Raw genomic sequence first — 55276 nt, 5'->3', positions numbered from 1 at the left:
CAAGGCGGGTGATAGCAGCAGGACGGCACGCTGGGCGCGGCGCAGGCAGTCACCCGCCCCTGCCTTGCGAACCCCTTGTCCCCTGCGGGCCTCATGCCTCCCCGTCCTCCGACGGCACTGAAGCGGCGTCGGCCCTGTCCGCCGTACGCTGTACCTGCTTGAGGAAGCCGCGCAGGATGTCCACCTCCTCGCGCAGCAGTCCGGCCCGGTTGAAGAGCGTACGCATGCGGCGCATCAACCGCTCGCCATTGCGGCGCTCGTAGTAGCCCACTCGTGCCAGCGTGGCATCCAGATGTACACAGAAGCCCTCTACCTCGTCCCGGGTGGCCGTCTCCGCTTCAGCGCGCAGATGCTCAACCCCGACCCCGGCATGGCTGAAGAGCTCGTAGGTCATCACCTGCACGGCCATGGCCAGGTTCAGCGAGAAGTAGTCGGGGTTGCCGGGTATGGTGACGAGGCGATTGCACTGCTCCACCTCTTCGATCGACAGCCCGAAGGTCTCATTGCCAAACACCAGCGCCACCTGCTCGCCGTCGCGTGCACGCGCCATCAGCTCCGGCGCGGTCTCGCGCGGCGTGGAAAGCGGAGTGGTCAGCTCACGTCGGCGGCTGGTGAGCGCGCACGCCACCGTCACCCCGGCAAGCGCCTCCACCAGCGTGGGCACCACCGTGGCGTGCTCGAGCACATCCACCGCCCCCGAAGCGAGCGCATTCGCCTCGTCGGAAGGAAAGGTCTTCGGCTCCACCAGGTATAGCCTGGTCAGGCCCATCGTTTTCATGGCCCGTGCAGCCGAGCCGATGTTGCCCGGATGGCTGGGACGGGCCAGCACGATGCGGATGTTCTTCAGGAAATCAGGGACTTGGGGTTTATTCATGAGTGGTTTTTGAGTAGAATCGCGGACACTTGCAAAAACCCGGCGCTTGCGCGGGGTTTTTTTGTTCCTTAAACCAGATTAGGACAGAACGGCCCGCGCGCCAGGCGCAGCGCCGTTTCCAGCACTCCAGAGGCCGTCATTCTATGCATCCGATGCTCAATGTCGCGGTGAAAGCCGCACGCCGCGCTGCCAACGTCATCCAGCGCGCTTCCCTCAATCTCGACACTGTGCGTATCGAGAAGAAACGGCACAACGACTTCGTGACCGAGGTGGACCAGGCAGCGGAACAGGCGATTCTGGAGGTGATTCGCGAGGCGTATCCGAAGCACGCGATTCTAGCAGAAGAGTCCGGTGCCCACGGCATCGGCCAGTCCGAATACGAGTGGATCATCGACCCGATCGACGGCACCACCAACTTCTTCCACGGCCACCCCCAGTATGCGGTATCGATCGCACTGGCGCACAAGGGCCAGATCCAGCAGGCCGTGGTGTACGACCCCAACCGCAACGACCTCTTCACCGCCAGCCGCGGTGTGGGCGCCTTCCTCAACGACCGTCGCATCCGCGTTTCCAAACGCACCAGCCTGAACGAGTGCCTGATCGCTACCGGATTTCCGGTTGTGGACCAGAGCATGATGGATACCTATCTGGCGATGCTGAAGGACGTACTGGCCAAAACTGCCGGTGCCCGTCGCGAAGGCGCCGCCTCGCTCGACCTGTGCAATGTGGCCTGCGGCCGGGTGGACGGTTTCTTCGAGTTCAACCTGAAGCCCTGGGACATTGCTGCGGGCAGCCTGATCGTCCAGGAGGCCGGCGGTATCGTCACCGATATGGACGGTGAGGATGGCTGGCTGGAGTCGGGCGACATCGTGGCAGGCAGCCCCAAGGTGCTGGCCCAGCTGCTGCAGATCCTGGCCGCCCATCGCTAAGCCCGACCGTTTTCCGAAAGCCCCGCCTGTCGCGGGGCTTTTTCATTGTTGGCGACAGCAGGCTCAGGAGAAGTTGTCGCGTGACCTTCATAAAATTACAATCGTGCAGGGAACACGCTACGGCCTTCGCCGGCGCCCTCCGCAATCTCCACCGTCGGGAACCTATCATGAACATCAGCCAACGCCTGCTGGCCACCCTGTCTCTGGCCCTGGCCGCCCTGCTTCTGGTCGGCGGCTTCGGCATCTGGCAGCTGCGCCAGTCCAACCAGCGCCTGGAGTACCTTTCGGCCAACACCTTTCCCAGTCTTACGGCACTACATGAAGCGCAGGAGCAGGTGAGCGAGATGCGGCTGGGCGTGTTGCGCCTGGTGCTCGCCACGACAGCGGAGGATCAGGCCAGCGCAGTCGAGCGCATCCAGAAAGCCGACCGCGCACTGGAGACCCAGCTCAAGCAATACGAGGACACGCTGCTGGTAAATGACGAAGACCGGGCCCTGCTGCAGAAGGACCGAGAAGCGGCGGAGACCTACCGCAAGGTGCATCAGCAAGTGAAAGCGCTGGCCACTGCCGGTCAGCTGCCCGCTGCCCAGGCACTGGTCACCAGCGGCACCCACCGCAACGCGGCGCGCGCGCTACAGGATGCGCTGGCCGCCCACGAGTCCTTCCACTACACCTTGGCCGACAACCTCAGACAGGACAACGCCAGTGCCTACCGCTCTGCCTTCGCCACCAGCGTGGGCGCTATGGTGGTGGCTGTGCTGGTGTGCGGCATCAGCGGGCTGCTGCTGTTCCTGTCCATCCGTCGCAGCCTCTCCAGTATCGCCGGCAGTCTCGGAACAGTGCGCGAGAGTCTGGACTTCACCCATCGGGCAGTGGTGCTGCGCCGAGACGAGGTGGGCGTCACCGCACAGGCCTTCAACGAGCTTCTCGCACGCCTGCAGCAGAGCTTCGGCAGCATCGTCACCAGCGTGCGCAGCATGGACGAGGCGATGACGCAGATGACCCATCATACCCGGGAAATCGCCACCAGCTCGCACCACCAGAGTGAGGCGGCGGCGGGCATGGCCTCGGCCATCGAACAGCTCACGGTCAGCATCAACCATGTGGCTGAGCGGGCCCAGGAGGCCAGTCAGCAGACTCGGGAAGCGGGCCAGACGGCGGAAGAAGGCAGCCAGGTGATCCTGGCAACGGTGGAGGGCATCACCACGGTGGCCCACTCCATCGAGGAGGCCGCCACACGTATCGGCCGGCTGCGCGCGGACAGCGAGACCATCGCCACGGTGCTCGGTGTAATCAAGGATATTGCCGACCAGACCAACCTTCTGGCGCTCAATGCAGCCATCGAGGCGGCACGGGCAGGGGAAACCGGTCGTGGCTTTGCTGTGGTGGCCGACGAGGTGCGCAAGCTGGCGGAGCGGACCGCCGCTTCCACCACCGAGATCGCCTCGGTTATCCAGAAGATGCAGCAGGGCACGCATGAGGCGGTCAGCAGCATGGAAAGCGTGGTGCAGCGGGTGGGCCGCGAGGCCGAGAGTGCGCGGGCTGCCAGCGAGGCCATCGGGCGCATCCGTAGCCTGACCCAACGTGCAATGGAATCGGTGCAGGACATCTCCGGCAGCATCGGAGAACAGAGCGCCGCCAGCCAGACCATCGCGCAGACGGTGGAACAGATTGCACAAATGGCGGAAGAGAACTCCGCCGCCGCCGACAACACCGCCAGCGCGGCCCAGGGTGTACATGCCCAGGCGCGCGACATCTTGGCCACCGTGTCACAGTATCGGGTCTGATTGCCCTACCCTACAGCACGCCGTACTGCTCTGGCAGTGCGGCGTGCCCCTTTTGGGGAGGGAGGTTGGCCGAAGAGGGTAACCGGCTCAGTGCGCTCGGTCGGTCGGCGGTACCGGCGGACGGGCCACGCAGAGTACCAGCACCGCTAGCACCGCAAAACCGGCCCCAGCCAGGAAAGTGACGCGGCTGCCGAGGCTGTCCCACAACAGCCCGGCCAGCAGGCTGGCAGCCAGCATCGCTCCGCCGCTGACAAGGTTGAACACGCCAAAGGCGGTACCGCGCAGGTCGGGCGGGGCCGTTGCTGCCACCATCGCAGCCAGCAGTCCCTGTGTCATCCCCATGTGCAGGCCCCAGAACAGCACCCCCGCCAGTACCGTGGGCCACGCTGCGCTCCACGCGAGCACCACGTCGGCCAGAATCAGCACGCCCAGGCCACATGCCAACAGGGTGCGGTGGTCCATGCGGTCGGACAGCTGCCCGAACGGGTAGGCGCTCGCCGCGTACACCACATTCATCGCCACCATCACCAGCGGTACCCAAGCCAGTGCCAGGCCCCCCTCCTGCGCCCGCAGTACCAGGAAGGCCTCGCTGAAGCGTGCCAGAGTGAAGACCGCGCCCACCGCCACCACCCACCAGTACGCCCGGTCCAGCCGACGCAGGCTTTCGCGGCGGATGGGGTTGCGGCGCACCGCCACCGTCTGCGCCTCCGGCTCGCGCAAGCCGGCAACGAGCAGCGCCACGGACAGCAGGCCAGGCAGCACCGCCACCCAGAACACGCTGCGGAAGTCGTCGTCCCACCAGAACATCAGCCCGGCCGCGATCAAGGGACCGATGAAGGCGCCCACGGTATCCAGCGCCTGACGCAATCCGAAGGCCGCCCCGCGCAGCGGGGGCGGAACCAGGTCGGCCACCAGCGCATCCCTGGGCGCGCCGCGCACGCCTTTACCCACCCGGTCGATCAGTCGGGCGGCCAGCACCACGCTCGCGCCGGAGGCCAATGCAAACAGCGGCTTGGTCAGGGCGCCCAGCGCATAGCCGAACACCGCCAGCCCCTTGCGTCGTCCCAGGTAGTCGCTCAGCACGCCCGAGAACACCTTCACCACCAAGGCGGTGGCTTCGGCCAACCCCTCGATCAGTCCGACGGCCAGCGCGCTGGCGCCGAGCGTGGTCACCATGAACAGGGGCAGCAGGCTGTGGATCATCTCCGACGACACGTCCATCAGCATGCTCACGCCACCCAGCACCCATACTCCCCGCGGGATCTGCCGCCAGATGCGCTGCGATGTCTCGACCTGTTTCATGCGGGCCTTCCTGCTGTTGTGCGGGCTGTCCAGTGTGCCGTCGGCCTGCGCACCCTGCAATCACAGCGGTCACGGCGTTTTGCCGTAGCAGCGTTTGACGGCACAATACGACCCTCGACCGATTCGGCCCGCGCCCCGGCGCCGGCCGCGTCCGCCCTGAAGGGCGGACTCTCCACCCCATACAGGCACCATGAAAGACTCCGCAACCGACCTGGCCCGGCATACGCCGATGATGGCCCAATACCTTGCGATCAAGCGCGACCATCCGGACAAGCTGGTGTTTTACCGCATGGGCGACTTCTACGAACTCTTCTACGAGGATGCGGAGAAGGCAGCCCGCCTGCTGGACATCACGCTGACCACGCGCGGCAGCTCGGCCGGCGTGCCCATCAAGATGGCTGGCGTGCCCTACCACGCTGCCGAAGGCTATCTGGCCCGGCTGGTAAAGCTGGGCGAATCGGTGGCGATCGCCGAACAGATCGGTGACCCTGCCTTGGCCAAGGGGCCGGTGGAGCGCAAGGTGGTGCGCATTGTCACCCCTGGCACGCTTACCGACGCCGCGCTGCTGGACGACAAGCGTGATAACCGCATCCTGGCGCTGTCGGCCCAGCGGGGGACCCTGGGGCTGGCCTGGCTGTCGCTGGCAAGCGGCGACTTCCGTGTGCTGGAAACCCGTGTCGACGACCTGGCCAGCGAGCTGGAGCGGCTGCGCCCTGCCGAACTCCTGTTACCCGACGACCTCAACATCCCGCTGCTGGACGCCCTCCCTCTGCCGCGCAAGAAGTTGCCGGCCTGGCAGTTTGATGCGGAATCGGGCACCGCCACGCTGACGCGCCACTTTGGCACGCGCGACCTGGCAGGCTTCGGTGCCGAAGGGCTGTCGCTGGCCGTGGGAGCGGCCGGCGCCCTGCTGGAGTACGTCCGGGGCACACAGGGCATCAGCCCGGCGCACATCACCAGCCTGGCGGTGGAGGAGAACGACGACCTGATCCGCATGGACGCCGCCACACGTCGCAACCTGGAACTGACCGAAACCATCCGCGGCGAAACCTCGCCCACGCTTGCCTCGCTGCTGGATACTTGTGCAACCAGCATGGGCAGCCGCCTGCTGCGCCATTGGCTGCATCATCCCATCCGCCATCACGGCAAGCTGACACGCCGGCTGGAAGCAGTGCGAGCCCTGCGGCCGCTGCATGGTGCCCTGCACGCCGCCCTGGACGAGGTGGCCGACATCGAACGCATCACCGCACGGGTGGCGCTGCGCTCGGCGCGCCCACGGGATCTTGCATGCCTGCGCGATTCGCTGCGCGCCCTGCATGCGGTACGCAGGTTGGCCGAAGGTGCGCAGGCCCCACTGCTGCACGAGCTGGCACGCCAGCTGCCGGAAGGCTCGCCGGTGGAAGCGCTGCTGACTGAGGCGCTGCGTCCGGAGCCAGCGACCTTCCTGCGCGATGGCGGAGTCATCAATGACGGCTACTGCGCCGATCTGGACGAGTTACGCGCTATCCAGACCAACTGCGGTGAGTTTCTGCTGGCACTGGAGGCGCGCGAGCGCGAGCGCACCGGCATCTCCACCCTGAAAGTGGAATACAACCGTGTGCACGGCTTCTACATCGAAGTGTCCCGGGCGCAGGCGGACAGGGTGCCGGACGACTACCGCCGCCGGCAGACGCTCAAGAATGCCGAACGCTACATCACGCCCGAGCTGAAGACCTTTGAGGACAAGGCGCTTTCGGCCAACGACCGCGCCCTGGCGCTGGAAAAGCAGTTGTACGAGGCCCTGCTGGACGCACTGGCCCCGCATGTGGACACGCTGCGGCAGACAGCACAGGCCGCCGCCGGACTGGACGTGCTCGCGGCCTTGGCCGAACGGGCCGATACCCAGGGCTATGTCGAGCCCGTGTTCGTCTCCCACGGCACGCTGGAGATCGCCGAAGGGCGCCACCCGGTGGTGGAAGCCGAGGTGGAACGCTTCATCGCCAACGACACCCGGCTCTCCGAACAGCGTCGCCTGCTGCTGATCACCGGGCCCAACATGGGGGGTAAGTCCACCTACATGCGTCAGACGGCACTGATCACGCTGATGGCACACATTGGCAGCTTCGTGCCGGCCACATCGGCCACCATCGGTCCTATCGACCGCATTTTCACCCGGATCGGCGCCTCAGACGACTTGGCGGGCGGACGCTCCACCTTCATGGTGGAGATGACCGAAACCGCCAACATCCTCAACAATGCCACTTCCGAATCGCTGGTGCTGATGGACGAAGTGGGGCGCGGCACCTCCACCTTCGACGGACTGGCGCTGGCGTGGGCCATCGCCCGGGCGCTGATCGAGAAAAACCGGGCTTACACCCTGTTCGCCACCCATTACTTCGAGCTGACCCGTCTGGCCAGCGATTACCCGACCGTGGCCAACGTGCACCTGTCGGCAGTAGAGCACAAGGACCGCATCGTCTTTCTGCACCATGTGGAGGATGGTCCGGCCAGCCAGAGCTATGGCCTGGCCGTGGCCCAGCTGGCCGGCGTGCCACCGCGGGTGATCCGTGAGGCACGCCGCCACTTGGCCGAACTGGAGAATCATTCCGTGGCTCGACAGCAGCCGGATCTCTTTGCCGCACCGCTACCACCGGCCGAGCCCGCGCCGCATCCGGTGGCCGAAGCCTTGGCCGAAATCGACCCGGACACCCTCACCCCCAGGGACGCGCTGGATCTGGTGTATGCCCTGAAAAAAATCCTGCAATAAACCGGCAAAATGCAGGGGCTTGGCTAGAATGGAGTGTCGATCTGTTGCAGCGCAAGGAGAAAGCGGAAATGTTCGATGACAGTGCCCTCGCCACCCGGGGGCTGGAGCGCCTGTTCGGCCCGGCCAGCGAGGAAGGCGGTATCCCCCTGAGCGCGATCCGCGAACGCGCCAGCCTGCAGCTGGACGAGTTCGCCCGACTGGCACAGGCGCGACTGGCGGAGCGAGGCATTGCCATTCCGCCGCCGGTCAACCTGGTCTCGGCCGGGGATGGCACGCTGTCGCTGGAAGGCAGGCATCCGCAGGCTGCCGCCATCGAAGCCTGGCTGTCCGGCAATGCCGAGGTAGCCCGCAAGTTCAAGGAAGTGGAAGTGCTGTATGAGGTGGTGCGCGCTGCCGAGCAGCCGGACCAGGTGCTACCCGATGCGGTGTATTTTCACATCGGGCTGACCAGTGCCGGCCCGGTAGCCTACTTCGGCGATGCGGTCTGTCCCTGCTGACCGCCCTCACCCACTAAAGGCAAGCCCCGCACGTCGCGGGGCTTTGGCTTTCTGGAGGGTGCCGCTCACGCGCGACCCGCGTAGCGCCGGCAAAAGCGCATCTCCTCAGGATAGGGATAGAAGTCGTCGATGTAGCCGTCCCGGATGCGCTGCTGCTTCTGCTGCCAGAAGACCGGGTCCAGCAGGTCGTGGTGGTGCTGCATGAACACCTTGCGGACAGCCGGGTCCCCCAGCAGGAAGGTGCCGAACTCCTCCGGGAACACATCGTTGCGTGCGATCGGATACCAGACCTCGCCGGACATTTCCATCTCGGGGTTGGGCGCCTCGGGAATGCGGCGGAAATTGCAGTCGGTCATGTACTCGATCTCGTCGTAATCGTAGAAGATCACCCGACCGTAACGCGTCACCCCGAAGTTCTTGAACAGCATGTCGCCAGGGAAGATGTTGGCCGAAGCCAGGTCCTTGATCGCACACCCGTAATCCCGCACTGCCTCGGCCTTCTCCTCGGGCGAGGCAGTCTGCATGTAGAGGTTGAGCGGCTTCATCCGCCGCTCGATATAGAGATGCTTGATGACGACGGTGTCTTCGGTCTCCTCAAGCGACGAGGCCGCCTGTTCGCGCAGCTCCTGCAGCAGCGCCTGTGTGAAGCGGTGCTTGGGAAAGGCTACGTTGGAAAACTCCAGCGTATCGGCCATCCGGCCCACCCGGTCATGGCGCTTCACCAACTGGTACTTGGTTTTCACCGTGGCACGGTCCACTTCCTTGGGGCCGCCAAAAACATCCTTGATCAGCTTGAACACATAGGGGTACGACGGCAGGGTGAACACCAGCATCACCAGCCCGCGGATACCTGGTGCGATGATGAAGTCGTCGTACGAGTGCTTCAGGTGGTGGATGAAGTCGCGATAGAAGATGTTCTTGCCCTGCTTCTGCAGCCCCAGCATCGTGTACAGCTCGGCCTTGGTCTTGGTGGGCAGCATCGAGCGCAGGAACTGCACATAGGCCGAAGGCACCTCCATGTCCACGAGGAAATAGGCCCGGCTGAAGGAAAACAGCACACCGATACGCCACGGCTCCAGCAGGATGGTATCCAGATACAGCCGTCCTTCCGCGTCATGCAGCACCGGCACCGCAAAGGGATAGACCAGACTGCCGTTGACCACCTTGCCGAAGATATAAGCGGTCTTGTTGCGGTAAAAGGCACTCGCGAGCACCTGGATCTGGAAGCTTGCTTCCTCCTGCGGCCACTTCTCCTGAAGGTGCGCGTGCACCGCGCGCAGGATCCATCCCAGATCGCGCGACAGGTTGGCAAAGGGCCGTTGCCAGCCGAAGTCGGCCACGATCTGCCGCATCACCTGCCGCAGCCGCCCGTTGCGCGGGTAATAGCTGCGGTAAGCGGGCGGGTCGGATTCGATGTACTCGGTGGAAATCGCCGGTCGCAGGAAAATGAAGTCGTTGTTGAAGTAATCGCGGTGCAGGATGCGGGTAAACACCGAGTTGAAGAAGGTCTCGGCCAGCTCCGGCTGCTTGTGGTTGGTCAGCAGGCCAATGTAGTACAGCTTGGCCTGCTGCCAGATCTCGTCGTCGAGAAGATCGGCGTGGAACTCTCCGTGCAGCCGCTGCACGGTTTCGGCCACACGGTCGTCGTAGAACTGGATCCGATCGCGGATCGCCTGCTGGATGCCCTGCCAGTTGCCGGCCTCGAACATCTGTCGCGCCTGGTGGTTGCACTCGCTGAAGAGCCGGTAGTGACGGTTGAAGCCGTCGATCAGCGCCTGCGCGATCTCGCGCGCCACCGGGTTGTAGTACTCGGGAATGTGCATCGCTTGCCTCGTTCTCTCTATGTCCATGCGGAAAGCGGCAAGCGGCATGTTCTGTCTCGTCAGCCTTGTCTCCTGCGCGGTCCTGTCCGCCCGTGGCGGCCCGGAGTGTCCGCTGGCGGCTGCGGCCTGCCTGGCTTTCCCCTCCGGCTAGCATGCTGCACCGGCAGCAATTCTTCAACACCGCTCTGGATACGCTGCCAAGTCCCCGGCGCGATGCCGTCCACACGCCAAGGACCGATGGCCACGCGCACCAGCCGCAGGGTAGGCAGCCCCACCCGTGCCGTCATACGCCGTACCTGGCGGTTCTTGCCCTCGGTGATGACGATCTCCAGCCAGGTATCGGGTACCGTTTTGCGAAAGCGCACCGGGGGTGTACGGGGCCACAGCGCGGGCGGAGGAATTTCTCTTACCACGGCTGGCAGAGTGACGAAGTCGCCAAGATCCACGCCGGCCCGCAGGGCCTCCAACTGCTCGGGTCGCGGCTGCCCCTCCACCTGCACCCAGTAGGTCTTGGGCAGCTTGAAGCGGGGGCTGGAGATGCGGTGCTGCAAGGCGCCGTCGTCGGTCAGCAGCACCAGACCCTCGCTGTCGGTATCCAGGCGGCCGGCCGGGTAGAAGCCGGGCAGCGGCAGCAGGCTCTTGAGCGTAGGATGCAGGGGGTGGTCGGAAAACTGGCAGATGACCCCGTAAGGTTTGTTCAGGAGGATCAGTTCGGGCATCGGTCTAGCGGTTGGTAGGGAATTGCAGGATAATAGCAAGGCTGCGAGCGAGCGACACAATAACTCCAGGCCCCCTCGCGGGCCCCATCGCTTCGCGATCGCCAGCCGCCGCGCGCCCTCTTTGCCGACCGCCCAGCGCCCCGTGCGCGGCGCGGTACCGGCCCCCTCGTAGGGCCAGCGCTGCCGCCACAAGCGAACACCCAGTCAAACCAACAACCCTGATGGAGTAGGCATGAGCGCTCAATCCCTGCTGAAGGTTCCCGCAGAAGGCCAGAAGATCGTTCCGGGCCAACCGGTTCCGAACAATCCGATCATCCCGTTCATTGAAGGCGATGGCATCGGCGTGGACATTACTCCGGTGATGATCAAGGTCATCGACGCTGCCGTCGAGAAAGCCTACGGCGGCCAGAAGAAGATCCACTGGATGGAAGTCTATGCCGGCGAGAAATCTACCCGCCTGTACGGTCCGGACGAATGGCTGCCGAAGGAAACCTTCGATGCGCTGAAGGAATACTCCGTTTCGATCAAGGGCCCGATGACCACGCCGGTAGGCGGCGGCATCCGGTCCCTCAACGTGGCCCTGCGCCAAGAGCTGGACCTCTACCAGTGCGTGCGTCCGGTCCGCTACTTCAAGGGCGTGCCCAGCCCACTGAAGAACCCTGAGCTGACCGACATGGTCATCTTCCGCGAGAACACCGAAGACATTTACGCCGGCATCGAATGGCAGGCCGGCTCGGACACCGCCAAGAAGGTGCTCGCCTTCTTGCAGAACGAAATGGGCGTCAAGAAGATCCGCTTCCCGGAAACCTCCGGCATCGGCATCAAGCCGATCTCGGTGGAAGGCACCACTCGCCTCGTGCGCGCCGCCATCCAGTACGCCATCGACAACGATCGCAAGAGCGTGACGCTGGTGCACAAGGGCAACATCATGAAGTTCACCGAAGGCCTGTTCCGCGACACCGGCTACAAGGTGGCACGCGAGGAGTTCGGTGCCGAGCCGATCGACGGCGGCCCGTGGTGCAGCTTCAAGAACCCCAAGACCGGTCGTGACATCGTGGTCAAGGATGCGATTGCCGACGCCTTCCTGCAGCAGATCCTGCTGCGTCCGGCCGAATACGACGTGATCGCCACCACCAACCTGAACGGCGACTACATCTCCGATGCGCTGGCCGCCCAGGTCGGTGGTATCGGCATCGCCCCGGGTGCCAACATCTCCGACCAGTATGCCTGCTTCGAGGCCACCCATGGCACCGCGCCGAAATATGCCGGCCAGGACAAGGTGAACCCGGGCTCGCTGATCCTCTCCGCAGAGATGATGCTGCGCCACCTGGGCTGGAAAGAAGCAGCCGACCTGGTGATCAAAGGCATGGAAGCAGCCATTGGTGACAAGGTCGTGACCTACGACTTCGCCCGCCTGATGGACGGTGCGCAGGAAGTCTCGTGCTCCGCCTTCGGTGACGCGATGATCGCCCGCATGTAAATCCGGAATTGCTCTGGACAAAAGGCCCGCCAATGCGGGCCTTTGTTTTTGCCCGGACGGCCAGGCCGAAGCTTCGGCCAACCCTGCTCTCAGGCCGCCAGTGCCCGGGCCGCCTCCAGCACTTGGCTGCGGGCCGGGTCCGGCCGCCGCGATGCCCGATAAGCCATCACCACTTCCCAATGCCAGACAGGCAAGTCAGCCATCGGCAGGCGCACCAGTCGCCCGCTCTCCAGAGCAGACCGGGCCGCTACTTCCGGCAGGAAGCTGATCGCGCCATGGTGCTCCACCAGCTCGCAGGCCACGCTGGCCGGCTGTACCGTATGCACTGGCCGCGCCACAGTCCGCTTCTGCCGGATGAGCTGCACCAGCTCCTCGCACTCCCCTCCCCAAGCGTACGGGGCGATGCGCTCATCAGCGATGTCGCCCAGGACATGCGGCCCCGGCTGTACGGCCAGCGGATGCGTCGCGGCGACCACGGCCACGATTGGCGAGCGCCATAGCACCTCTGTCTGCAGCCCGGTCACCACAGGCCGCTTCAGAAGGAAGCCCACCTGCACCTCCCCGCTGAGCAGCTGCTGCACGATCGGTGCGGAATGATCCGCCACGCAACGGATCTCGAGCGGCGCATCCACCAGCTGCGCCACCAGCGGTGTGAACACCATTGACGCCAGCGACGGCAGACAGGCCAGTGTCAACCGCGGCACCGAAGGCGTCCCCTGCAGCACACTGCAGCCATGCTCGTAAGCGTCCACTGCCTGGCGCGCCGCCACGAGAAATGTCTCACAGGCGGGCGTGGGAATGGCCCCGCGACGATGCCGCACGAAAAGCGGCATGCCAAGCGTAGCCTCGAGCAAGGCCACCCGTTGGCTGACCTGTGGCTGCGACCAGCTTCGCCGTGCAGCAGCCTGGCTGAAGCTGCCGCACTCGGCCACATCCAGCAGCAGCTGCAGATCGGCAATCGAAACAGACATAGTTTTTCCGTAGACAAACAGGCCCTGCTGGCGCAGCCTGTAAGGGCGGCGCAAAAGAAGGACGGTTCGGACCATCCTGCGGGCAAGGGAGGAGAATCGATTTTATCCGCCCCCTCCCCGCTTGCCCATTGAGGGCGGCACACCAGAACCAATCTGCTCCGGATCAGCTCAGGCCTCTTACCCGAAGCCCGGCACGCTGCCTGCTATAACGAGCTTGACCCCTGCAGGGTCTTGGCACGGTCCGCTCCCTGCCCGCTCTTTGACAATTGCCGTGATAACGACACTTGAAACGCATGGATCGCTCCGGATCTGCTGACGCCTTGCCGTAGGCCAAAAAAAGACAACCCACCGCGAGGGTGGGTTGTCAGACGTTCAGTCCGGCCGGTCCGCGAGGGACCCGAGCGTGATTAAGCAGGCGGAATTACGCAGCCTGGATATTCGACGCTTGTTTGCCTTTCGGGCCTGTCACCACTTCGAAGCTTACGCGCTGGCCTTCTTTCAGCGACTTGAAGCCTTGCATGTTGATGGCCGAGAAATGCGCAAACAGATCCTCACCGCCCTCGTCCGGGGTGATGAAGCCGAAACCTTTTGCGTCATTGAACCATTTGACGATACCAGTTGCCATGTTACTTCCTTGGATAAACAGGCTGGTGAGGCCGAACCAACATAAGCTCAAGTCCGCCTGCCGGAACCACCCGGCACACCCTTAAGCCTCGCACCAGAACGCATTTCTACGCACCCGTCCTAATACCGTCAAGAGGGGGCGGAAACAGGGCGCGAGGCCTTGAAAAAAAGTGCTGCGAGACCAAAATTGAATTAACGCTCGAACCCGCTGAAAGCCGACATGTCAACGCAGTTCAAGGATGCCACGCTCGAAGAAGCGTCCAAGGCGAGAACATCACCACCGCCGCTCTATAAAGTGTTGTTATTAAACGATGATTTTACGCCGATGGATTTCGTCATCGACGTATTGCAAGAGATCTTTCACATGGACCGCGAAAAGGCAACGCGGATCATGATGCAAGTGCACACCCAGGGCCGCGGGGTGTGTGGTGTTTATACCAAAGACGTGGCCGCAACCAAGGTTGAGCAGGTGTTGCAATTTGCGAAAACGCACCAGCATCCGCTCCAGTGCGTGATGGAGGAAAACTGATGATTGCCCAAGAGCTTGAAGTAAGCCTGCACATGGCGTTCATGGACGCCCGGCGCAAGCGGCACGAATTCATCAGCGTCGAACACCTGCTTCTGGCGATGGTTGACAACCCCTCGGCGGCAGAAGTCTTGCGCGCATGCGGGGCCAATCTCGACCAGTTGAAAAAGCAGCTGACCGATTTTGTCGATGAACACACGCCGACCGTACCGGGCGATAACGAAGTGGAAACCCAGCCCACCCTGGGGTTCCAGCGGGTCATCCAGCGTGCCATCCTGCACGTCCAGTCTTCCGGTAAGAAGGAAGTGACCGGCGCCAACATCCTGGTGGCCATCTTCGGCGAAAAGGACTCTCACGCCGTTTACTACCTGCACCAGCAGGGCATTTCCCGACTCGACGTCGTGAACTACATTTCGCACGGCATTACCAAGCAACGCTCGCAGTCCCAAGGCAGCGAACCGCGGGAAGCCGGAGGCGAGACCGAAGGAGAAGAAGGGATGAGTGGACCGGGCGGCGCGCTGGAAAACTATACCCAGAACCTCAACGCCATGGCGCGGGAAGGCAAGATCGACCCGCTGATCGGCCGGGAGCACGAACTTGAGCGGACGGTGCAGATCCTCTGCCGTCGCCGCAAGAACAACCCTCTGCTCGTGGGTGAGGCCGGTGTGGGCAAGACCGCGATTGCGGAAGGCCTGGCCCGTCGCATCATCCAAGGAGACGTGCCCGAGGTACTGAAGGAAGCCACGGTCTACGCTCTGGACATGGGGGCCCTGCTCGCCGGTACCAAGTATCGCGGCGATTTTGAACAGCGGCTCAAGGCGGTGATCAAGCAACTGTCGGAGGACCGGCACGCCATCCTGTTCATTGACGAGATCCATACGCTCATCGGCGCAGGAGCGGCCTCGGGCGGGACGCTGGACGCGTCCAACCTGCTCAAGCCGGCACTGTCCAATGGCTCGCTGCGCTGCATTGGTGCGACGACCTACAACGAGTACCGCGGCATCTTCGAGAAGGACAATGCGCTGTCGCGTCGTTTCCAGAAGATCGACATCAACGAGCCCACCGTTGAGCAGACGGTGGAAATCCTCAAGGGGCTCAAGAGCCGTTTCGAGGAGCATCACGGGGTGAAGTACACGCTGGCTGCGCTGACTACCGCCGCCGAGCTGTCGGCGCGCTACATCAACGACCGGCATCTGCCCGACAAGGCCATTGACGTGATCGACGAGGCGGGCGCGGCGCAGAAGATCCTGCCCAAGTCGCGCCAGAAGAAGGTGATCAACAAGAACGAGATCGAAGAAATCGTTTCCAAGATCGCCCGCATTCCGGCCAAGACGGTCTCTTCGGACGACAAAAATGTGCTCAAGACGCTGGAACGCGACCTGAAGAATGTGGTGTTCGGCCAGGAAAAGGCCATCGAGGCGCTCTCCAGCGCGATCAAGATGACCCGCTCCGGACTGGGCAACCCGCAAAAGCCGATCGGTTCCTTCCTGTTCTCCGGACCGACCGGTGTGGGCAAGACCGAGGTGGCGCGCCAGCTGGCGTATGTGCTGGGTGTGGAGCTGATCCGCTTCGACATGTCCGAGTACATGGAGCGTCATGCAGTGTCGCGCCTGATCGGCGCGCCCCCGGGCTACGTGGGTTTCGAACAGGGCGGGCTTTTGACCGAAGCGATCAACAAGCATCCGTACTCGGTACTGCTGCTTGATGAGATCGAGAAGGCTCATCCGGACATCTTCAATGTGCTTCTACAGGTGATGGACCATGGCACGCTGACAGACAATAACGGCCGCAAGGCGGACTTCCGCAATGTGGTGCTGATCATGACCACCAATGCGGGGGCCGAATCGCTGTCCAAGCCTTCGCTTGGATTCACCGGCGTGAAGCAGGCCGGTGACGAGATGGCGGACATCAAGCGCCTGTTCACGCCGGAGTTCCGCAACCGTCTGGATGCCATCATCCCGTTCAAGCCGCTGGACGAGACCATCATTCTGCAGGTGGTGGACAAGTTCCTGATGCAGCTCGAACAGCAGTTGTCCGAGAAGAAGGTGGACATCCACTTCACCGACGAACTGCGGCGTCATCTGGCGAAGAATGGCTTCGATCCGGCCATGGGGGCCCGGCCGATGGCCCGCCTGATCCAGGACACCATCCGCAAGGCGTTGGCCGACGAACTGCTGTTCGGCCGCCTGGCCGACGGCGGTGCGGTAACGGTGACGGTGGACGACACCGGCAAGGTGGCGCTGCACTTCGACAAGACGGAGCTGGAACCCGAGCCTGCCTGACAGACTTCGCACCCGACAGAAACGCCCGCAACAGCGGGCGTTTTTTTGTCTTTCGGCCAACCCCAAAGACCGCTAGCCGCGGGGATGGTGGCGGGCATGCAGCTGCTGCAGCCGTTCCCGTGCCACATGGGTGTAGATCTGGGTGGTGGTAATTGCGGCGTGTCCGAGCAGCATCTGGACCACGCGCAGATCGGCGCCATGATTGACCAAGTGTGTGGCAAAGGCATGGCGCAGTCCATGCGGGCTGACCGGTGGAAGCCCCAGCTGCCGTGCGTAGCGGGTGATCATGTACCACGCCATCTGACGCGTCATCGGACCATGGCGCTGCGTAACGAACACCGCCTCACTCAGCCGCCCCGCCAGAAGCTGTGGGCGCCCCTGCTGCAGATACTGCTCCAGCCACATCTGCGCCACCTCTCCCAGCGGAACCCAGCGCTCCTTGCTGCCCTTGCCGATGGTGGTAACCAGGCCTTCGGCCAACCGAACCTGCGATAGCGTCAGACCCACCAGCTCCGACACCCGCAGTCCGCTCGCGTATAGCACCTCCAGCATTGCCCGGTCACGCAAACCGAGTGCAGTGGCCGTATCCGGAGCATTCAGCAAGGCCTCCACCGCAGCCTCGCTCAGCACGCGCGGCAAGCGGTGTGCGGAGGAAGGGGGCTTGAGGCCCTGCGCCGGGTTATCGGTGCGCCAGCCCTGGTTTTGCAGAAACTGGTAATAGCGCCGGCAGGCGGCAAGCCAGCGCGCGCGGGTGGCAGGCTTCTCGATGTACTCGGCGGCAAACAGCACCGTTCGCAACGCTTCCAAGGATGCGGAAGGCAGCTCACAGCCGGCTTCGGCCAACCTTGCCCCTACCTTTGCCAAATCGCGCCCATACGCTGCGAGGGTATGCCGTGACAGCCCTTCGACCGCCCGCAGGAAGTCGAGGAAGGCCTCAACGGTTTCCTCCGTCTCCGGCATATGTGCCTCGCCCATGCGTTTCTCCCTGCGAAAAACAAAAAAGCGCAAGGATTTCGCCTTGCGCTTTGATCATACCGAAGACCGCGGAGGGTTTCAGTCGGCTGCCTTGCGGGTCGGCAGCTTTTCCTTGATGCGTGCGGACTTGCCGGTACGGCCGCGCAGGAAATACAACTTGGCGCGACGTACATCACCGCGACGCTTCACTTCGATGTTGGCCACCAGCGGCGAGTAGGTCTGGAAGGTACGCTCAACGCCTTCACCGGCCGACATCTTGCGTACGATGAACGAGCTGTTCAGACCGCGGTTTTTCTTGGCGATCACCACACCTTCGTAGGCCTGCAGACGCTCGCGGTTGCCTTCCTTTACCTTCACCTGCACCACAACGGTGTCACCCGGTGCGAAGGCGGGGATGGTCTTGCCCAGACGGGCGATTTCTTCCTGCTCCAGTTGCTGGATCAGATCCATGTCAAAGCTCCTTTTTTATCGAGTCTTGTTCCTGCTGGTACTCCGCCAGCAGCCGAGACTCCTGTTTTGTCAACGCACGTCCTTCGAGCAGCTCGGGACGGCGCTTCCATGTGCGACCCAGCGCCTGCTTGAGGCGCCAGCGCGCGATCAGGGCGTGGTTGCCGGATAACAACACCTCCGGCACCCGCAGCCCCTGATATTCTTCGGGCCGGGTGTAATGCGGACAGTCCAGAAGGCCCGTTGCAAACGAGTCCTCGCTGGCGGACTGGGCATCGTTCAGCGCGCCGGGCAACAAGCGCACCAGCGCATCCATCAGCACCATGGCAGGCAGCTCGCCACCTGACAGGACGTAATCGCCGATGGAAACTTCCTCGTCCACTTGGCGTTCGATCACCCGCTCGTCCACACCCTCATACCGTCCACACAGCAGCACCAGGCCCGGCAGCGCAGCCAGTGCCTGGGCCCGGGCATGCGTCAGAGGCGCTCCTTGCGGCGAAAGGTACAGCACGCGGGGGCTTTCCACCCCAGCCGCACTTTGGCGGCGGCGCGCGGCATCGAGCGCCTTTTCGAGCGGCTCGGGCAACATCACCATGCCCGGACCACCCCCAAAGGGGCGGTCATCCACCCGTCGGTAATTGTCGTGGGTGAAGTCGCGCGGATTCCAGGCGTGGAACGACCAGAGGCCCTGCTCCAGTGCCCGCCGGGTGACACCGCTTTGGGTGACCGCACCGAACATTTCCGGAAACAGGGTGACGACGTCGACCTGCATCAGTAATCGAGACCCCAGTCTGCCACGATCCTGCGGTCGGCCAGGCTTACATCCACGATGTACTGACTGACAAAAGGAATCATGCGCTGGGTGTCACCATCCTGCAGCACCAGCACGTCACTCGCGCCAGTGGCCATCAGATCGGTGACGCGTCCGAGGAAGGCGTCTTCCCGGTTGAATACTTCCAGCCCGATCAGGTCGGACCAGTAATATTCGTCCTCCTCGGTGGGGGGCAGTTCACTGCGCGGCACGGCAATACGGCAACCCCGCAGGGCAGCCGCCACATCACGATCGTCCACGCCCTCAAGCTTGGCGACCAATGCCTTGGGCTGCACCGCCCCCGTTTCAAGCGTGTACGCTTTCCAGCCCTGGCCGCTGTTAAGCCACCAGACCGGATAGTCAAACAAGCTGTCGGCGTACTCGGTATCGGCATGGATTTTGACCCAGCCGCGCACACCGAAGGCGCCGCTGACATGACCCATGACGACCAGATCGTTGTCCTGCATCGAGTACTCCGTCAGGCGCCAGCGGATTAGGCAGCCGGCTGCTGGCCTTTGACCAGACGGGCAACGGTGTCGGACAGCTGGGCGCCCACGCCGGTCCAGTAGTTCAGGCGATCGGCAGCAACACGCACGCGCTCGGAGCCTTCGGCAGCGACCGGGTTGTAGAAGCCGATGCGCTCAACGAAGCGGCCGTCACGACGGTTGCGGGAGTCGGTCACAACGATGTTGTAGAACGGACGGTTCTTGGAACCGCCGCGAGCCAGACGAATAACTACCATTGTCGATGGTCCTTAGATAAAAACGGTATCGTAGAAAAGCCTGCAATTCTAGGCCAGTTTTTCCTTATGGCGCAAGCGCTTATTGTACCGGGCGGACGGGCGCTTGCGCCGGACCGGGCCCTCACACGGCCAGATCCTTGGTGACGAGCGTGAGCGCGCGGTCTTCCGGATGGGGCTCCACGGTGAAACCGAGCTTGTGCATCAGCTTGAGCATGCCCTTGTTCCCGGCTAGGACCTCACCGCGCATCACCTTCAGGCCCTGCTCTCGCGCCGCATCAAAGAGCGCGTTCATGAGGATGTAACCGATGCCCTTGCCCTGCCAGGCGTCCGCCACCTCCAGCGCGAATTCGCAGCCCTCGTTGTCCGGGTCGGTGATGAAGCGGGCGACAGCCAGCTGCTCCTCCCCTTCCTCCGCCTGTCGGGTCATGGCCAGCGCCATCTCCCGGTCGTAGTCCAGCTGCGTAAAGCGCACCAGCATGGTCTGCGACAGCTGCTTGATGCTGGACATATAGCGGTTGTAACGGCTCTCCTCGGAGAGGTTGCGCACGAAGGCCTGCTGCATCTGTGCGTCCTCCGGACGTACGGGCCGGATGATGACCACGGTGCCATCGTTCAGCTTGGCCGAATGCATCATGTGCGCCGGATAGGGCATGATAGCCATGTGGCTGTAGCGCCGATGGTCCGCCTTGACGGGCTGGATGATGATGCGTGCATCCAGCGCGATCACCCCCTGTTCATCCGCCACCAGCGGGTTGATGTCCATCTCGCGGATCTCTGGCAGCTCGCACACCATTTCCGACACACGCAGCAGCACGTCCTCCAGCTCGTCCAGATGCACGGGCGGCAGATTCTTGAAGTGTCCGAGGATCTTGCCGACACGGGTCATCGAAATCATGCTGTCGATCAGGTAGGGGTTGAGCGGCGGCAAGGCCAGCGCCCGGTCCCGCATCACTTCCACTGCGATCCCCCCGGCCCCGAAGGTAACCACCGGGCCAAAGGCATGGTCGTGCGTTACCCCCACCATCACTTCGCGGGCAAAGCGGCGCTTGCGCATCGGCTGGACCGAGATGCCTTCGATGAGGGCGTCGGGTCGAGCATTGCGGGTACGCTCCATGATGCCGGCGAACGCCTCCCGCAGCGTGGTCTCGTTGATGATGTTGAGCTCCACGCCGCCCACATCCGATTTGTAGAGGATGTCCGGCGAGTCGATCTTCAGCACCACGGGATACCCGATCTCTTCGGCCAACCTGACCGCCTCGTCCGCATTGCGCGCCAGGCGTGTGGGGTTGACGGGGATGCGAAAGGCGTCGAGCACACCCTTGGACTCGCGCTCGGACAGGATCAGCCGGCCATCGGTCAGGCAGCGGTCGATCACCGCGCGGGCGCGGGCCAGGTCCGGACTCTGGCGCATGCCCTCCAGGGGGGCGGGCGTCTGCAGCAGAAGCTGCTGGTTGTGATGATAGGCCGCCAGGTTACGGAACACTTCCACCGCAAACTCGGGCGCCCGGAAATGGGCGCACTTGGCCTTGCTGAAGAGATCCCGGCTTTCGGACACCTTGGCATCGCCCAGCCAGGAGAGGAACAGCGGCTTGGTCGCCTCCCGCTGCAGGCCCACCATCAGCTGTGCGGTGGTCAGATGGTCGGTGCCGGCCTGGGGAGTGAAGATGACGAGCACGCCATCCACGTTCGGGTCGTCCAGACAGGCTTTCACCGCCGTGCGGAAGCGGACCGGGCTGGCATCGCCGATGATGTCCACCGGGTTGCCGTGTGACCAGTTGCGAGGCAAGACCTCGTTGAGCAGCGTCATCGTGCCCTCCGACAAACGGGCCAGCTCGACGCCATAGCCGTAGGCACTGTCGGCCGCCAGCACTCCCGGACCGATGCCGTTGGTAACAATGGCCAGGCGCCTGCCCTGCACGCGGAAGTTGGCGGCCAGTACCTTGGCGGCGGTGAAGAGCTGGGCAATCGTGGACACCCGCAGCACACCCGCACGCGACAGCGCCGCATCGAACACGTCCCCGCTCTCCACCAGGTTGCTGGAGTGGGTCACGCCGGTTACGTCGTCCTCATGTCGGCCGGACTTGATCACCACCACCGGCTTGGTGCGCGCGGCGGCCCGCAGCGCACTCATGAAGCGGCGGGCGTCGTGGATGTGGTGCACATGCAGCAGGATACCCTGCGTGAAAGAGTCCGCCACCAGATAGTCGAGGATCTCGCCGAAGTCGACATCCAGCCCCTCTCCTACCGAGATGACGCTGGAAAAGCCGATGCCCTTGCTGTCTGCCCAGTCCAGCATCGCAGTGCACAGCGCGGAGGACTGCGACACCAGTGCCAGATTGCCCGGGCGCACCTTGCTGGTGTAGTTGGTGGCGTTGAAGCCGGCTACGGGGCGCATCAGACCCAGCACGTTCGGCCCGAGCAGACGAATGCCGTAATGCCGGGCAATGGACATGGCCTCGTTGAGGATCTCGCGTTCCAGCTGCTCGCTGTCGGCGAACTCCTTGGCCAGCAGTACAGCCTTCACGCCGCTCTTGCCACAATCCTTCATGATGGCCGGAAGCGAACGGATGGCGGTGGTGACCACGGCCAGGTCGATCGGCACCTCCAGCAGGCGTACCGAGGGCACGGCTGGAATGCCGCCCACTACCTTGTGGTTCAGGTTGACCGGAAACAGCTTGCCCTGGAAGTTGCCCGCCAGCAGGTTGGCAAACACCGATTGCCCGATCGAGCCGGGCGTGTCGCTGGCGCCGATGACGGCGACGTTGCGCGGAGAAAACAGCGGGGTGAGGTAGTGCGGCTTCATGCGCTTTGGTCCGGAGAGATGACGGGAACGGTGGCTGCGGCATCCGCCGTACGGGCGAGGGGCCATTCAGCCTGCAGGGTAACGTGATCGATGGCAAAGCGCCGGGACAGCAGCGCCTGACAGGCGGCAAGGATGCGGGGCCAAGCCTCGGGGGTGCCGACCTGCAGGTGTGCCGACAGCGCCACATGGTCGGAGGACATGGCCCAGACGTGCAGATCGTGCACCGACACCACACCTTCCACCTCAGCCAATGCGCGGCCAATGGCATAGTAGTCGAGATGTTCGGGTACGCCCTCCATCAGCACGAGGAGCGACTGACGCAGCAGATGCCAAGTCGAACGCAGGATCAGCAGGCACACCCCCATCGACAGGATGGGGTCGGCCGCCGTCCAGCCGGTGGCATAAATGATGGCCCCGGCCAGGATCGCGGCCACCGAGCCGAGCAGATCGCCCATGACATGCAGCAGTGCGGCCCGGCTGTTGAGAGTGTGCGCGCCGCGGCTCAGGATCCAGGCAGCCAGAACATTGACGAGCAGACCCAGCACCGCCACTACCATCACTCCGGCCCCATTGACAGGCTCGGGATGCAGCAGCCGAGCGACCGCTTCCACTGCAATGTAGAGGATCAGCGCCAGCATGATGAGGCTATTGACGAGGGCGGCGATCACTTCGGTGCGGCCGTGACCGTAGGAATGGCGAGCGTCCGCAGGGCGGTTGCCAAAGACCGCGGAGAGCAGCGCCAGGAGCAGCGAGGCTGAATCGGTCACCATGTGTCCTGCGTCCGACAGCAACGCCAGCGAGCCCGTCATCACCCCGGCCACGGCCTCGACCCCGGCAAAGCAGAGTGTCAACACCAATGCCAGCCTGAGCGCCTTGCGGCTGGCGCTGCGTGCCTCCTCGGGCGGCAGTCCCTTGCGGAACACAAGGCTGTGGTTGGCCGAATGATCGTCATCGTGCGAATGGTCGTGATGGCCTGCGTCGTGCAGGTGAAAATGTCCTTGCATGTCTGTCTTTCTGAACCGCGAGTCCGGATAGCGGCCAGCACGTAAAATTTGGAGACTGCGGCTGGCGCCCACCCTGTATTGTTGCTACCCTGTACCGCTTTGCACCACTGTTTTATTGCAGCGCATCAAAAATCAGGATGCCTTGTGCCTTCGGCACGACAAGGAGCCTCATCATCATGACGAAACGCGTCGTCACCCTAGCCCACTACTATACCCAGCCCGAAATCCAGCAGATGGCCGACAAGGTGGGGGACAGCCTAGAGCTCTCCTTGTACGCCCGGGAAGCCGAAGCGGACATCATTGTCTTTGCCGGCGTACGCTTCATGGCTGAAACGGCCAAGATCCTCAACCCGAAGGCCGAGGTCGTCCTGCCGGATGCGGGTTCCACCTGTTCGCTGGTCACCCAGACGGACGTGTCCGCCCTCCGGGCGTGGCGCGAGTCCTACCCAGATCATGTGCACGTGGCGTACATCAACTCCAGCGCCGAGCACAAGGCCCTGTCCGACTGGATCGTCACCAGCCGCAACGTGGACGACATCATCGCGCATCTTTATGCCGAGGGCAAAAAGGTCATCTTCTCGCCCGACCGCAATATGGGCGCCTACCTCAACTACCAGTACGGCTACGATATGCCGCTCTGGAGTGCGGTGTGCGAGGTGCATGACAAGTTCAACGAGACCGCACTGAACGAAGCGCTGGCGGCGGTAACCGGAAAGGCACACCTGATTGCGCATCCCGAAAGCCCGCTGCCGGTGCTCAAGCGGGCCGAATACGTCGGCTCCACCTCGGGCATGCTCAACTGGGTAAAGAGCTTCCAAGGCGACGCGCACGCGGTCATCTTCGTGGCCACCGAGGACGGCATTCTCTACAACATGGGCCAGGCCCGGCCGGACTTGGATCTGCGCCAAGCCCCGATCTACGCCGGTTGCCAGTGCAACTCCTGTCCCTATATGAAGATGAACACCGTCGAGGCGGTGCGCCGTGCCCAGAACGGCGAGGGCATTCGCATCGACTATCTCACCGAAGCGCAGATGGAGGCCGCACGCCGCCCCATCGAAAGAATGCTGGATTTCAGCCAGCGCTACTACGCCTGACTTCCCGAACCCGCCCTTCCGGCGGGTTTTTCTTACTCCTTGAGAGCGTTTCCCTGTCCGCCCGGGCGGGATACAATCGGGGGCATTCGTCGGAAGAGACCCCATGAGATTCCTCGTCAGCAACGATGACGGCTACTTCGCCCCCGGCATTGCGGCGTTGGCCGAAGCCCTGAGCCGCCACGGCGATGTAACGGTGGTCGCCCCCGAACGCGACCGCAGCGGGGCGAGCAACTCTCTCACGCTGGACCGCCCGCTCAACCTGCGGCGCGCACCTAGCGGCTACCACTACGTCAACGGCACGCCCACCGATTGTGTGCACCTGGCGGTGACTGGCCTGCTCGAAAACCGGCCCGACATGGTCTTTTCCGGCATCAACCACGGCCCCAACATGGGGGACGACACCATCTATTCGGGGACCGTAGCCGCTGCCACGGAAGGCTTCCTGCTTGGCATCCCCTCAGTGGCCGTATCGCTCGCAGGCCGCAACCCGCAGCATTTCGATACTGCAGCCTTGGTGGTGGAGCACCTGTTGGAGCGTTGTCGCAGGCAGCCCCTGACGGGGCCACAGCTGCTGAACGTGAACGTACCGGACGTGCCCCCTGAGGCGCTGCGCGGCCTGATGACCACCCGGCTGGGACGGCGTCACCATGCCGAGCCGGTGATCAAGGCCAGCAACCCGCGCGGCGACACGGTGTACTGGGTGGGCCCGGTGGGTGCAGCCCAGGACGCCACCGAAGGCACCGACTTCTGGGCGGTGGCCAACGGCTATGCATCGGTCACACCGCTGATGATCGACCTGACGGCACGGGACCAACTTGACGGAGTGCGCACATGGCTGGGCAGTTAGGCGGCGTAACACAGAACTACGGCATGCTGTCGGACCGCACCCGCATGCGGATGGTGGAGCGGCTACGTCAGGCGGGCGTGCGGGACGAGCGTGTGCTGGCGGCCCTCTACGAAGTGCCGCGCCACCTGTTCGTAGACCAGGCGCTGGCCACCCGCGCGTATGACGATGTTTCGCTGCCCATAGGACACGGCCAAACGATCTCGCAGCCGCTGACGGTGGCACGGATGACCGAACTGCTGTTTTCCGGCCGTCCTCCGGGCAAGGTGCTGGAAATCGGCACAGGGTGCGGCTACCAGACGGCTATCCTAGTGCGCATGGGCGCCCAGGTATTTTCCATCGAGCGCATCGCCGCCCTGCTCGACAAGGCACGGCAGAACCTGCGACAGGCCAAGCTGGTCCAAGCCCGGCTGGTGCACGGGGACGGCCATTTCGGCCTTCCCGAAGCCGCACCGTTCGACGGCATCATCATGACGGCGGCAGCCAAAACGTTGCCCGAAGCGCTGACGGCCCAGCTGGCCGAAGGCGGCCGGCTGATCATGCCCTTGGGCGATGAGGAACAGCACCTGTGGCTGGTGGAAAAAACCGCCCAGGGCATCCAGAAGAACCGCCTCGACCCGGTCAAGTTCGTTCCCCTTCTGCCTGGCCGCAACTGAGCCCGGCCGGCGAACGGCCGGACGCGTTACAATCATTTGCTTACTGGCCTAGAAGACTCCGTATGCCTACCACTCTTCCCTCGCCGTCCAAGGGGCTGGCGATGCTCGTCCCGCTAGCCTTGATGGCTGGCTGCTCTTCGCTGTCGCAGCAACCCGCCCCGATCGAGAGCGGGCACGGCACACCGGCCCGCTCCGCTCCAGCTGTCCCACACCCGGCCCCTTCTGCGGAGGGGAGCGCCAGTACCAGTCCGATGCGCATGCCGGCTCCGGTGCGACCGGGCACGGTGCAGGCGCCCTCCGCTGGCGAGACCACCCATGTGGTCCAGCCAGGTGAAACGTTGTACCGCATCTCGGTCAACAACAACCTGCGCTATCAGGATGTGGCGGCCTGGAACAACCTGCCGGATTTCAACATCAAGGTAGGCCAAGTGCTGCGCCTGACACCGCCGGGTGGCACGACCGCGCCGGCGCCGCGCACGGCGACCCCGTCCTCTCCCGTTGCACCCGTCACTCCGCTACCGCTGCCTCCGGCGGCAGCGCAGGTCGGTGAGACCAAGAGCTATCCCAAGGCTCTGAAGCTCCCCTATTCCGAAGAATCGGTGCGCTCCCTGGCCGGATTGAGCGAAGGCGGCGGCAAGAAGCCTTCCATATCCGCTCCAGTGTCTGCGGCTCCAGCCGCCCCCCAGCCACGCACCAGCGCCCCGGCCGCTTCGGCGCCTGTTGCAAAACCCGCAACACCCCAGCCCGAGGCCAGTGCACCGGCCAGCAACCGTCCGGCCCCGGCTGTGGGCGAGGAAAGCGTGATCTGGAGCTGGCCTGCCGAGGGCAAGGTACTGCAGGCGTATTCGGAGAACAACAAGGGGATCGACATCGGCGGCCGGATCGGGCAGTCGGTGCTGGCCGCTGGCGATGGCAAGGTGGTATACAGTGGGAACGGCCTGAGAGGTTATGGCAAGCTGATCATCATCAAGCATAACAAGACCTTCCTTTCGGCCTATGCCCACAACAGCCAGCTTCTGGTCAAGGAAGGCCAGTCGGTCAAAAAGGGCCAGAAGATCGCAGAAATGGGCAATACCGATGCGGACCAGGTGAAGCTCCACTTCGAAATCCGCCGCTTCGGCAAACCCGTGGACCCGATGCAGTACCTGGATAGCCGGCCTTAGTGTGGAACCTGTTCCCACCAAGGTGTCGAATGGGGGGAACAGCCATGAACCACGAGCTAGAAACGCTGGAAGAAGACGTCATCGAGCCCGAAATGCTCGATGAGGCCGAGACCGAGCGCGAGACCGAAGAAGTCGCCACGGCACAACCAGCCTACGACGAGGTGGCCGATGTCACCCAGATCTACCTCAACGACATCGGCACCAATGCCCTCCTGACGCCGCAGGAGGAAGTGGCGCTGGCCCGGCGGGTGGTGCAGGGCGACTTTGCGGCACGGCAGAAGATGATCGAGCACAACCTGCGCTTGGTCGTGAACATTGCCAAACACTACATCAACCGTGGCCTGGCGCTGCTGGACCTGATCGAGGAAGGCAACATCGGCCTGATGCATGCGCTGGAGAAGTTCGACCCCGAGCGCGGCTTCCGCTTTTCCACTTATGCCACCTGGTGGATCCGCCAAAGCATCGAGCGGGCCATCATGAACCAGTCGCGCACCATCCGCCTGCCGGTGCACGTGATCAAGGAACTAAACGTCTACCTGCGTGCAGCACGCCATCTGGAAAGCCAGATCGGCCGCGACCCCACTCTGGAAGAAATCGCCCATCTGGTGGGCAAAACGCCGGACGAGGTGCGCCGGGTGATGAACCTGAACGAGCGCATGGCCTCGCTGGATGCACCGCTCGATATCGATCCAATGCTGTCGATCGGCGAGTCCATCCCAGATGAACAGCACGAAGAGCCAGAAATCCAGCTGCACAACGCGCAGCTGGAGCAGTTTGTGCAGGAATGGCTGGCCCAGCTGAGCGAGAAGCAGCGCCTGGTGATCGAACGTCGCTACGGGCTAAACGGCCATGAGATCTCTACCCTTGAGGAGCTGGCGGCAGCCCTGGGCCTGACGCGCGAACGGGTGAGGCAGATCCAGATAGAAGGGCTGGAGCAGTTGCGCCGCATCCTGCGCCGACGAGGCATCTCACGCGACTTCCTGCTGTAGGACAGCACACGGCCTCTCCGGGCGCGCACCGCAAGGTGACGCGCCCTTTTGCTGGGCCACGCCTAGTCCGCGAGCAGCCGGCGGCTACGCTTGGCTGCAGTCACGAAGACGCCCTACCCTCTGCGGTAGCCTACCCTGCAGGCGGCGTGGTCCCCGCACTCAGGCAGCGCGCTGGCGAGGACGGAAACGGCGTACCGCTCGCAGCCAAGTGCGGATCTCGGCGGCTGAGGCAGGCTGGCCCCGATAGCGCCAGTCGATGTAATGCTGTGTCAGCGCCTCAAGCTCGATGCGATCGGCTTCGGCCAACCCTGCTGCCTTGCCCAGCACATCCTGGGGCCCGTCGCTGGGCGCCAGGGCGATGCCAGCGCGCCGCAACCGCCGTCGCACTGCCATCCAACCGCTGGCCAGAGGGTCTGCCACCGGACGACGACGCCACCACCACAACAGTGGCACCATGCCGAGCAGCATTCCCACAGCCAGGCCACGCAGCACAACCGGGGCGCTGACCTCGTCTCCCAGGCCCAGTCGGCGGAACAGCTGCCGCTGACGGTCCGCATCGTAGCCCACCACCCACTGCTGCCAGCGGAACGACCAAGCCTCCGCCATCTGGCGCCAGCGCCCCAGCCAAGCGGGCGGCGCCCCGCCGATCACCGGCACCGTGGGCTGCAGGACAGGCAGGGCCGATTCGGCGCCAGCGGCAATCCGGTCAGGCGACACGGTCGCGGTGGGGTCTACCCTCAGCCAAGCCTCTTCCGAAGGCAGCCATACTTCCACCCAAGCATGGGCATCGGCAGAACGCACTTGCCAGAAGCCGCCATCCGGGTTGAAGCGCCCGCCCTGATAACCGACGACGACCCGCGCTGGCAAGCCCGCTGCCCGGGCCAGGAAGGCCAACGAACCGGCGAAGTGCTCGCAGAAGCCCTGACGGGAGCCAAACAGGAAGCCGTCCACGATCTGGCCCTGCAGGGCTGGCGGGGTCAGCGTGTAACGGAAGGGTTGGCTGCGGTATGTGTCGAGCAGCCCCCGCAACAGAATGCGGTCGTCCGCACTGCGTTGCCGAAGTCTTGCAGCCAAGGCACGCGCCTGCGGGTTGCCCGGCGGCAGTTGCAGATAGTGCGCCAGGCGGGCAGGGTCCAGCGCTTCGGCCAACCTGGCACCGCTGCGTCCCTCGGCGGGCAGGCGGATCGTTTCCTCCGCCGTACTACGCCGGCTGCTCCAGGTCAGCCCCGGCTGCAGCTGGGCCGGATCGGGCGCGTTTTCCGCTGGGTAGTCGAGCACCGGTAGCCGCCGGCGTTCGGGCTTCACGGTGATTCGGTAACGGTAGGGCTGGCCACCCAGCAGTTGCAGCGTTTCCTCGCGGATCGTTCCGGCTTCGTACCAGCGCACGCCATCGAAACGGTCAAACACGCGCACCCGCCAGTAGAAGTCCCTCCGTGCCGGCGGCGCACCGTCGAAAACGACATTGAAGACTGGCGTGTTGGCAGGAATGATGCGGCTGATCGAACCGGGCGCCATGTCGTCGGCCAGCCCGGTGACCGCCGTCTGCCGGGAGGGCGGCATCGACCACAACGGCCCTGACAGGCGCGGCATGATGAAGAAGAGCACCAGCATCAACGGCAGCGACAGTCCGAGTGCAGTGGCCGTCTGCCGCCAGCCGGCACGGGGTGGATTGCCCGCCAGCCGGGCCATCGCCCAGGTCAGCGCCACCAGGCTGACCACCAGCCACACGGCCGCAGCGGGCGATTGGTCGAAAAGCAGAGGCATGGCAGCCAGGAAGAAACCCAGCGCAAGCAGCACACGCCAGTCGCGCAGCCCACCGGTCTCCAGCGCCTTGAAGCCGGCCAGCAGTACCAGCAGCGCCACCCCACCCTCACGTCCAACCAGGGTCTTGAGCGTTAGCCACAGGAAGCCGACCGGCACGAGCAGGGCCAGCACCAGCAGCCAGCGGGGCGGCAGGGGACGGCGCTGCCATACGAGCGCGGCCCGGATCAGCACCAGGCCGGCAAACACCCCGGTCACCCAGAAAGGCAGGTACCACGCCAGCGGAGTGACCACCAGCAGCAGGGCGAACAATACCGGCAGCACGCGCCGGCCTGCATCCGCGTTCATGCCGACGGCCCTCCATAGAGCGCCAGCGCCCGCAGGCTGCCTTCGCGCCCCGGCAGGATCGTCATGCCCGGCAGGCGCAGCAGGTAGGCCTCACTGCGTCGTTCACATTCAAGTACCCGCCAAGTCAGCCGCGACAGCCGGCTTTCTGCATCCATCCCTTGCGGGTAGTCGGCCCAGTCAAGGCGCACCACGCCTTGGGCGACGGGGGAGTCAAAGCGCTTGGTCACCAAGCTGCCGCGACGTGCCCAGTGGCGCCAAGCCACACGCCGCAAGGGGTCGCCCGGCTGATAGTCGGCCAGGAAGGCAAAGTCGTCATTACCTGGCAGGAAGCGAACGGCTGCGCCCTCCTCCCCGCTCTGGCGCCTGCCCCGCCCGGTATCCGGCACCGGGCGGGGATAGACAAGCGCCGTTTCGGCCAACCTCACGTAGGCAAACGCTCGCACCAAGCCGAAGGGCATTTCGGTGCATACCTCGAAGGGCGGCAGGGGCAGTCGGCCTCGGCGCTCTGCCGGGACGGCCAAGGTCAGCTCGGCGTTCATCCCCCCACGCAGTTCGCACGCTCCGCCCACCGGCGTGCTGCTGCCGATCACATGCACCTGCAGCCGGCGCAGCCGCGTATCCGGCGCGGTCAGCCGCAGTTGAAACCCGACCGTATCCCCGGCGAAGGCCGGCGCCCATCCCTCGCAGGCGATCACCAGGCCATGCAGCTGCCGAAAGCCCATCAGGATGGAAACGCACACCAGGGCCAGCACCCAGAAGGCCAGGGCATAGGCCAGGCTGACGCCGTAGTTGAGCGCTCCCACCCACACGGCAGCAGCCACCAGCAGGAGCAGTGCGCCAAACGGTGTGGGCAGCAGATAAATACGCTGCTGGGTCAGCCGCTGCCGCCCGACCGCTGGCAGGCGCCGCAGCAGCCAGCCGCGCAGGGTGTCACGGAACGGCAACATGCATCACCAGCCGCGCCACTTCTTCCTCGATGGTCACGCCCGGCTCCAGCGGCACCAGCCGGTGGCCGATCACACTGGGCAGGGTAGCCTTCACATCTTCGGGGAGCACATGGTCGCGTCCCTCCAGCCAGGCCCAGGCCCGGGCCGCCGCGATGATCGCCAGTCCGGCCCGTGGACTGAGGCCCTGCACGAAGCGGCCGCTACGGCGACTGGCTTCCAGCACGGCCAGCACGTAATCGGCCAAGGCCGTGGATACCGTCAGCTGCGCCGCCTCAGCCTGAGCCCGGCGCAGGCTGGCGCCGTCCAGGGCGGGCAGCAGCGTGGCCAGCAGGGCGCGCCGGTTCTCTCCCATCAGCAGCGCCCGCTCGGCCTCACGCGGCGGGTAGCCAAGCGATACCCGCATCAGAAAGCGATCCAACTGCGATTCGGGCAGCGGAAAGGTGCCCAACTGCTCGGCCGGGTTCTGGGTAGCGATGACGAAGAAGGGTTCAGGCAGGGTGCGCGTCACACCTTCGATGGTGACCTGATGCTCCTCCATTGCTTCGAGCAGCGCAGACTGCACCTTCGGAGACGCGCGGTTGATCTCGTCGGCCAAGAGCAGCTGCGCGAACACCGGTCCGGGCTGGAAGCGGAAACCACCGGTTTCGCGCTCGAAAATGCTGCTGCCGAGGATGTCGGCAGGCAGCAGGTCGGCGGTAAACTGTACCCGTCGGTAGTCCAGCCCCATGACGGTGGCCAAACCATGCGCCAGTGTGGTTTTGCCCACGCCCGGCGTGTCCTCGATCAGGAGGTGGCCTCCGGCCAGCAGGCAGGTGACGGCCAGCCGTACCGCCACGGGCTTGCCGAGGATCAGCCCGTTCAGTTGTCGCAAGGCAAGGTCGAACGATTGCATTTAGGCCCCGTTACGCGCACTATTTATTAAAAAGTCATAAACTGCGCCCCATTGTACGCAACAAGGAAACGCACGTGTTCACCTGGCTGAAGACCCGCTGGCACCGTACCGGCCTGACCGCCTATCTCACCCATTCGGATTGCCTGAAGCACAACATGGGGGTCGGTCACCCGGAGTGCCCAGAACGACTGAGCGCCATCCGCGACCAGCTGATGGCCGCACAGATCTTCGACTTCCTTCAGGAGGTGGAAGCGCCGCTGGTCACTGCCCAGCAATTAGCGCGCGTGCACCCGCCCCGCTACGTGGAATACATCGAGGCTTGCGCACCATCGGTGGGCACTTTCCGCATGGATCCGGACACGGCCATGTCACCGGGCACGCTGGAGGCGGCCCGGCGCGCTGCAGGGGCCGTGGTAAAAGCGGTGGAACTCGTCTGTGAGGAGAAGGCACCCAATGCCTTCTGTGCGGTACGCCCGCCCGGACACCATGCCGAGAGCGCCAAGGCGATGGGGTTCTGCTTCTTCAACAACCTGGCCGTAGGGGTGGCGCACGCCCTGTCCCATTACAAGTTCGAGCGCGTCGCCATCATCGATTTCGACGTGCATCACGGCAACGGCACCGAAGAAATCTTCCGCGACGACCCGCGCGTGATGATGGTGTCGATCTTCCAGCATCCCTTCTACCCGTACTCCGGCGACAAGCCGATGGGGCCCAACATGCACAACATCCCGCTCAAGGCGGGCAGCACCGGACGCGAGTTCCGGGAAGTGGTGGAGAACGTCTGGCTGCCGGCCCTGCACGACTTTCAGCCGCAGATGCTGTTCATTTCCGCAGGCTTCGACGCCCACCGCGAGGACGACATGGGCTCGCTGGGCCTGGTGGAGTCCGACTATGAGTGGGTGACACGGCACCTGGTCCAGATCGCCGACCTCTACTGCCAGGGAAGGATCGTGTCGGTGCTGGAAGGCGGTTATGACCTCTCCTCGCTTGCGCGCAGCGTGGCGGCCCACCTCAAGGTACTCTCCGACGCCTGAGCGCTTCGGCCAACCGTGCAAAGCAAAAGCCGGCGTAGTACGCCGGCTTTTTTGCAGCAACAAAAAGGGCTCAGTCCTCGCGGACTGCCGCGTCAGCTTTGCTGCCGATCCGGTCTTCCTGGCCCGTGAGCAGGTTGATGAGGTTGCTCTTGTGACGGTGCACCACCAGGATGGCAATGATGATGCAGGCTCCAAAATAGCTGCTCTGCGGGCCAACGATGAAGTAGGCGTACACGGGCACGAGCACCGAAGCGATCAGCGCGGCCAGCGAGGAAATCTTCAGCACCAGAGCGATGAAAAGCCAGGTGGCGATCGCCGCCAGCGCCAGCCACACGTTGAAGCCGAACAATACCCCCACCGCCGTGGCCACTCCTTTTCCGCCCTTGAAGCCGAAAAACACTGGCCACATGTGCCCGATGAGCACCGCCAAGCCGCACGCCACCACTGTCTGCGTGTCCAGGCCATAGCGCGGGCCCAACCACGCGGCCAGCGCTACGGCTACCCAACCCTTGAGCCCGTCGCCCAGCAGGGTGAGGATGGCCGCCAGCTTGCGTCCGGAGCGCAACACATTGGTAGCGCCCGGATTCTTGGAACCGTAGGTGCGCGGATCGGCCATGCCCATCAGGCGCGATACGATCACGGCGAAAGAAAGCGAGCCCAGCAGGTAGGCAAGCGCCACAAAGGCAAAGGCTGTCGTGGTCATGGACTATCCACTAGAATGCAGGATTCGGAATTTTACGGTATCGGGCGGGTTTCCCCAACCGCCACATCGGAATGGACATCATCTTCTTGCGCGAAGTGCGCGCCGAAACGGTCATCGGCGTCTACGACTGGGAGCGAACGGCCCCACAGACCATCGAAATCGACCTGGAAATCGGCATTCCCAGCGAAGCGGCGTGCCACAGCGACAACATCGGCGACACGATCCATTACGGCGTGGTGGTGGAGCGCCTGCGGCGCGCCCTGGCCGAACGGCACTTCCTGCTGATCGAGGCACTGGCGGAATACATCGCGGGCATCATCCGCGACGAGTTCGGTGCACCGTGGGTGAAAGTGGCGGTGACCAAGCTGGGCATCCTGCCGGGGGTCAAACGGGTAGGCGTGGCTATCGAGCGCGGCCATCGTCCGCGCTGATGGTGACTAGTCCAACGTCATTCTGAACCGCAGTTCTGCCTTCTTCTTGTTGAGCTTGACGGACAGCTTGCTGTCCTCAGACAGCCTGAAGGTTGGCCGAAAGTCGAATTTCTCGCCCTCCACACGCTCAAAGCCGAATTTGCTGCCCAGCATCAGCACCCCCTCGTCCTTGGAAAGACTGGGGTGGATCGCCTCGCGCAGGCTCATCTGAGGGGAGGCACACAGCCATGCTTCGGGGGGACAGGCGGCCTGGACCGGGGCCGCCAGCGCGGCCGTGAAGGCGAAAAGGCGGATTGGAGCAATGGCGGACATGGCGACCTCCCCCAAGGGGACAGGAATGGACATGTCCACCCCAGAGCAGGCACCGTGCCCACCCCAGCGCTCTAGCGGTTGCGCATGAAGTCGGCGGTATTGTGGAACGCTTCCAGCAGTTGCAGCTTGACCTCTTCTTCCAGCATCAGTTCGGACACTGCTTGACGCATGCAGGCCATCCACTGATCGCGTGCGGCCTCGTCGATGGCAAACGGCATGTGCCGCATCCGCAAGCGCGGATGACCGTACTTCTCCATGTAGAGTGAGGGGCCGCCCAGCCAGCCCGACAGAAACAGGAACAGCTTTTCGCGCGATTCACCCAAGTCCGCAGGGTGCATATCGCGCAGCGGTTTGACCGCCGGGTCGGTGTCCATGATGTCGTAGAAGCGGTCGGTCAGCCAGCGCACCACGCCGGCTCCACCCATCAGTTCATAAGGGCTTGCTGCTTGCATCCGTATCCGTTCGGGCGACGCTCAGCGGCCGCCCGCCTTTTCATAGACTGTCTTGCCGCGCAACTTGAAGTAGTCCGAGGCAAAGTAAAAATTTTCCGAGTGTCCGACGAACAACAGGCCATCCTGCTTGAGCAGCGGGTGAAACTTCTTCAGCACGGCCAGCTGCGTGTCGCGGTCGAAGTAGATCATCACGTTGCGGCAAAAAATGGCATCGAAGGTCTTGCGCACGTTCCAGGCTGCCTCGATCAGGTTGAGGCGCTGGAAGGTAATCATGTTGCGCAGTACCGCCTTGGCCTGGTATTGACCATCCGGCAACTTGTCAAAGTAGCGGCTGGCATGGCCGGCAGGCAGACGCGCGATCTTGTCGGCCGGATAGATGCCTTTGCGCCCGGTTTCCAGCACGCTGGTGTCCAGGTCGGTAGCCAGTATGGAGACCGCTGGCGTACGCATGCTGCCGCCCAGGCTCTCCAGCACTGTCATTGCCAGCGAGTAGGGTTCCTCTCCGGTGGAGGCGGCCGCGCACCAGATACTCAGCTCGCCACCGGCTGCCGCCTTCTTCTTCAGGTGTTCGGCCAGCATCGGAAAATGATGCTCCTCCCGGAAGAAGAAAGTCAGATTGGTGGTGAGCGCGTTGACGAACTGCTCGAACTCCTTCTTCCCCTGAAGCGACTCCAGATAATCCAGATAGGCCCCGAAACCGGCGAGCTTGAGGTCGCGGATGCGCCGCACCAGGCGTCCGTACACCATGTCCTTTTTCGATGGGTTGAGCGCAATACCCGCTTCCTTATGGATCAGTTTGCGGATGCGTTCGAAATCAGCGTCGGTAAAGGGAAATTCGCGGGTGAATTCGATCTTCGGCAACGTGAGCGGTGGCAGCTTGTTCATTTTTCGTCTCCGCCAAGAAAAAGCCCGGGCACCAGGCCCGGGCGCTTTGCCTCAGTATACGTGCTCAGACGGAGAACGAGGAACCGCAACCGCAGGTGGTCTGCGCATTCGGATTGCGAATAACGAACTGCGAGCCTTCAAGACTCTCCTGGTAGTCGATCTCGGCACCCACCAGGTACTGGTAACTCATCGGGTCTACCAGGAAGGTCACCCCCTCGCGCTCAATGGCGGTGTCGTCCTCGTTGGCGATCTCGTCAAAGGTGAAACCATACTGGAAGCCGGAACAGCCGCCGCCGGTCACGAATACGCGCAGCTTCAGGTCGGGGTTGCCCTCTTCGGCAATCAGGTCCCGCACCTTGTCGCAGGCGCTGTTGGTGAAATTGATCGGAGTCGGCATTTCGGTGGGAGCATTCATTGGATTTACCTCGCAGAACAGGGGCCGGAGACGGCATTTATCTTACTATTTTAGTCGGATATCGGTCCGCTTGGCGAGAAATCAAGTCAAGGCATTAGGGGCACGCCCCCCAGCCCGGCCTCTTCGGCCAACCCGAACATCAGGTTCATGTTCTGCACGGCCTGGCCCGCGGCCCCCTTAACCAGGTTATCGATCACCGACAGCACCACCACCGTGTCGCCCCCCTGTGGCCGGTGCACCGCAATACGGCAGGTGTTGGCACCGCGCACCGAGCGCGTCTCGGGATGGCTGCCCGCAGGGAGCACGTCCACGAAGCGCTCCCCGGCATAGCGGGCTTCATAGAGTGCCTGCAGATCGGCCTCTACCTTCAGCCGGGCATACAGCGTGGCATGGATGCCCCGGATCATTGGCGCCAGATGCGGCACGAAGGTGAGCCCCACCGGACTGCCTGCCATGCGCGCCAGACCCTGCCGGATTTCCGGCAGATGGCGATGGCCGGCCACGCCATAGGCCTTGAAGGAATCGGCGGCCTCCGGCAGCAAGGCATGGACTTCGGCCTTGCGCCCCGCACCGGACACGCCGGACTTGCAGTCGGCCACGAGATGATCAGGCTCGACGATTCCGGCTTCGATCAACGGCAGGAAACCCAGCTGTACGGCCGTGGGGTAGCAGCCTGGATTGGCAATCAGCCGCGCGGACCGGATGGCTTCGCGGTTAACCTCCGGCAGCCCATACACCGCCTCTCCCACCAAAGCCGGGGCGGCATGCGCCATGCCATACCATTTTTCCCACTCGGCCACATCCCGGATGCGGAAGTCGGCCGCAAGATCTATGACGCGGACGCCAGCGTCCAGAAGAGCTTGGGCTTCCTGCATGGCAATACCGTTGGGCGTGGCAAAGAACACCACGTCGCATTCGCTGAGACAGGCTTCGTCCGGTGTGCTGAACGCCACATCCACATGTCCGCGCAGGCTCGGGAAGAGCTCGGCCACCTTCATGCCTGCTTCCTTGCGCGAGGTGACAGCCATCACCCGGGCCTGCGGGTGCGCTGCCAGCAGGCGCAAGAGTTCCACTCCGGTATAGCCGGTTCCGCCGACGATGCCCACCTTGATCATGCAGAGCCCCTTCTGTAAAAAAATGTCGCAAAGTCGACAGTCTACGGAGGGCCGCCGTGGCTCGCAAGCCACACTTTTCCGCAGCCTGGGAGGCACAAAAACAAAAAGCCGCCCGGAGGCGGCTTTTGCAGAATCGGGCCACGGCCCGAAGCGCTTAACGCTTGGAGAACTGCTTGCGACGACGTGCTTTGCGCAGGCCGACCTTTTTACGCTCCACTTCACGAGCATCGCGGGTGACGAAGCCAGCGTGGGACAGGGCGGATTTCAGATCGGCATTGTAGTCGATCAGGGCGCGGGTGATGCCGTGACGGATGGCACCAGCCTGGCCGGTCTCGCCGCCACCGGCGACGTTCACCAGGATGTCGAAGGACTCCAGGTTTTCGGTCAGTGCCAGCGGCTGGCGGATGACCATGCGGCCGGTTTCACGAGCGAAGTACTGGTCCACCGGCTTGCCGTTCACGACGATCTGGCCGGAGCCTTTCTGCATGAACACGCGAGCAACGGAGCTCTTGCGGCGGCCGGTACCGTAGTAGTATTTACCGTTCATCTTGTTGCCTCAGAAAATCAGAATTCCAGCACTTTCGGCTGCTGGGCAGCGTGCGGGTGTTCATTACCGGCGTACACCTTGAGCTTCTTGATCATGGCGTAGCCCAGCGGGCCCTTCGGCAGCATGCCCTTCACGGCCTTTTCCAGCACGCGCTCGGGGAATTTTTCCTGCATCTCGGTGAAGGTGCGCTCGTAGATACCACCCGGGTAGCCGGAGTGACGGTAGTACTTCTTGTCCTGTGCCTTGGCACCGGTTACGCGCAGCTTGTCGACGTTGACCACGACGATGTAGTCGCCGGTATCAACGTGCGGGGTGAATTCGGGTTTGTGCTTACCGCGCAGGCGGCGAGCAACTTCAGCAGCTACACGGCCCAGCACCTTGTCGGTAGCGTCGACCACGTACCACTCGCGCTTAACCTCATGCGGCTTGGCAGAAAAGGTCTTCATGGAACTCTTCCATCGTAAATTCTCGAAAGTTCCGGATTCTAGTGCAGCAGGCGGGGACTGTCAAACCCGCAGCACCTTGAATTTCCTTGGGAAGCGGGGGAAACGGCAGGCAAAAAAAAGCGCAATCCGTCTTGATCGATTGCGCCAAGTTCCACCTATAGAAGGAGGATGGAGGAGACAACACCAAAACGCACACATTGCATGAAACGTCCTGATGCACTAACGATTATCCGCACGGGTCAGGCTTTTTGCAAGTTTTTTTGTGCAGTGCACGATAAGGGTCGACAGTCTCAGAGCGCCTCCGTGGCAGCCAGGGCAATCTCGATCATGTCGCCGAACGTTTGCTGCCGCTCGAGCGCGCTGGACGCTTCGCCGGTAGGGATGACGTCGGAGACGGTGAGAATGCCCAGCGCTCTGGCGCCATACTGGGCGGCCACACCGTAGATACCTGCCAGCTCCATCTCCACCGCCAGCACGTTCATCTGCGCCAGCACGTCGAGCATACCCGACTGCGCGGAATAGAACAGGTCGGCCGAAAACACGTTGCCGACCTGCACCGACTTGCCCAGACGTTCCGCGGCGTCCACTGCATGGCGCAGCAGGGTGTAATCGGCGATGGCAGCATAGTCATGATCCATGAAACGCATGCGGTTGACCTTGCTGTCGGTGCTGGCCCCCATGGCGATCACGATGTCGCGCAGGGCAAGCCGGCTGGATACTGCCCCGCAGGAGCCGACACGGATCAAGTTCTTCACCCCGTATTCGCGCACCAGTTCAGTGGCGTAAATGCTGCAGGAGGGAATGCCCATGCCGTGGGCCATGACCGACACTGGTCGGCCCTTGTACAGGCCGGTGTAGCCGTACATGTTGCGCACGGCGGTGACTTGGCGAGGCGACTCGAGGAAGGTTTCGGCAATCATCTGCGCCCGCAGCGGGTCGCCGGGCATCAGGACGGTTTCGGCAAAATCGCCCGGCTGGGCGGCGATGTGAGGGGTAGGCATGGGCGCTCCGTGAGGATGAAAGGACTCAGGCAAGAAAAGAGGTGCCGTACGGCATCTGGGGCAGCCCCAAGAAATGGGCCACACTCTGGCCGATGTCGGCAAAGGTGTCGCGACGTCCCAGCGGGCCAGCCGGCATGCCGGCCCCGTAGCACAGCACGGGTACGTACTCGCGCGTGTGGTCGCTGCCGGGCCAGGTGGGGTCGCAGCCGTGATCGGCGGTGAGGATGAGCAGATCGTCCGCCCGCAGCCGCTGCAGCAGCGCAGGCAGCAGGCGGTCGAAGGCTTCAAGCGCGGCGGCGTAACCGGCCACGTCGCGGCGATGGCCGTAGCTGGAGTCGAAGTCCACGAAGTTGGTCATGATGATGGCCGGGCCGGCGGTGGTGGCCATCGCATCACAGGTGGCCTGCCACAGCCCCTCCAGACCGCTGGCCTTGACGGTGCGGGTGATGCCGGTGTGTGCATAGATGTCAGCGATCTTGCCGATGCCGACCACAGCCCCCCCCGCTTCGGCCAACCGGGCCAGCACCGTGAGCGCAGGAGGCTCCACCGCGAGATCCTTGCGGTTAGCGGTGCGCATGAAGCGGCCGGGCTCCGTACCTACGAAGGGGCGTGCGATCACCCGGCCAATGTTGTAAGGCATGAGGGCCTCGCGGGCAATGCGGCACAGTGTGTACAGCCGCTCCAGGCCGAAGGTGTCCTCGTGGCAGGCGATCTGGAACACCGAGTCTGCAGAGGTATAGAAGATTGGCTTGCCGGTGGCCATGTGCTCGGCACCAAGCCGGTCGATGATTTCGGTACCCGATGCATGGCAGTTGCCCAGCCAGCCGGGCAGGCCGGCCTCATCCACCAGATGCTGCAGGAGCGCGGGCGGAAAGCTGTTTTCCCGGTCGGGAAAGTAGCCCCAGTCGAACAGGACCGGCACACCAGCCATCTCCCAGTGCCCGGACGGGGTGTCCTTGCCGCTGGAAAGCTCTTGGGCGTAACCCCAGGCAGCCTCCGGTTCGATACGGAGCACGCCCGCAGGGAAGCGGCCGGTGGCGGCCTCCGCCGCGTGCGCCAGCCCGAGCCGGGTAAGGTATGGAATCGTCAGCGGACCGCTTCGGCCAACGTCGGCCTGGCCGGCGTCGGCCTCGGCGGCGATGTGCCCGAAGGTATCGCTGCCGGCATCGCCGAACTCTGCCGCATCAGCGGCCGCCCCGATGCCGAGGGAATCGAGCACGAGAAGAATGACGCGGCGGCTCATGGATGCTTCCTGTCGGTTGAAGGTTGCATAGGCTGCACGCTACGAATGAGCAGCGGCATTTCGGGAGGCGTATCGCCCAGGGTGAAGGCGGCCCGCACGGCAGCCACGGCCTCGGCCAGGGAGGCCGGGTCGGCCGCATGAACGCGCGCCAGGACGGTGTCGGCCGTCAGCACCTGCCCCAGCTCGGCGAGGCAGGACAGCCCTACCCGCGGGTCGATGGTGTCCTCCGGCCGCTGTCGCCCCCCTCCCAGCTGGCAGACCACCAGCCCCAGCGCTCGAGTGTCGATGGCTGTGACATAGCCTGTGCGGCCCGCTGTGACTACGGCGGTCTCAGGGGCGGGCACCAGCCAGCGATGCGGACGCGTCAGCAGGTCGATAGGGCCGCCCAGCGCATGCACCATGCGCCCGAAGCGCTCGGCAGCCGCGCCCGATTCGAGCGCTTCCAGAAGCTGCACCCGTGCCTGGGGCGCGTCTTCGGCCAACCCTGCGGCCAGCAGCATGGCCTCGCCCAGTGCCACCGTCACTGCATGCAGGCGCTCGGGGCGGGCGCTGCCGGTGAGGTAATCCAGCGCCGCATGCACTTCCAGCGCATTGCCTGCGGCGGGTGCCAGCGGCTGGTTCATGTCGGTGATCAGCGCCCGGGTGGGCAGGCCGGCCCCCTCCCCCACCGTCACGATGCGTTCGGCCAGTGCCTGGGACGCCTCCGGCGTGGCCATGAAGGCCCCGTTGCCGGTCTTGACGTCCATGACCAGCGCCTGCAGGCCGGCGGCGAGCTTTTTGGAAAGGATGGACGCCGTGATCAGCGGGATGGATTCCACCGTGGCCGTCACGTCGCGTACCGCATAGAAACGCCTGTCTGCCGGGGCCAGCGCCTCGGTCTGACCGACGATGGCCACGCCAACCTGCAGGACCACCCGCCGGAAGGCCACCGGATCCGGTCGGGTCTGGTAGCCCGAAATGGCCTCCAGCTTGTCCAACGTGCCGCCGGTGTGGCCCAGCCCCCGCCCCGAGATCATGGGGACGAATCCGCCGCAGGCCGCCACCATCGGGCCCAGCACCAGCGACACCAAGTCGCCCACTCCGCCGGTGGAGTGCTTGTCCACTACCGGCCCTGGCAGCTCGCTCCAGTCGAGCACCTGCCCCGAATCGCGCATCGCCAGGGTCAGCGCCACGCTTTCGCCGGTGTCCATACCGCGGAAAAAGATGGCCATGGCCAAGGCGGCGATCTGGCTGTCGGGAATACGCCCGCTGGCGATGCCGGCCATGAAGCGCTGCAGCGCCTCCGGCCCCAGTGTTCCGCCATCGCGCTTTTGCCGGATCACTTCCTGCGGCAGGAACAGCATGCAGTCTCCTCCGCGCTCAGTAGCCGGGCTGGCCGGGGGCCGGGATCTCACCGGCAATCGTGGCTTCCAGGCTGCCCAGCAGTCCGGACGCACCAAAGCGGAAGCGCTCGGCCGAGACCCAGCCTTCGCCCATTACGTGCTCGGCCAGGTCCAGATATTCGGCGGCCTCGTCGACGGTGCGCACACCACCAGCGGCCTTGAAGCCGCAGCTGCCTCCGGTCTGGCGGATGGCGGCGAGCATGATACCGGCGGCACCCAAGGTGGCATTGACCGGTACCTTACCGGTGGAGGTCTTGATGAAGTCCGCCCCGGCGGCAATCGCGATCAGGCTAGCGGTGCGGATCAGCTCCGGGTCCTTGAGCTCGCCGGTTTCCAAGATCACCTTCAGTACCCGGTCGCCACAGGCCGCCTTGCAACGCGCCACCAGCTCTGCGCCGGTCTCCGCATCGCCCGCCATCAGGGCACGATAGGGAAACACCACATCCACCTCGTCGGCTCCGGCGTCGATCGCGGCGCGTGTTTCGGCCTCGGCCCGCTCGATGTCCGCATCGCCGGCAGGGAAATTGGTGACGGTGGCGATCTTCACGCCGGAGGCCCCCGCTTCGGCCAACGCACGGCGCGCGGTGGCGACGAAGCGCGGGAACACGCACACCGCTGCCACACTGCCTCCGGGACCACGCGCCCGCCGGCACAAGGCAGCGACGCTGGCATCGGTATCTTCGTCGTTGAGGGTGGTCAGATCCATCAGCGCCAGGGCGCGACGGGCAGTCTGTGCTAGATCGGACATGTTGTTTCTCCCGGCGCGGCAACACGCGCCACAAGGCTTGGACCGCAGGGGCGGCCCAGGTTCAAACGCGGCGCGCTTCGGTCACGCCCGGCAGCTCCATCACTCGGGCCAGCACGCGGTTGATGTCGTTCACCTGCCGCACCTCAACGGTGAAACGCATGCGGGCACGGGTATCGCGAGACAGGGTACTCACACCAATGAGGTTCAGCTTCTCGCGCGACAGCACATCGGATATCTCGCGCAACAGGCCGGTGCGATCCTGCGACACCACCTCGATATCGATAGGAAAGACGCTGTTCTTCTGCTCACCCCACTCCGCGGTGATCAGGCGCTCTGGCGCATCGGCCGAAAGCCGCTTGAGGGTGAGGCAGTTGGACCGGTGGATGGAAATGCCGCGCCCCTTGGTCACGAAGCCCACCACGGCGTCGGGTGGCGCAGGCCGGCAGCATTTGGCAAGCACCGTCATCAGGTTGTCCACCCCCTCGATCAGAATGCCACCCGAATCATGGCTACCCTTGCTGCGCTTGACGAGGTCTTCGGGGGCGACATCCCGCGCCGGCGGCGGCGCAAAGCTCTCGATGGCCTGCGCCACCGCTCTCATCGACACCTCGCCGTGCCCCAGGGCAGCAAAGAGTTCGTCCATGCGGGCAAAGCCCAGCTTCTCCGCCAGAACGCCCAGATTGGGCTGCACATGCGGGTGCCGCGCCAGCTCCCGCTCGAACAGCTGGCGACCGTTCTCCCGCACGGTATCGGCATTCTGCAGCCGGATGTACTGGCGGATTTTGGAGATGGCCCGGTGGCTCTTTACCCAGCCCTCGTGCAGCCAGTTAACGCTGGGGCCGCCTTCACGGGCAGTGAGGATTTCCACCCGCTGGCCGTTGGCCAGCGGCGTGGAGAGCGGCACGATCTGTCCTTCCACCTTGGCACCGCGGCAGCGATGGCCCAGATCGGTGTGGATGGCATAGGCAAAATCGATGGCGGTGGCCCCCTGCGGCAGGGCCAGTACCCGTCCCTGCGGCGTCAGCACATAGATGGTGTCGGCAAAGAGCTCGGTCTTGAAGGCCTGCGCCAGGTCTTCCTTGTCCGATGCGGACATGTCCTCGCGCCAGTCAAGAAGCTGGCGCAGCCAGGAAATCTTTTCCTCGTACGCCGCGTCGCCCTTACCGCCTTCCTTGTAGCGCCAGTGTGCGGCCACGCCGAACTCGGCGTGCTCGTGCATCTCGAAAGTGCGGATCTGCACTTCCAGCGCTTTGTCCTCAGGGCCGATCACTGCGGTATGGAGGCTGCGGTAGTTGTTGGCCTTGGGGTGGCTGATGTAGTCGTCGAACTCGCCTGGAATCGGCTGCCAGATACTATGGATAATGCCCAGTGCGGTATAGCAGTCGGGCAGCTTCTCCACCAGGATCCGCACTGCGCGAATGTCGTAAAGCTCCGAAAAGTCGAGCTTTTTCTTCTTCATCTTTTTCCAGATGGAATAGATGTGCTTGGGACGACCGGCCACATCGGCCCGCACGCCGGCCTTGCGCAGCTCGGTGCGCAGCGTGTCCAGCACACGCCCGATATATTCGATGCGCTCCAGACGCCGCTCGTCCAAAAGACGCGCGATCTTCTTGTAGTTTTCCGGGTCGGTATGCCGGAAACCGAGATCCTCCAGCTCCCACTTGATCTGCCACACGCCCAGCCGGTTGGCGAGCGGTGCGAACACATCCAGCGTTTCGGTGGCGATACTGCGGCGCACTGCCTCGTCGCAGGCGGGCAGATAGTGCATCGTCTGCGTGCGCCAGGCCAGCTTGATCAGCACCACACGGATGTCGGTCACCATGGCCAGCAGCATCTTGCGCATGGTTTCGGCCTGACGCGACCGCTCCTCGGGCGTACCCAGCCGGTCCAGGCGGGCGATCTCGGTGATGCGGCGCACGCCATTGACCCCGTCCACCAGGGCCGCGACCGTCGGATTGAAATGGGTCGCCAGCCACTCCTGCCAAGCCGGCTGATAGTCGGGCACGGCAAAGAGCAGTGTGGCGACGATGGCATCCGGCAGCAGGTGCAGGTCGGCCACGATGGCGGCCGCGGACACCGCATGCGAGAACAGGTCTTCCCCGGTATGCGGCAGGGTCTTGCCCGAATACAGCGTGCGCGCCTCGTTGAACGCGCGCTCAAGCTGGGCCCGGTCGCTATCGGGTAGCGGGGCGGTCAGCTGGGCGAGCCACTGATTGGGATCGGCGGCGCCTGCCAGCGTATCGGCAACGGAACGGACAACGGAAACCATATTCTCCAGTCAGTCGGTTTAGGCGCCCGGGGGCGCATTGCGGTCAGGCAGGCGGCGCACCGGCCAGGCGCAGCAGCAGCTTTTTCACCGGGGCCGGCACGCCGGCATCCGGCGCTTCGGCCAAGGGCAGCCACGCACCGGAGCCAGGTGCCACCGGGGGCGCAGCCAACCGTACGGGCACGGGCGTAATCACCAGCCGGTAGTGAGTGAAGGCATGCTCCACTTCTGGCCAGTCCGACAGTACATCGCCACCGCCGTGCCGAGCCACCCAGTCCTCGGCTGCGGTGGTGTCGGACACCTCCGGCAGACTGAGCAGACCGCCCCAGATGCCCTCGGAAGGCCTGCGCTCCAGCCACACGCGCCCGCTAGCTACCGGCATCAGCATCAGTGTGTGTCGCACAGGGATGATCTTCCTCGGACGCGGGGTGGGCAAGTCTGCCGTGCGCCCGTGCTGTGCGGCATGACAGGCATCAACCATCGGGCAAACAGTACAGGCCGGGCGGCCCCGGGTGCAGACCGTGGCCCCCAGATCCATCAGACCCTGCGTGTACGCTGGCATGGCCTCGTGTTCTTGCGGCAGCAGACGTTCGGCCAGGCTCCACAGGCGCTGCTCCACGGCACGTTCGCCGGGAAAGCCCTCGATGCCGAACACCCGCGTCAGCACCCGCTTGACGTTGCCATCCAGGATCGCCTCGCGGCGGGAGAAGGCGAAGACGGCCACCGCCGCCGCAGTGGAGCGACCCACGCCGGGCAACTGCTCGATCTGCTCGCGCACTGCGGGAAAGCGGCCCTCGAAGCGGTCCATCACCATGCAGGCGGCCCGATGCAGGTTGCGCGCCCGGCTGTAATAACCAAGCCCGCTCCACAGCGTCAGCACCTCCTCTACCGGAGCGGCGGCCAGATCGGGCAGCGATGGGAAGCGTGCCAGGAAGCGTGCGTAATAGGCGCGCACGGCGCTTACCTGGGTCTGCTGCAGCATGATCTCCGACAGCCAGACGCGGTAGGGATCGGACACCTGCCACGGCAGGTCGTGCCGGCCATGCAAACGCTGCCAGGCCACCAGTCGCGTGGCGAATTCATGTTCCTGCATCCGGCCCCCCGAAAAACCGGCGGGCACCGGCCAGTACCAGCCGGCGCCCGCGCAATCGAACCGGGCATGTTAGCGCAAAGCCAGGCCCCGACCAAGAACGGGGGCACGAAATCGGCTAGAATGACAGGGATTCGATGACAAGGACTTTTCATGGCCAACTTCCGCTCCCGCCAGCGCGCCCACCTGCGACGCGACCCTACACTCCGCAAGGAGGGACCCGACGCGGTAGCGGACGGCAAACCGGCCGCGAAGGGCCCGGCAGACCGCAAGGGGCTTCCGCCTCGCAGTGGCCCCAAACCGCCTTACGCCAAGGACGCACGCCGCAGCGCCCCTGAGGACCGCGATGCACCGCGTGCAGGCAAACCTGCCCAAGGTGAGCGCAACGCACCGCGCGCCGGCAAGCCATCGGGCTTCGGCCCGGGCAAGGACAAGCCGCAGGGTCCGCGCCCGCCGTATGCGGACAGCCGCCCCGCCCAAACGGGCGAGGCACCGCGCGCGCGGCCCCAAGGCCCCCGGCCGGGCGGTCCACGCCCCGCCTACGACAAGACGCGTGGCGCCGGCCCACAGGGCGGGCCGCGTCCGCCCTACGCTCAAGGCCGGGGCCCGAGCGGACGGGAGGAGACCGAGCGCAAGCCTGCAGACGCGGCAGCGCCTTCGCCTGCGCGACCGCTGTTCTCCCGCCCGGACAGGCCGCCCCAAGCGGACAGACCGCGCAACGAGCGCCACACTGGCAGTACTGTGCCCCCAGGACCGCGCGCGCCCTACGACCGATCACCCTCGCCGGAGGCCGGTGAGCGCCCGCGCGCACTCTTCAGCCGGCCCCGGCCAGAAGGACAGATACCCCCGGCCCGGCCTGATGCCGAGCGCGAAGCCCGGCGTCCGTTCCCCGCTTCGCGCCCACCACGCGGCGATGATGCCCCGCTCGCTCAGCGCGAAGTGGCCAGTTCCCTGCAGGGTCGGCTGGCGATGTTCGCGCCTTGCCCGCGCGGCCTGGAAGAAGTGCTCGCGACCGAACTTGCCGCCGTGGGCGCCAGCGACATCCGCGCTACGGAAGGAGGCGTGGGCTTTGCCGGTGACATGGCCACACTGATGCGGGCCAATCTGGAAAGCCGCACCGCCAGCCGCATTCTGGTGAGGTTGGCCGAAGGCGGCTACCGGACCGAGGACGACCTCTACCGCCTTGCCTTGGCCGTGGACTGGCCGCGCTTTTTCGACGTCGACCGCACGATCAAGATCAAGACCGACGGCATCGGCAGCACGGTACGCAGCCTGGACTTCGTGTCGCTGAAGGTGAAAGACGCCGTGTGCGACCGTTTCCGCCAGGCTCGCCTTGGCCGCCCCAGCGTGGATACCCGCAGCCCGGACATCCGGCTGCAGATGTTCCTGCGACGCGATCGGGCCACACTCTATCTGGACACCAGCGGCGAGGCCCTCTTCAAGCGTGGCTGGCGTGAGGAGACGGGCGAGGCGCCGTTACGCGAGAACCTGGCTGCCGGCATCCTCCTCTTGGCGGGCTACGACGGCACCCAATCCCTGCTGGACCCGATGTGTGGCAGCGGTACCTTCCTGGTGGAAGCCGCCGACATCGCGCTCAATCGGGCGCCTGGCCGCCTGCGTCAGTTTGCCTTCGAACGGCTGCGCAATTTTGACGCGGTGACCTGGGAAAGCGTGCGCACCGCAGCCAGGTTGGCCGAAAGACCAGCGGTCCCGCTGGCCATCCGCGGCAGTGACCGAGACCCTGCCATGGTGGAGATCGCACGCCGCAACCTGGCCCATGCCGGCCTTGAAGGTTGCGTGGTGCTGACGGTGGCCGAGGTGACCGAGACCCGACCCGACGCCCCATCCGGACTGATCGTCACCAACCCGCCGTACGGCGTACGACTGGAAGAACAGGCGGCGTTGGTCGCGTGGTATCCCGAGCTAGGCAGCTGGCTCAAACAGTACTTTGCCGGCTGGACCGCGCACTTCCTGACGGCCGACGCCGAGTTCCCGGGGCACATCCGCCTGTCGCCCAAGCGCCGTACCCCGCTATACAACGGCTCGCTGGCCTGCCGCCTGTACGGCATCCGCATGGTGGAAGGCAGCGCCCGGCGTGAAAAGGCCGAACCGACCGAATAAGCCCTGCCCGTCAAGGAGGAAGAGGTTTCCCGGCTGTGCGATAATCGCGCGCCACCCTTGAAACGCCCGTTTGCCACACCATGGAAACCTCCTTTCTCTCTGCCACCATTCTGCTGATCCTGATCACCGACCCCCTTGGGAACATCCCGTTGTTCCTGGCGGCCCTCAAGCAGGTCAAGCCCGAGCGACGCCGGCGCGTAATCTACCGGGAGTGCTTCATTGCCTTCCTAGTGCTGCTGACTTTCATGTTCTTCGGGCAGAACTTTCTGGACGTGATGCACCTGACCGACGAGTCGATGCGCATCGCAGGCGGGGTGATCCTGTTCCTCATTGCCATCAAGATGATCTTTCCGGGCGAAGGCAGCGTCTTCGGTGGAGAAAAGATGAACGGCGAACCCTTCATCGTGCCCATCGCCATTCCGTTGATTGCCGGCCCTTCGGCCATGGCCACGGTGCTGCTGATGGCCACGCGCGAGCCGGGACGCATGCTGGAATGGATCGGAGCGCTGACCCTGTCAATGGCGGTCACGACGGTGGTGTTCCTGTTTTCGGGGCGGCTTCAGAAGCTGCTGGGCGAACAGGCGATTACTGCACTGGAGCGACTGATGGGGCTGGTGCTGACGGCCATTTCGATCGAGATGCTGCTCAGCGGCGTTGCTGCCTACATCCAGCAGTTCAACCGCTAGCGACGATGAAAGAAAAGCCGGCAGAGCCCGGCTTTTTGCATACGGGAGACAAAACAAAACGCCCAGCCTGGAGGCTGGGCGTGTAATCTGGTGGCCTGGGGCAGAATCGAACTGCCGACACGCGGATTTTCAATCCGCTGCTCTACCAACTGAGCTACCGGGCCATTTCTCTGACGTCGTTGCGTCGTCGAGGTCTGCATTAAACCAAACCTCGTTTTTTGCGTCAAGGGGTTTGGGCAAAATATTTTGCCAAAACCGACCCGGCGGAAAATTTCACGCAGCGTCCGGCTGTCGCGCGGGATGGGCCGCCTCAAAGGCGGGCAGCGCTTCCAGCCGCCCGGCCACGGCCTGCAGGCGAGGATACGGCGCCAAGTCGACGTCGAAGCGGCGGGCATTGAACACCTGAGGCACCAAACAGACATCGGCCAAGGAAACGGTGTCGCCCACGCAGTACATGCCGGCGGTGCGGGCCAAGGTGCTTTCGAAGGCGGCCAACCCTTCCTGCGTCCAGTGCGCATACCACCGCTGCTTCTGGGCATCGTCCTTGCCCAGCACCTCGACCAGATAGCGCAGTACGCGCAGGTTGTTGAGCGGGTGCAGATCACAGGCAATCTGCTGTGCGAGGGCGCGTACTTCGGCACGGGCTACGACGTCATCCGGCAGCAGACGCGGCGTGTCGGGGTAAGCTTCCTCCAGATATTCGCAGATCGCCAGCGACTGGGTGAGTACCCTGCCGCCGTCCTCCAGGGCGGGCACCAGCCCCTGCGGGTTGAGGCGGCGATAACCGTCGGTCTGCTGCTCGCCCTTGATCAGGCTGACCGGCGCCTGGCGGTAAGCCAGCCCCTTCCAAGCCAAGGCAATGCGTACGCGGTAGGCCGCAGAGGACCGGAAGTAGCCGTGCAACACCCGCCCTGCCGGCTTATTCATGCGCCACCACCGTCTGGTCAATGGTGCCGAAGAGGTTCTGTCCGTCGGCTGCGGTCATGGTAATGCGTACCCGATCGCCCACCTTCATGAACGGCGTGCGGGCCGCGCCCTCCTCGATGATTTCGATCATGCGCTGCTCGGCTAGGCAGCAGCTGCCCACCCGTCGGTCGTGGTTGGAAATGGTGCCCGAGCCGATGATCGATCCGGCACACAGCTCGCGGGTGCGGGAGACATGGGCGATCAGTTGCGGGAAGGAGAACTGCATCTCCACGCCCGCATTGGGCTCGCCGAAACGCTCACCGTTGAACTCCACCCGCAGGGGCAGGTGAACCTTGCCCGACTCCCAGGCCGGCCCCAGCTCGTCGGGGGTGATGGCCACCGGTGAAAAGCTGCTGGCCGGCTTGCTCTGGAAGAAGCCGAAACCTTTGGCCAGTTCGGCCGGGATGAGGTTGCGCAGGGTGACGTCGTTGACCAGCATCACCAGTCGGATCGCGCGGGCGCACTCCTCCGGGCCAGCCCCCAGCGCGACATCGCCAGTCACCACAGCCACCTCGGCCTCGAAGTCCAGCCCCCAGTCCTCGTTGCAGAGAGGAATCGGCGCGCGCGGCGGCAGGAAGGCATCCGAGCCCCCCTGATACATCAGGGGATCGCTGTAGAAGCTTTCGGGCACCTCCGCGCCGCGCGCCTTGCGCACCAGTTCCACGTGATTGAGGTAGGCGCTGCCGTCGGCCCACTGATAGGCCCGCGGCAAAGGGCTGTGGCAACGCGTCTCATCGAAACTCTCCTCACCGGCTACATAGCCGGTGTTCAGGTGCACGTAGACTTCCCGCAGCCGCGGAGCCAGCTCTCCCCAGCGGTCCAGGGCAAGCTGTAGGGTGGGGGCGATGGCAGGGACGGCCACGGAGCGGGAGAGGTCGCGGCTGACCACGCGCAGTTCGCCGTCGCGGGTGCCGTTCTTGTAGGTTGCGAGTTTCATCTTGGGTTCTCATGAGGGCGGCTGCACAAGGTTGGCCGAAAAGGCGCCTTCGGCCAACCTTGCGCGGCGGGTTCAGGACTTGGCCTGCCAGCTGTCCACATAGCCGGGCCATTCCACCTGCGTCATCAGCGGGCCTGCATCGAGCGCATCGCGTGTGTCCAGCATGACCGCGACCTCGTCGGTGAAGGTCTTGGGGCTGGCCATCGCCTTGGCGAATGCCTTGGGATGCGGCCCGTGGGTGAAGCCGCACGGGTGGAAGGTGAGCATGCCGGGGTGGATGTTGTCGCGGCTGAAGAAGTCGCCGGCATGGTAGAACAGCACTTCGTCGTAGTCGTCGTTGTTGTGGTAGAAGGGCACCTTGAGGGCCCCCGGGTCGCTCTCGATCGGTCGTGGCACGAAGGTGCAGACCACGAAGCGGTCCGCAACGAAAGTGGTGTGTGCGGAAGGCGGCAGGTGGTAGCGGTGGCTCATCAGCGGCCGGATGTCGCGCCAGTTGATACGGCACACTGCCAGATTGCCGTGCCAGCCGATAGCATCCAGCGGGCTGAAGGGGTAGCTCACCCGCGACAGCTGGCCACGGCGCTGGATCACCACCTGCCAGGGCGTCTCGGTCTGCTGAGCGCGAAAGGCGTCATCGATGGCGGGCACGTCCAGCATGGCCTCGTCGAAGATCGCATGCGGGCCTACCAGCCCCTTATCAGGCAACTGGTAAGCGCCGTTAGTGGCTTCGATCATCAGCAGCGTCACCGGCTCGGCCGGTTCAAGGCGCCACATCGTCGAGCGCGGCACGAGGATGTAGTCACCCTCCCGAAAGCTGAGGTGGCCATAATCACAGAAGAACTCGCCCTGTCCCTGGTGCACGAACAGAAGGTCGTCGCCATCCCCGTTGCGGAACAGAGCGGTCATCGGCTCGCTGCACGACCAGATACGCATTCGGCAGTGGGCGTTGCCCAGCACCAAGGGCGCCTCCCACGGGGCGGTGGACGTCTTGGGCAGCTCGTTGAGGTCAAAAGCGCGGGGACGCAACGGGCCCTCCCACGCCGTCCAGCCCGTAGGGGGATGACGGTGATGCAGGTGCGAAGCGGGGCCAAAGAAGCCGCTTCGGCCAACCTCACGCTCGTAAATGCCCTCGGCGGGAAAATCGGCATGGGCCTGACGCGACCCCTGCCCTTCCCGGTGCGGAAAGCTGATCCATTTGCGCATGGCATGCTCCTGTTGGGACCCGGGAACGCAGGGCCAGCAGCGCGATCCTTCCAGCGCACGCCCGGCCCGCGTCCGCGGAAAACAGCTTAGTCGGCCGCCAGCACGCCGCGACGGATCTGGTCTTCCTCGATCGACTCGAAGAGGGCTTTGAAGTTGCCCTCACCAAACCCTTCGTTGCCCTTGCGCTGAATGATCTCGAAGAAGATCGGGCCGATCACGGTTTCGGTGAAAATCTGCAACAGGATGCCAGCACCTTCAACCGGTGCCCCATCGATCAGGATACGGTTGCGCCGCAGACGCTCCAGATCCTCGCCGTGTCCGGGCACGCGCGCGTCGGTCTTGTCGTAGTAGGTATCCGGTGTGTCCATGAAGCGGGTGCCGCGTGCCTTGAGGGTTTCCACCGTGTGGTAGATGTCGTCAGTGCCCAGCGCGATGTGCTGAATGCCCTCGCCCTTGTACTCGCGCAGAAATTCCTCGATCTGGCTCTTGTCGTCGGAGGACTCGTTGATGGGGATGCGGATCTTTCCGCACGGGCTCGTCATCGCTTTGGACACCAGCCCCGTCAGCTTGCCTTCGATGTCGAAGTAGCGGATCTCGCGGAAGTTGCCGATGCGCTCGTAGAAACCAGCCCAGGTGGCCATGTTGCCGCGCGCCACGTTGTGCGTCAGGTGGTCGATCTGAGTCAGCCCCACGCCTGCCGGCTGCTGCTCCACACCGTCCAGTGGAACGAAGTCCACATCGTAGATGTTGTGTTCGCCGTAGCGGTCGACGAAATACAGTGCCGAACCGCCAATCCCCTCAACCGCAGGGATGTTGAGCTCCATCGCGCCGATGGGGCGCTCGTAGGGCCGGGCCCCGTGGGCGATTGCATAGTCGTAGGCACGCGCGGCGTCCTTCACCCGCCACGCCATGGCACATGCCGACGGGCCATGGGCCTCGGCAAAGTGGGTGGCAGGCTGGCTGCGCTCGGCGTTGAGGATGAAGTTGATGTCGCCCTGCCGGAACAGGCCCACGTCCTTGCTGCGGTGACGCGCCACCTCGGTAAAACCCAGCGACAGGAACACCTGACGCAACTGCTCCACGCCCCGAGCATCAGGGGCAGTGAATTCGACGAACTCGAAACCATCGGTTGCGAGTGGGTTGGTGGTCATGGCTTCCATTTTCATGAGGTCTCCTCGGTCCCTCGCCGGGGCCTTGATGCATGTGTGGTGGGTGAAAACGGGATACGAACTCAGATGGCCAGACCGTGGTGGCAGGTCCAGTCGGCAAAGGCATGTTCCAGTGCATCGAAGCTGTCGATCACAAACAGCTCATCCTGCATGTGCCAGATGTCGTAGTCGGTGGCGGCTACCTGCACGATGTCGAAGGCATGCTTGCGGGTGTTCTCCGACAGGCTGTAGAGCACCTCGTTGGGCGAGGACAGGATGCCGGCACCGAAGATGCGCAGCCCTTCGGCATTGCGGATCAGCCCGAACTCCACCGTGTACCAGTAGATGCGTGGCAACCAGGCGCGGGCAGGATGGTCCGTGTCGAAAGCGGCCACGCCCGCCTTGCCGAACGCCTCGAAAAAGGCACAAAAGCGCGGATCGGTCAAAAGCGGCACATGCCCCAAAAGGTCGTGGAACATGTCGGGGGCCGGGGTGTAGCCGATCTCTTCGGGCTTGCGGATGAAGTCGGTCGAAGGAAAGATGCGTGCGGCCAGCAGCTCGAAAAACTCGCGGTCAGGCACGATGCCGTCCACCCGCGTCAGCCGCCAGCCGGTCTCGGCTTCGATCCGATCGCTGATGTCCGCCAGCCGGGGGATGTGATCTTCGGGAAACCCGACTTTTTCCAGCCCGAGGAGGAACTCCTTGCAGGCCCGTCCTTCCAGCACCTGCTTCTGGTTGGCGATGAGTTGGGCCCAGGTATGGTGCTCGACGTCGGTATACACAGGCACCACCGCCCGATGGATGTCCAAGTCGGCCGGCAGGCCCGCCATCTTCATGTCGTCGCGCACGAGCGCCGCATCTGCGGTATACATCGTGACTCCTCCTTGATGTGTAGACAGTATCCGGCGGTCTGTCGCCGCCGTTAGAATTGTCGTTATTAGGGTTTTTATTCTAGGGAAAGTCCTAAGCAATTTCCTTGCAAACTGGCTCTAGAATACGAGACATAAAAAATAAAATTTCAACCGACAAAAACCAGAGGACAAAACATGCCAAGTCTTACGCTAGATAAGACAGACCTGCGCATTCTTGCGGAACTGCAGCTCAACGGTCGCCTGACCAACGTGGAACTGGCCGAACGGGTGGCGCTGTCGCCCTCGCCCTGTCTGCGCCGCCTCAAACAGCTGGAGGAATCCGGCGCCATCCGTCAGTACGTGGCCCTGCTCGACCCCTCGTGCATCGGCCTGGGCCTGCAGGCCTTTGTACGCGTGACGCTGGAAAAGCGCGGCAACGTGCATGCCCAGAGTTTCAACGAAGCGGTACAGCGCTGGAGCGAGGTGATCAACTGCTATGCCATGACAGGAGAGATGGACTATCTGCTGCAGGTGTATTTCGAGGACCTGGAGCATTTTTCCCGGTTCGTGATGGACGAACTGCTCCAGCACCCAGGGGTGGAGGATGTGAAGTCGAGCTTCGTGCTCAAGGAGATCAAGCGCACCACGGCCCTGCCCCTGAGCCATTTGCGCGGCTGAGTCTGTAATCCGGAGCCGCGGCAGGCGGCAGCGACAACAAAAACGGCCCTTGCGGGCCGTTTTTATTGGGTCGGGCCGCGCGGTTCAGAGGCCGAGTCGCTGCCAGACGGTGGACACCAGCCCGGCGGAGTTGAGAGTATAGAAGTGGAGGCCCGGAGCCCCCCCTGCCAAGAGGCGATCGCACAGCTCGGTCACCACGTCCAGACCAAGCGCCCGGATCGATGCGGTGTCGTCCATATAAGCCTGCATCCGCTGGCGCAGCCAGCGCGGCACTTCGGCGCCGCACATGTCGGAGAAGCGGCACAGTTGGCCGAAGTTGGAGATTGGCATGATGCCGGGCACGATCGGGATGTCCACGCCACGCGCCTGCACCTCATCCACGAAGCGGAAGTAGGCATCCGCGTTGAAGAAGTACTGGGTGATCGCCGAGTCGGCACCGGCCTGTACCTTGCGCACGAAATTGTTGAGGTCGTCTTCGGCCGAACGCGCTTGCGGGTGGAACTCAGGATAGGCGGCCACCTCGATGTGGAAATGGTCACCGTGCTCGGCGCGGATAAAGGCCACCAGCTCGTTGGCGTAG

General features: G+C 64.1%; 52 protein-coding genes, 1 tRNA gene and 1 pseudogene (1 of these 54 cut by a window edge). 17 read left to right on the top strand and 37 right to left on the bottom strand.

Translation table 11 applies throughout. The features are described 5' to 3' along the window. Positions 1-91: 91 nt before the first annotated feature. Positions 92-874, bottom strand: a complete 783-nt coding sequence (locus EV669_RS12575) for an RNA methyltransferase (protein ID WP_054284803.1) — start codon at positions 872-874, stop codon at positions 92-94. 143 nt (positions 875-1017) lie between these two features. Between EV669_RS12575 and EV669_RS12570 the strand changes: the two genes are divergently transcribed. Together EV669_RS12570 and EV669_RS12565 are read left to right on the top strand one after the other, a co-directional pair. After that, positions 1018-1803 (top strand): inositol monophosphatase family protein, encoded by a 786-nt coding sequence (locus EV669_RS12570; protein ID WP_054284804.1) that lies wholly within the window; start codon positions 1018-1020, stop codon positions 1801-1803. Between the two features lie 167 nt (positions 1804-1970). Beyond that, complete coding sequence (locus EV669_RS12565; RefSeq protein ID WP_132098866.1) at positions 1971-3590, top strand: methyl-accepting chemotaxis protein; 1620 nt, start codon at positions 1971-1973, stop codon at positions 3588-3590. Between the two features lie 87 nt (positions 3591-3677). Here EV669_RS12565 and EV669_RS12560 read toward each other — a convergent pair whose 3' ends face one another. Continuing rightward, complete coding sequence (locus EV669_RS12560; RefSeq protein WP_132098865.1) at positions 3678-4892, bottom strand: MFS transporter; 1215 nt, start codon at positions 4890-4892, stop codon at positions 3678-3680. Between the two features lie 190 nt (positions 4893-5082). Here EV669_RS12560 and mutS point away from each other — a divergent pair, with 190 nt between their 5' ends. Together mutS and EV669_RS12550 are read left to right on the top strand one after the other, a co-directional pair. Next, complete coding sequence (gene mutS / locus EV669_RS12555; RefSeq protein ID WP_318271467.1) at positions 5083-7638, top strand: DNA mismatch repair protein MutS; 2556 nt, start codon at positions 5083-5085, stop codon at positions 7636-7638. A 68-nt stretch (positions 7639-7706) separates the two neighbouring features. Next, complete coding sequence (locus EV669_RS12550) at positions 7707-8135, top strand: hypothetical protein (protein ID WP_054284806.1); 429 nt, start codon at positions 7707-7709, stop codon at positions 8133-8135. Positions 8136-8200: 65 nt separating this feature from the next. Here EV669_RS12550 and aceK read toward each other — a convergent pair whose 3' ends face one another. Together aceK and EV669_RS12540 are read right to left on the bottom strand one after the other, a co-directional pair. After that, positions 8201-9958 carry a bifunctional isocitrate dehydrogenase kinase/phosphatase gene (gene aceK, locus EV669_RS12545; protein ID WP_054284807.1) on the bottom strand — a complete coding sequence of 586 codons (1758 nt, stop codon included), beginning with the start codon at positions 9956-9958 and terminating at the stop codon, positions 8201-8203. Between the two features lie 197 nt (positions 9959-10155). Continuing rightward, a pseudogene (locus EV669_RS12540) lies at positions 10156-10677 on the bottom strand (pseudouridine synthase); the annotation flags it as partial. Positions 10678-10909: 232 nt separating this feature from the next. Between EV669_RS12540 and icd the strand changes: the two are divergent. Next, positions 10910-12157: an NADP-dependent isocitrate dehydrogenase gene (gene icd / locus EV669_RS12535; protein ID WP_054284808.1), complete on the top strand. Its 1248-nt coding sequence runs from the start codon at positions 10910-10912 to the stop codon at positions 12155-12157. 89 nt (positions 12158-12246) lie between these two features. On the opposite strand, the gene EV669_RS12530 is transcribed toward icd, so the two are convergent. Both EV669_RS12530 and EV669_RS12525 read right to left on the bottom strand, forming a co-directional pair. Then, positions 12247-13128 (bottom strand): LysR family transcriptional regulator, encoded by an 882-nt coding sequence (locus EV669_RS12530; protein WP_132098864.1) that lies wholly within the window; start codon positions 13126-13128, stop codon positions 12247-12249. 421 nt (positions 13129-13549) lie between these two features. After that, positions 13550-13753: a cold-shock protein gene (locus tag EV669_RS12525; protein WP_054284810.1), complete on the bottom strand. Its 204-nt coding sequence runs from the start codon at positions 13751-13753 to the stop codon at positions 13550-13552. Between the two features lie 219 nt (positions 13754-13972). Here EV669_RS12525 and clpS point away from each other — a divergent pair, with 219 nt between their 5' ends. After that, the gene (clpS, locus tag EV669_RS12520; protein ID WP_054284811.1) at positions 13973-14281 is read left to right on the top strand and encodes an ATP-dependent Clp protease adapter ClpS; all 309 of its coding nucleotides are present in this window, start codon (positions 13973-13975) and stop codon (positions 14279-14281) included. Then, entirely contained in the window at positions 14281-16560 is a 2280-nt protein-coding gene (gene clpA, locus EV669_RS12515; RefSeq protein WP_054284812.1) for an ATP-dependent Clp protease ATP-binding subunit ClpA, read from the top strand. The genes clpS and clpA overlap by 1 nt, the downstream gene beginning before the upstream one ends. A 72-nt stretch (positions 16561-16632) precedes the next feature. On the opposite strand, the gene xerD is transcribed toward clpA, so the two are convergent. From xerD to EV669_RS12480, 7 genes are all read right to left on the bottom strand, one after another. Beyond that, positions 16633-17535 (bottom strand): site-specific tyrosine recombinase XerD, encoded by a 903-nt coding sequence (gene xerD / locus EV669_RS12510; protein WP_318271465.1) that lies wholly within the window; start codon positions 17533-17535, stop codon positions 16633-16635. Positions 17536-17613: 78 nt separating this feature from the next. Beyond that, complete coding sequence (gene rplS, locus EV669_RS12505) at positions 17614-17985, bottom strand: 50S ribosomal protein L19 (RefSeq protein ID WP_054284813.1); 372 nt, start codon at positions 17983-17985, stop codon at positions 17614-17616. A gap of 1 nt (position 17986) precedes the next feature. Continuing rightward, positions 17987-18754: a tRNA (guanosine(37)-N1)-methyltransferase TrmD gene (trmD, locus tag EV669_RS12500; protein ID WP_132098863.1), complete on the bottom strand. Its 768-nt coding sequence runs from the start codon at positions 18752-18754 to the stop codon at positions 17987-17989. Beyond that, complete coding sequence (gene rimM / locus EV669_RS12495; RefSeq protein ID WP_055434472.1) at positions 18754-19260, bottom strand: ribosome maturation factor RimM; 507 nt, start codon at positions 19258-19260, stop codon at positions 18754-18756. The genes trmD and rimM overlap by 1 nt, the downstream gene beginning before the upstream one ends. Before the next feature lie 26 nt (positions 19261-19286). Continuing rightward, entirely contained in the window at positions 19287-19535 is a 249-nt protein-coding gene (gene rpsP, locus EV669_RS12490; RefSeq protein ID WP_054284816.1) for a 30S ribosomal protein S16, read from the bottom strand. Positions 19536-19656: 121 nt separating this feature from the next. Beyond that, positions 19657-22338, bottom strand: coding sequence for a bifunctional acetate--CoA ligase family protein/GNAT family N-acetyltransferase (locus EV669_RS12485; protein WP_054284817.1), 2682 nt, complete (start codon positions 22336-22338; stop codon positions 19657-19659). Continuing rightward, complete coding sequence (locus tag EV669_RS12480) at positions 22335-23342, bottom strand: cation diffusion facilitator family transporter (protein WP_054284818.1); 1008 nt, start codon at positions 23340-23342, stop codon at positions 22335-22337. Before EV669_RS12480 ends, EV669_RS12485 begins: the two co-directional genes overlap by 4 nt. A gap of 176 nt (positions 23343-23518) precedes the next feature. On the opposite strand from EV669_RS12480, the gene nadA reads away from it, so the two are divergent. The 5 genes from nadA (at position 23519) to rpoS (ending at position 28088) form a co-directional block, all read left to right on the top strand. Continuing rightward, positions 23519-24436 carry a quinolinate synthase NadA gene (gene nadA / locus EV669_RS12475; RefSeq protein ID WP_054284819.1) on the top strand — a complete coding sequence of 306 codons (918 nt, stop codon included), beginning with the start codon at positions 23519-23521 and terminating at the stop codon, positions 24434-24436. 103 nt (positions 24437-24539) lie between these two features. Beyond that, entirely contained in the window at positions 24540-25283 is a 744-nt protein-coding gene (gene surE, locus EV669_RS12470; RefSeq protein ID WP_132098862.1) for a 5'/3'-nucleotidase SurE, read from the top strand. After that, the gene (locus EV669_RS12465) at positions 25268-25936 is read left to right on the top strand and encodes a protein-L-isoaspartate(D-aspartate) O-methyltransferase (RefSeq protein ID WP_054284821.1); all 669 of its coding nucleotides are present in this window, start codon (positions 25268-25270) and stop codon (positions 25934-25936) included. The genes surE and EV669_RS12465 overlap by 16 nt, the downstream gene beginning before the upstream one ends. Positions 25937-25998: 62 nt before the next feature. Then, positions 25999-27099: a peptidoglycan DD-metalloendopeptidase family protein gene (locus EV669_RS12460; RefSeq protein WP_132098861.1), complete on the top strand. Its 1101-nt coding sequence runs from the start codon at positions 25999-26001 to the stop codon at positions 27097-27099. A gap of 44 nt (positions 27100-27143) precedes the next feature. Further along, positions 27144-28088, top strand: a complete 945-nt coding sequence (rpoS, locus tag EV669_RS12455; RefSeq protein WP_132098860.1) for an RNA polymerase sigma factor RpoS — start codon at positions 27144-27146, stop codon at positions 28086-28088. Positions 28089-28247: 159 nt separating this feature from the next. On the opposite strand, the gene EV669_RS12450 is transcribed toward rpoS, so the two are convergent. From EV669_RS12450 to EV669_RS12440, 3 genes are read right to left on the bottom strand one after another with little or no spacing between them, the layout of a single operon-like run. Then, positions 28248-30197, bottom strand: a complete 1950-nt coding sequence (locus EV669_RS12450; RefSeq protein ID WP_132098859.1) for a transglutaminase TgpA family protein — start codon at positions 30195-30197, stop codon at positions 28248-28250. Then, positions 30194-31144, bottom strand: a complete 951-nt coding sequence (locus EV669_RS12445) for a DUF58 domain-containing protein (protein ID WP_055434468.1) — start codon at positions 31142-31144, stop codon at positions 30194-30196. Before EV669_RS12445 ends, EV669_RS12450 begins: the two co-directional genes overlap by 4 nt. Continuing rightward, complete coding sequence (locus tag EV669_RS12440; RefSeq protein ID WP_054284826.1) at positions 31128-32036, bottom strand: AAA family ATPase; 909 nt, start codon at positions 32034-32036, stop codon at positions 31128-31130. Before EV669_RS12440 ends, EV669_RS12445 begins: the two co-directional genes overlap by 17 nt. A gap of 74 nt (positions 32037-32110) precedes the next feature. On the opposite strand from EV669_RS12440, the gene EV669_RS12435 reads away from it, so the two are divergent. Next, positions 32111-33070 (top strand): histone deacetylase family protein, encoded by a 960-nt coding sequence (locus EV669_RS12435; protein ID WP_132098858.1) that lies wholly within the window; start codon positions 32111-32113, stop codon positions 33068-33070. A gap of 70 nt (positions 33071-33140) precedes the next feature. Here EV669_RS12435 and plsY read toward each other — a convergent pair whose 3' ends face one another. Then, positions 33141-33773 (bottom strand): glycerol-3-phosphate 1-O-acyltransferase PlsY, encoded by a 633-nt coding sequence (plsY, locus tag EV669_RS12430; RefSeq protein WP_054284828.1) that lies wholly within the window; start codon positions 33771-33773, stop codon positions 33141-33143. A 71-nt stretch (positions 33774-33844) separates the two neighbouring features. Between plsY and EV669_RS12425 the strand changes: the two genes are divergently transcribed. After that, complete coding sequence (locus tag EV669_RS12425) at positions 33845-34204, top strand: dihydroneopterin aldolase (RefSeq protein WP_054284829.1); 360 nt, start codon at positions 33845-33847, stop codon at positions 34202-34204. 6 nt (positions 34205-34210) lie between these two features. Here the strand turns inward: EV669_RS12425 and EV669_RS12420 are convergent, their stop codons facing one another. From EV669_RS12420 to mutY, 13 genes are all read right to left on the bottom strand, one after another. After that, on the bottom strand, positions 34211-34549 hold the full coding sequence (locus tag EV669_RS12420; protein ID WP_132098857.1) for a hypothetical protein: 339 nt from the start codon (positions 34547-34549) through the stop codon (positions 34211-34213). 38 nt (positions 34550-34587) lie between these two features. Further along, complete coding sequence (locus EV669_RS12415) at positions 34588-34968, bottom strand: group II truncated hemoglobin (protein WP_054284831.1); 381 nt, start codon at positions 34966-34968, stop codon at positions 34588-34590. Positions 34969-34989: 21 nt separating this feature from the next. Next, the gene (locus EV669_RS12410) at positions 34990-35853 is read right to left on the bottom strand and encodes a CheR family methyltransferase (protein WP_054284832.1); all 864 of its coding nucleotides are present in this window, start codon (positions 35851-35853) and stop codon (positions 34990-34992) included. A 64-nt stretch (positions 35854-35917) separates the two neighbouring features. Next, complete coding sequence (gene erpA / locus EV669_RS12405; protein WP_054284833.1) at positions 35918-36268, bottom strand: iron-sulfur cluster insertion protein ErpA; 351 nt, start codon at positions 36266-36268, stop codon at positions 35918-35920. Positions 36269-36354: 86 nt separating this feature from the next. Further along, on the bottom strand, positions 36355-37383 hold the full coding sequence (argC, locus tag EV669_RS12400) for an N-acetyl-gamma-glutamyl-phosphate reductase (protein ID WP_132098856.1): 1029 nt from the start codon (positions 37381-37383) through the stop codon (positions 36355-36357). 154 nt (positions 37384-37537) lie between these two features. After that, complete coding sequence (rpsI, locus tag EV669_RS12395; protein ID WP_054284835.1) at positions 37538-37930, bottom strand: 30S ribosomal protein S9; 393 nt, start codon at positions 37928-37930, stop codon at positions 37538-37540. A gap of 17 nt (positions 37931-37947) precedes the next feature. Continuing rightward, the gene (rplM, locus tag EV669_RS12390; RefSeq protein WP_054284836.1) at positions 37948-38376 is read right to left on the bottom strand and encodes a 50S ribosomal protein L13; all 429 of its coding nucleotides are present in this window, start codon (positions 38374-38376) and stop codon (positions 37948-37950) included. A 290-nt stretch (positions 38377-38666) separates the two neighbouring features. Beyond that, positions 38667-39377, bottom strand: a complete 711-nt coding sequence (gene deoD / locus EV669_RS12385; protein ID WP_132098855.1) for a purine-nucleoside phosphorylase — start codon at positions 39375-39377, stop codon at positions 38667-38669. A gap of 25 nt (positions 39378-39402) precedes the next feature. Beyond that, a complete protein-coding gene (locus EV669_RS12380; protein WP_132098854.1) occupies positions 39403-40620 on the bottom strand; it encodes a phosphopentomutase in 1218 nt (405 codons plus the stop codon). Then, on the bottom strand, positions 40617-41963 hold the full coding sequence (gene deoA / locus EV669_RS12375) for a thymidine phosphorylase (protein ID WP_318271461.1): 1347 nt from the start codon (positions 41961-41963) through the stop codon (positions 40617-40619). The genes EV669_RS12380 and deoA overlap by 4 nt, the downstream gene beginning before the upstream one ends. 16 nt (positions 41964-41979) lie before the next feature. Then, positions 41980-42750 carry a deoxyribose-phosphate aldolase gene (deoC, locus tag EV669_RS12370; protein ID WP_132098853.1) on the bottom strand — a complete coding sequence of 257 codons (771 nt, stop codon included), beginning with the start codon at positions 42748-42750 and terminating at the stop codon, positions 41980-41982. A gap of 61 nt (positions 42751-42811) precedes the next feature. Continuing rightward, positions 42812-45019, bottom strand: a complete 2208-nt coding sequence (locus tag EV669_RS12365) for a RelA/SpoT family protein (RefSeq protein ID WP_055434463.1) — start codon at positions 45017-45019, stop codon at positions 42812-42814. A 43-nt stretch (positions 45020-45062) separates the two neighbouring features. Next, the gene (mutY, locus tag EV669_RS12360; RefSeq protein ID WP_132098852.1) at positions 45063-46109 is read right to left on the bottom strand and encodes an A/G-specific adenine glycosylase; all 1047 of its coding nucleotides are present in this window, start codon (positions 46107-46109) and stop codon (positions 45063-45065) included. A 966-nt stretch (positions 46110-47075) separates the two neighbouring features. Here mutY and EV669_RS14260 point away from each other — a divergent pair. Both EV669_RS14260 and EV669_RS12350 read left to right on the top strand, forming a co-directional pair. After that, positions 47076-48227 (top strand): THUMP domain-containing class I SAM-dependent RNA methyltransferase, encoded by a 1152-nt coding sequence (locus EV669_RS14260; protein WP_054284954.1) that lies wholly within the window; start codon positions 47076-47078, stop codon positions 48225-48227. Positions 48228-48307: 80 nt separating this feature from the next. Then, the gene (locus EV669_RS12350; protein WP_054284842.1) at positions 48308-48913 is read left to right on the top strand and encodes a MarC family protein; all 606 of its coding nucleotides are present in this window, start codon (positions 48308-48310) and stop codon (positions 48911-48913) included. An 88-nt stretch (positions 48914-49001) separates the two neighbouring features. Here EV669_RS12350 and EV669_RS12345 read toward each other — a convergent pair. The 6 genes from EV669_RS12345 to EV669_RS12320 form a co-directional block, all read right to left on the bottom strand. Continuing rightward, positions 49002-49077 (bottom strand) — tRNA-Phe (locus EV669_RS12345). A 109-nt stretch (positions 49078-49186) separates the two neighbouring features. Further along, positions 49187-49840 carry a maleylacetoacetate isomerase gene (gene maiA, locus EV669_RS12340; protein ID WP_132098850.1) on the bottom strand — a complete coding sequence of 218 codons (654 nt, stop codon included), beginning with the start codon at positions 49838-49840 and terminating at the stop codon, positions 49187-49189. Beyond that, positions 49833-50816: a fumarylacetoacetate hydrolase family protein gene (locus tag EV669_RS12335; RefSeq protein WP_054284900.1), complete on the bottom strand. Its 984-nt coding sequence runs from the start codon at positions 50814-50816 to the stop codon at positions 49833-49835. Before EV669_RS12335 ends, maiA begins: the two co-directional genes overlap by 8 nt. A 72-nt stretch (positions 50817-50888) precedes the next feature. Continuing rightward, positions 50889-52019 carry a homogentisate 1,2-dioxygenase gene (locus EV669_RS12330; protein WP_055434517.1) on the bottom strand — a complete coding sequence of 377 codons (1131 nt, stop codon included), beginning with the start codon at positions 52017-52019 and terminating at the stop codon, positions 50889-50891. 86 nt (positions 52020-52105) lie between these two features. Then, positions 52106-53185: a 4-hydroxyphenylpyruvate dioxygenase gene (hppD, locus tag EV669_RS12325; RefSeq protein ID WP_132098849.1), complete on the bottom strand. Its 1080-nt coding sequence runs from the start codon at positions 53183-53185 to the stop codon at positions 52106-52108. A 65-nt stretch (positions 53186-53250) separates the two neighbouring features. Beyond that, the gene (locus tag EV669_RS12320; protein WP_132098848.1) at positions 53251-54039 is read right to left on the bottom strand and encodes a phenylalanine 4-monooxygenase; all 789 of its coding nucleotides are present in this window, start codon (positions 54037-54039) and stop codon (positions 53251-53253) included. 174 nt (positions 54040-54213) lie between these two features. Between EV669_RS12320 and EV669_RS12315 the strand changes: the two genes are divergently transcribed. Further along, on the top strand, positions 54214-54696 hold the full coding sequence (locus tag EV669_RS12315; RefSeq protein ID WP_054284904.1) for an Lrp/AsnC family transcriptional regulator: 483 nt from the start codon (positions 54214-54216) through the stop codon (positions 54694-54696). 84 nt (positions 54697-54780) lie between these two features. On the opposite strand, the gene metF is transcribed toward EV669_RS12315, so the two are convergent. After that, positions 54781-55276: the 3' portion of a methylenetetrahydrofolate reductase [NAD(P)H] gene (metF, locus tag EV669_RS12310; protein WP_054284905.1), read on the bottom strand. It continues 338 nt past the right edge of the window; 496 of the gene's 834 nt are visible here — the last part of the coding sequence; its start codon lies off the right edge, out of view — the gene reads right to left on this strand; it ends in the stop codon at positions 54781-54783.

The organism is Gulbenkiania mobilis (genome assembly GCA_004346645.1).
Lineage (GTDB): Bacteria > Pseudomonadota > Gammaproteobacteria > Burkholderiales > Chromobacteriaceae > Gulbenkiania > Gulbenkiania mobilis.
Note: the sequence above shows the minus strand (reverse complement) of the source record. Positions and strands in the feature narration are given on the sequence as shown.

Excerpts from the sequence above, each read along its gene's own strand:
- EV669_RS12465 (WP_054284821.1), top strand. The coding sequence starts at position 25,268 with ATGGCTGGGCAGTTAGGCGGCGTAACACAGAACTACGGCATGCTGTCG.
- EV669_RS12335 (WP_054284900.1), bottom strand. The coding sequence starts at position 50,816 with ATGAAACTCGCAACCTACAAGAACGGCACCCGCGACGGCGAACTGCGC.
- EV669_RS12315 (WP_054284904.1), top strand. The coding sequence starts at position 54,214 with ATGCCAAGTCTTACGCTAGATAAGACAGACCTGCGCATTCTTGCGGAA.
- EV669_RS12450 (WP_132098859.1), bottom strand. The coding sequence starts at position 30,197 with ATGAACGCGGATGCAGGCCGGCGCGTGCTGCCGGTATTGTTCGCCCTG.
- EV669_RS12525 (WP_054284810.1), bottom strand. The coding sequence starts at position 13,753 with ATGGCAACTGGTATCGTCAAATGGTTCAATGACGCAAAAGGTTTCGGC.
- EV669_RS12425 (WP_054284829.1), top strand. The coding sequence starts at position 33,845 with ATGGACATCATCTTCTTGCGCGAAGTGCGCGCCGAAACGGTCATCGGC.
- deoA (WP_318271461.1), bottom strand. The coding sequence starts at position 41,963 with ATGCTGTTCCTGCCGCAGGAAGTGATCCGGCAAAAGCGCGATGGCGGA.
- EV669_RS12440 (WP_054284826.1), bottom strand. The coding sequence starts at position 32,036 with ATGCAATCGTTCGACCTTGCCTTGCGACAACTGAACGGGCTGATCCTC.
- EV669_RS12485 (WP_054284817.1), bottom strand. The coding sequence starts at position 22,338 with ATGAAGCCGCACTACCTCACCCCGCTGTTTTCTCCGCGCAACGTCGCC.
- deoC (WP_132098853.1), bottom strand. The coding sequence starts at position 42,750 with ATGTCCGATCTAGCACAGACTGCCCGTCGCGCCCTGGCGCTGATGGAT.
- EV669_RS12570 (WP_054284804.1), top strand. The coding sequence starts at position 1,018 with ATGCATCCGATGCTCAATGTCGCGGTGAAAGCCGCACGCCGCGCTGCC.
- EV669_RS12350 (WP_054284842.1), top strand. The coding sequence starts at position 48,308 with ATGGAAACCTCCTTTCTCTCTGCCACCATTCTGCTGATCCTGATCACC.
- rplM (WP_054284836.1), bottom strand. The coding sequence starts at position 38,376 with ATGAAGACCTTTTCTGCCAAGCCGCATGAGGTTAAGCGCGAGTGGTAC.
- EV669_RS12565 (WP_132098866.1), top strand. The coding sequence starts at position 1,971 with ATGAACATCAGCCAACGCCTGCTGGCCACCCTGTCTCTGGCCCTGGCC.
- deoD (WP_132098855.1), bottom strand. The coding sequence starts at position 39,377 with ATGCCTACCCCTCACATCGCCGCCCAGCCGGGCGATTTTGCCGAAACC.
- EV669_RS12530 (WP_132098864.1), bottom strand. The coding sequence starts at position 13,128 with ATGTCTGTTTCGATTGCCGATCTGCAGCTGCTGCTGGATGTGGCCGAG.
- EV669_RS12550 (WP_054284806.1), top strand. The coding sequence starts at position 7,707 with ATGTTCGATGACAGTGCCCTCGCCACCCGGGGGCTGGAGCGCCTGTTC.
- nadA (WP_054284819.1), top strand. The coding sequence starts at position 23,519 with ATGACGAAACGCGTCGTCACCCTAGCCCACTACTATACCCAGCCCGAA.
- EV669_RS12560 (WP_132098865.1), bottom strand. The coding sequence starts at position 4,892 with ATGAAACAGGTCGAGACATCGCAGCGCATCTGGCGGCAGATCCCGCGG.
- mutY (WP_132098852.1), bottom strand. The coding sequence starts at position 46,109 with ATGCAGGAACATGAATTCGCCACGCGACTGGTGGCCTGGCAGCGTTTG.
- EV669_RS12320 (WP_132098848.1), bottom strand. The coding sequence starts at position 54,039 with ATGTATACCGCAGATGCGGCGCTCGTGCGCGACGACATGAAGATGGCG.
- maiA (WP_132098850.1), bottom strand. The coding sequence starts at position 49,840 with ATGAATAAGCCGGCAGGGCGGGTGTTGCACGGCTACTTCCGGTCCTCT.
- EV669_RS12460 (WP_132098861.1), top strand. The coding sequence starts at position 25,999 with ATGCCTACCACTCTTCCCTCGCCGTCCAAGGGGCTGGCGATGCTCGTC.
- EV669_RS12380 (WP_132098854.1), bottom strand. The coding sequence starts at position 40,620 with ATGAGCCGCCGCGTCATTCTTCTCGTGCTCGATTCCCTCGGCATCGGG.
- EV669_RS12420 (WP_132098857.1), bottom strand. The coding sequence starts at position 34,549 with ATGTCCATTCCTGTCCCCTTGGGGGAGGTCGCCATGTCCGCCATTGCT.
- clpS (WP_054284811.1), top strand. The coding sequence starts at position 13,973 with ATGTCAACGCAGTTCAAGGATGCCACGCTCGAAGAAGCGTCCAAGGCG.
- xerD (WP_318271465.1), bottom strand. The coding sequence starts at position 17,535 with ATGGGCGAGGCACATATGCCGGAGACGGAGGAAACCGTTGAGGCCTTC.
- aceK (WP_054284807.1), bottom strand. The coding sequence starts at position 9,958 with ATGCACATTCCCGAGTACTACAACCCGGTGGCGCGCGAGATCGCGCAG.
- plsY (WP_054284828.1), bottom strand. The coding sequence starts at position 33,773 with ATGACCACGACAGCCTTTGCCTTTGTGGCGCTTGCCTACCTGCTGGGC.
- hppD (WP_132098849.1), bottom strand. The coding sequence starts at position 53,185 with ATGAAAATGGAAGCCATGACCACCAACCCACTCGCAACCGATGGTTTC.
- rplS (WP_054284813.1), bottom strand. The coding sequence starts at position 17,985 with ATGGATCTGATCCAGCAACTGGAGCAGGAAGAAATCGCCCGTCTGGGC.
- argC (WP_132098856.1), bottom strand. The coding sequence starts at position 37,383 with ATGATCAAGGTGGGCATCGTCGGCGGAACCGGCTATACCGGAGTGGAA.
- trmD (WP_132098863.1), bottom strand. The coding sequence starts at position 18,754 with ATGCAGGTCGACGTCGTCACCCTGTTTCCGGAAATGTTCGGTGCGGTC.
- EV669_RS12575 (WP_054284803.1), bottom strand. The coding sequence starts at position 874 with ATGAATAAACCCCAAGTCCCTGATTTCCTGAAGAACATCCGCATCGTG.
- icd (WP_054284808.1), top strand. The coding sequence starts at position 10,910 with ATGAGCGCTCAATCCCTGCTGAAGGTTCCCGCAGAAGGCCAGAAGATC.
- EV669_RS12445 (WP_055434468.1), bottom strand. The coding sequence starts at position 31,144 with ATGTTGCCGTTCCGTGACACCCTGCGCGGCTGGCTGCTGCGGCGCCTG.
- surE (WP_132098862.1), top strand. The coding sequence starts at position 24,540 with ATGAGATTCCTCGTCAGCAACGATGACGGCTACTTCGCCCCCGGCATT.
- erpA (WP_054284833.1), bottom strand. The coding sequence starts at position 36,268 with ATGAATGCTCCCACCGAAATGCCGACTCCGATCAATTTCACCAACAGC.
- EV669_RS12330 (WP_055434517.1), bottom strand. The coding sequence starts at position 52,019 with ATGCGCAAATGGATCAGCTTTCCGCACCGGGAAGGGCAGGGGTCGCGT.
- rpsP (WP_054284816.1), bottom strand. The coding sequence starts at position 19,535 with ATGGTAGTTATTCGTCTGGCTCGCGGCGGTTCCAAGAACCGTCCGTTC.
- rimM (WP_055434472.1), bottom strand. The coding sequence starts at position 19,260 with ATGCAGGACAACGATCTGGTCGTCATGGGTCATGTCAGCGGCGCCTTC.
- EV669_RS12365 (WP_055434463.1), bottom strand. The coding sequence starts at position 45,019 with ATGGTTTCCGTTGTCCGTTCCGTTGCCGATACGCTGGCAGGCGCCGCC.
- EV669_RS14260 (WP_054284954.1), top strand. The coding sequence starts at position 47,076 with ATGTTCGCGCCTTGCCCGCGCGGCCTGGAAGAAGTGCTCGCGACCGAA.
- EV669_RS12415 (WP_054284831.1), bottom strand. The coding sequence starts at position 34,968 with ATGCAAGCAGCAAGCCCTTATGAACTGATGGGTGGAGCCGGCGTGGTG.
- clpA (WP_054284812.1), top strand. The coding sequence starts at position 14,281 with ATGATTGCCCAAGAGCTTGAAGTAAGCCTGCACATGGCGTTCATGGAC.
- rpsI (WP_054284835.1), bottom strand. The coding sequence starts at position 37,930 with ATGAACGGTAAATACTACTACGGTACCGGCCGCCGCAAGAGCTCCGTT.
- EV669_RS12480 (WP_054284818.1), bottom strand. The coding sequence starts at position 23,342 with ATGCAAGGACATTTTCACCTGCACGACGCAGGCCATCACGACCATTCG.
- rpoS (WP_132098860.1), top strand. The coding sequence starts at position 27,144 with ATGAACCACGAGCTAGAAACGCTGGAAGAAGACGTCATCGAGCCCGAA.
- mutS (WP_318271467.1), top strand. The coding sequence starts at position 5,083 with ATGAAAGACTCCGCAACCGACCTGGCCCGGCATACGCCGATGATGGCC.
- EV669_RS12410 (WP_054284832.1), bottom strand. The coding sequence starts at position 35,853 with ATGAACAAGCTGCCACCGCTCACGTTGCCGAAGATCGAATTCACCCGC.